Annotated in this window: 42 protein-coding genes and 2 tRNA genes (1 of these 44 running past the window's edge); 11 read left to right on the forward strand and 33 right to left on the reverse strand. The window is 38.6% G+C overall.

Going from position 1 to position 44,262, the window contains the following annotated elements:
• The 8 genes from H9632_RS06480 to H9632_RS06515 all read right to left on the reverse strand — a co-directional run.
• Positions 1 to 490, reverse strand: the 5' portion of a protein-coding gene (locus tag H9632_RS06480; RefSeq protein ID WP_225223711.1) for a LytTR family transcriptional regulator DNA-binding domain-containing protein. The gene continues 449 nt to the left of window position 1, outside the view; the window shows 490 of its 939 coding nt (coding positions 1-490); it begins with the start codon at positions 488 to 490; the stop codon falls past the left edge of the window.
• Positions 491 to 619: 129 nt separating this feature from the next.
• Complete coding sequence (locus tag H9632_RS06485) at positions 620 to 1,786, reverse strand: aminotransferase-like domain-containing protein (RefSeq protein ID WP_191703299.1); 1,167 nt, start codon at positions 1,784 to 1,786, stop codon at positions 620 to 622.
• Positions 1,787 to 1,916: 130 nt separating this feature from the next.
• Positions 1,917 to 3,101 carry an MFS transporter gene (locus H9632_RS06490; RefSeq protein ID WP_191703300.1) on the reverse strand — a complete coding sequence of 395 codons (1,185 nt, stop codon included), beginning with the start codon at positions 3,099 to 3,101 and terminating at the stop codon, positions 1,917 to 1,919.
• Positions 3,098 to 3,514 (reverse strand): MarR family winged helix-turn-helix transcriptional regulator, encoded by a 417-nt coding sequence (locus tag H9632_RS06495; RefSeq protein ID WP_191703301.1) that lies wholly within the window; start codon positions 3,512 to 3,514, stop codon positions 3,098 to 3,100. Before H9632_RS06495 ends, H9632_RS06490 begins: the two co-directional genes overlap by 4 nt.
• A gap of 125 nt (positions 3,515 to 3,639) precedes the next feature.
• The gene (locus H9632_RS06500; RefSeq protein ID WP_191703302.1) at positions 3,640 to 4,455 is read right to left on the reverse strand and encodes an undecaprenyl-diphosphate phosphatase; all 816 of its coding nucleotides are present in this window, start codon (positions 4,453 to 4,455) and stop codon (positions 3,640 to 3,642) included.
• Positions 4,456 to 4,504: 49 nt separating this feature from the next.
• Positions 4,505 to 6,697 (reverse strand): HelD family protein, encoded by a 2,193-nt coding sequence (locus H9632_RS06505; RefSeq protein WP_191703303.1) that lies wholly within the window; start codon positions 6,695 to 6,697, stop codon positions 4,505 to 4,507.
• Between the two features lie 220 nt (positions 6,698 to 6,917).
• A complete protein-coding gene (locus H9632_RS06510; RefSeq protein ID WP_191700706.1) occupies positions 6,918 to 7,472 on the reverse strand; it encodes an NADPH-dependent FMN reductase in 555 nt (184 codons plus the stop codon).
• Positions 7,473 to 7,599: 127 nt separating this feature from the next.
• The gene (locus H9632_RS06515; RefSeq protein WP_191703304.1) at positions 7,600 to 8,406 is read right to left on the reverse strand and encodes an NAD(P)H-binding protein; all 807 of its coding nucleotides are present in this window, start codon (positions 8,404 to 8,406) and stop codon (positions 7,600 to 7,602) included.
• Positions 8,407 to 8,506: 100 nt separating this feature from the next.
• Here H9632_RS06515 and H9632_RS06520 point away from each other — a divergent pair, with 100 nt between their 5' ends.
• The 5 genes from H9632_RS06520 to H9632_RS06540 all read left to right on the forward strand — a co-directional run bounded on the left by H9632_RS06520 (position 8,507) and on the right by H9632_RS06540 (position 13,053).
• On the forward strand, positions 8,507 to 9,541 hold the full coding sequence (locus H9632_RS06520) for a PseG/SpsG family protein (protein ID WP_191703305.1): 1,035 nt from the start codon (positions 8,507 to 8,509) through the stop codon (positions 9,539 to 9,541).
• A gap of 152 nt (positions 9,542 to 9,693) precedes the next feature.
• A complete protein-coding gene (locus H9632_RS06525; protein WP_191703306.1) occupies positions 9,694 to 9,879 on the forward strand; it encodes an SE1832 family protein in 186 nt (61 codons plus the stop codon).
• Between the two features lie 351 nt (positions 9,880 to 10,230).
• Entirely contained in the window at positions 10,231 to 11,811 is a 1,581-nt protein-coding gene (locus H9632_RS06530; RefSeq protein WP_191700702.1) for an ABC-F family ATP-binding cassette domain-containing protein, read from the forward strand.
• Between the two features lie 390 nt (positions 11,812 to 12,201).
• Positions 12,202 to 12,603, forward strand: coding sequence for a transcriptional regulator Spx (gene spx / locus H9632_RS06535; RefSeq protein WP_191700701.1), 402 nt, complete (start codon positions 12,202 to 12,204; stop codon positions 12,601 to 12,603).
• 24 nt (positions 12,604 to 12,627) lie between these two features.
• The gene (locus tag H9632_RS06540) at positions 12,628 to 13,053 is read left to right on the forward strand and encodes a MarR family winged helix-turn-helix transcriptional regulator (protein WP_191703307.1); all 426 of its coding nucleotides are present in this window, start codon (positions 12,628 to 12,630) and stop codon (positions 13,051 to 13,053) included.
• A gap of 375 nt (positions 13,054 to 13,428) precedes the next feature.
• On the opposite strand, the gene H9632_RS06545 is transcribed toward H9632_RS06540, so the two are convergent.
• From H9632_RS06545 to H9632_RS06560, 4 genes are all read right to left on the reverse strand, one after another.
• Complete coding sequence (locus H9632_RS06545) at positions 13,429 to 13,974, reverse strand: RNA polymerase sigma factor (RefSeq protein WP_191700699.1); 546 nt, start codon at positions 13,972 to 13,974, stop codon at positions 13,429 to 13,431.
• Between the two features lie 236 nt (positions 13,975 to 14,210).
• Complete coding sequence (locus tag H9632_RS06550; protein WP_191703308.1) at positions 14,211 to 15,728, reverse strand: aminotransferase class V-fold PLP-dependent enzyme; 1,518 nt, start codon at positions 15,726 to 15,728, stop codon at positions 14,211 to 14,213.
• Entirely contained in the window at positions 15,715 to 16,269 is a 555-nt protein-coding gene (locus tag H9632_RS06555; RefSeq protein ID WP_191703309.1) for a glycerol-3-phosphate acyltransferase, read from the reverse strand. The genes H9632_RS06550 and H9632_RS06555 overlap by 14 nt, the downstream gene beginning before the upstream one ends.
• Before the next feature lie 21 nt (positions 16,270 to 16,290).
• Positions 16,291 to 16,488, reverse strand: a complete 198-nt coding sequence (locus tag H9632_RS06560; protein WP_191703310.1) for a hypothetical protein — start codon at positions 16,486 to 16,488, stop codon at positions 16,291 to 16,293.
• A 108-nt stretch (positions 16,489 to 16,596) separates the two neighbouring features.
• Here H9632_RS06560 and H9632_RS06565 point away from each other — a divergent pair, with 108 nt between their 5' ends.
• Complete coding sequence (locus tag H9632_RS06565) at positions 16,597 to 16,998, forward strand: histidine kinase (RefSeq protein ID WP_191703311.1); 402 nt, start codon at positions 16,597 to 16,599, stop codon at positions 16,996 to 16,998.
• A 59-nt stretch (positions 16,999 to 17,057) separates the two neighbouring features.
• The gene (locus tag H9632_RS06570) at positions 17,058 to 18,440 is read left to right on the forward strand and encodes a dipeptidase (RefSeq protein ID WP_191703312.1); all 1,383 of its coding nucleotides are present in this window, start codon (positions 17,058 to 17,060) and stop codon (positions 18,438 to 18,440) included.
• A gap of 361 nt (positions 18,441 to 18,801) precedes the next feature.
• Here the strand turns inward: H9632_RS06570 and cyoE are convergent, their stop codons facing one another.
• Entirely contained in the window at positions 18,802 to 19,698 is an 897-nt protein-coding gene (gene cyoE / locus H9632_RS06575; RefSeq protein WP_191703313.1) for a heme o synthase, read from the reverse strand.
• 137 nt (positions 19,699 to 19,835) lie between these two features.
• The gene (locus H9632_RS06580; RefSeq protein ID WP_191703314.1) at positions 19,836 to 20,855 is read right to left on the reverse strand and encodes an AbrB family transcriptional regulator; all 1,020 of its coding nucleotides are present in this window, start codon (positions 20,853 to 20,855) and stop codon (positions 19,836 to 19,838) included.
• A gap of 499 nt (positions 20,856 to 21,354) precedes the next feature.
• Between H9632_RS06580 and exaC the strand changes: the two genes are divergently transcribed.
• Complete coding sequence (gene exaC, locus H9632_RS06585) at positions 21,355 to 22,875, forward strand: acetaldehyde dehydrogenase ExaC (RefSeq protein ID WP_191703315.1); 1,521 nt, start codon at positions 21,355 to 21,357, stop codon at positions 22,873 to 22,875.
• A gap of 65 nt (positions 22,876 to 22,940) precedes the next feature.
• Positions 22,941 to 23,267 carry a DUF779 domain-containing protein gene (locus tag H9632_RS06590; protein ID WP_191703316.1) on the forward strand — a complete coding sequence of 109 codons (327 nt, stop codon included), beginning with the start codon at positions 22,941 to 22,943 and terminating at the stop codon, positions 23,265 to 23,267.
• Positions 23,268 to 23,664: 397 nt separating this feature from the next.
• Here H9632_RS06590 and H9632_RS06595 read toward each other — a convergent pair whose 3' ends face one another.
• Entirely contained in the window at positions 23,665 to 24,879 is a 1,215-nt protein-coding gene (locus tag H9632_RS06595) for a helix-turn-helix domain-containing protein (protein WP_191703317.1), read from the reverse strand.
• 136 nt (positions 24,880 to 25,015) lie between these two features.
• On the opposite strand from H9632_RS06595, the gene H9632_RS06600 reads away from it, so the two are divergent.
• Positions 25,016 to 26,311 carry a S8 family peptidase gene (locus H9632_RS06600; protein WP_191703318.1) on the forward strand — a complete coding sequence of 432 codons (1,296 nt, stop codon included), beginning with the start codon at positions 25,016 to 25,018 and terminating at the stop codon, positions 26,309 to 26,311.
• Between the two features lie 424 nt (positions 26,312 to 26,735).
• A complete protein-coding gene (locus H9632_RS06605) occupies positions 26,736 to 27,599 on the forward strand; it encodes a helix-turn-helix domain-containing protein (RefSeq protein WP_191703319.1) in 864 nt (287 codons plus the stop codon).
• Between the two features lie 156 nt (positions 27,600 to 27,755).
• Here H9632_RS06605 and H9632_RS06610 read toward each other — a convergent pair whose 3' ends face one another.
• From H9632_RS06610 to H9632_RS06695, 18 genes are all read right to left on the reverse strand, one after another.
• Positions 27,756 to 28,955, reverse strand: coding sequence for an MFS transporter (locus H9632_RS06610; protein WP_191703320.1), 1,200 nt, complete (start codon positions 28,953 to 28,955; stop codon positions 27,756 to 27,758).
• 1 nt (position 28,956) lies between these two features.
• The gene (locus H9632_RS06615; RefSeq protein ID WP_191703321.1) at positions 28,957 to 30,237 is read right to left on the reverse strand and encodes a TRAP transporter large permease; all 1,281 of its coding nucleotides are present in this window, start codon (positions 30,235 to 30,237) and stop codon (positions 28,957 to 28,959) included.
• Complete coding sequence (locus tag H9632_RS06620) at positions 30,234 to 30,743, reverse strand: TRAP transporter small permease (protein WP_191703322.1); 510 nt, start codon at positions 30,741 to 30,743, stop codon at positions 30,234 to 30,236. Before H9632_RS06620 ends, H9632_RS06615 begins: the two co-directional genes overlap by 4 nt.
• 39 nt (positions 30,744 to 30,782) lie before the next feature.
• Entirely contained in the window at positions 30,783 to 31,799 is a 1,017-nt protein-coding gene (gene dctP / locus H9632_RS06625) for a TRAP transporter substrate-binding protein (RefSeq protein ID WP_191703323.1), read from the reverse strand.
• A 182-nt stretch (positions 31,800 to 31,981) separates the two neighbouring features.
• Positions 31,982 to 32,755: a 2-keto-4-pentenoate hydratase gene (locus tag H9632_RS06630; protein ID WP_191703324.1), complete on the reverse strand. Its 774-nt coding sequence runs from the start codon at positions 32,753 to 32,755 to the stop codon at positions 31,982 to 31,984.
• Positions 32,752 to 33,765 carry a 4-hydroxy-2-oxovalerate aldolase gene (gene dmpG / locus H9632_RS06635; protein ID WP_191703325.1) on the reverse strand — a complete coding sequence of 338 codons (1,014 nt, stop codon included), beginning with the start codon at positions 33,763 to 33,765 and terminating at the stop codon, positions 32,752 to 32,754. Before dmpG ends, H9632_RS06630 begins: the two co-directional genes overlap by 4 nt.
• Positions 33,762 to 34,652 (reverse strand): acetaldehyde dehydrogenase (acetylating), encoded by an 891-nt coding sequence (locus H9632_RS06640; protein WP_191703326.1) that lies wholly within the window; start codon positions 34,650 to 34,652, stop codon positions 33,762 to 33,764. Before H9632_RS06640 ends, dmpG begins: the two co-directional genes overlap by 4 nt.
• Positions 34,653 to 34,663: 11 nt before the next feature.
• Positions 34,664 to 35,443 carry a 2-keto-4-pentenoate hydratase gene (locus H9632_RS06645; RefSeq protein WP_191703327.1) on the reverse strand — a complete coding sequence of 260 codons (780 nt, stop codon included), beginning with the start codon at positions 35,441 to 35,443 and terminating at the stop codon, positions 34,664 to 34,666.
• A 16-nt stretch (positions 35,444 to 35,459) separates the two neighbouring features.
• Positions 35,460 to 36,920 (reverse strand): aldehyde dehydrogenase, encoded by a 1,461-nt coding sequence (locus H9632_RS06650; protein ID WP_191703328.1) that lies wholly within the window; start codon positions 36,918 to 36,920, stop codon positions 35,460 to 35,462.
• Positions 36,921 to 37,030: 110 nt separating this feature from the next.
• The gene (locus tag H9632_RS06655) at positions 37,031 to 37,489 is read right to left on the reverse strand and encodes a RidA family protein (RefSeq protein WP_191703329.1); all 459 of its coding nucleotides are present in this window, start codon (positions 37,487 to 37,489) and stop codon (positions 37,031 to 37,033) included.
• Positions 37,489 to 38,493 carry an amidohydrolase family protein gene (locus tag H9632_RS06660; protein ID WP_191703330.1) on the reverse strand — a complete coding sequence of 335 codons (1,005 nt, stop codon included), beginning with the start codon at positions 38,491 to 38,493 and terminating at the stop codon, positions 37,489 to 37,491. Before H9632_RS06660 ends, H9632_RS06655 begins: the two co-directional genes overlap by 1 nt.
• Positions 38,490 to 39,047, reverse strand: coding sequence for a 3-hydroxyanthranilate 3,4-dioxygenase (locus tag H9632_RS06665; RefSeq protein WP_191703331.1), 558 nt, complete (start codon positions 39,045 to 39,047; stop codon positions 38,490 to 38,492). The genes H9632_RS06660 and H9632_RS06665 overlap by 4 nt, the downstream gene beginning before the upstream one ends.
• Positions 39,048 to 39,133: 86 nt before the next feature.
• Positions 39,134 to 39,883: an IclR family transcriptional regulator gene (locus H9632_RS06670; protein WP_191703332.1), complete on the reverse strand. Its 750-nt coding sequence runs from the start codon at positions 39,881 to 39,883 to the stop codon at positions 39,134 to 39,136.
• A 16-nt stretch (positions 39,884 to 39,899) separates the two neighbouring features.
• A complete protein-coding gene (locus H9632_RS06675; protein WP_191703333.1) occupies positions 39,900 to 41,378 on the reverse strand; it encodes a 4-hydroxyphenylacetate 3-hydroxylase family protein in 1,479 nt (492 codons plus the stop codon).
• Between the two features lie 20 nt (positions 41,379 to 41,398).
• A complete protein-coding gene (locus H9632_RS06680; RefSeq protein WP_191703334.1) occupies positions 41,399 to 41,878 on the reverse strand; it encodes a flavin reductase family protein in 480 nt (159 codons plus the stop codon).
• 315 nt (positions 41,879 to 42,193) lie between these two features.
• Positions 42,194 to 43,771, reverse strand: a complete 1,578-nt coding sequence (locus tag H9632_RS06685; RefSeq protein WP_191703335.1) for an S-layer homology domain-containing protein — start codon at positions 43,769 to 43,771, stop codon at positions 42,194 to 42,196.
• A 338-nt stretch (positions 43,772 to 44,109) separates the two neighbouring features.
• Positions 44,110 to 44,181: transfer RNA gene (locus H9632_RS06690), tRNA-Glu, on the reverse strand.
• A gap of 4 nt (positions 44,182 to 44,185) precedes the next feature.
• Positions 44,186 to 44,261: transfer RNA gene (locus H9632_RS06695), tRNA-Asn, on the reverse strand.
• Position 44,262 lies beyond the last annotated feature (1 nt).

The following is a 44,262-nucleotide window of genomic DNA, read 5'->3' on the forward strand; positions in this document are numbered from 1 at the left end:
AGTGCTCTAAATTATTCGATAGTAACACTACTTTTTTACCTGCAAGCTGAATTTGTATGATTAAATGCATAAGAACTTTGCGTTCAACTTGCTGTAAATTTTGAAAGGGTTCAATTAAAATAATTGCTTCCTTCCGTTGTACATAAGCCTTTAAAAAACTAAGTACTTGGCGTTCACCAGAAGTTAATTCATTTACACGGATTTTTTTAAATTGTTCCAAGCCAAATGCCTTCATAAGAGTCTCGACAGAATCGTCCATATTATGTAATTTTAAATAGAACTGAAACGTTTCCTCTACAGTTAATCGCTCGTAATGCCCTTCTTCATGTGCATGGACGTAAACTTTAGGCATTTTCAATAGTTGCTGCTTTAAAAGATTCATTTTTGTTACGTCTGTATAAATATTGACTAAAGGTTTTTCTGCAAATAGTTCCACTGCAGGTAAAAGTACCTCCCCAAACTCCTCAATTACTTCAATAGTTAATTTCAATATCGTACACCTCGTTCAAATGGGTATTTTATAAAACATTATACTACTATTTCACAAATTTCCTATAAATGGTTTATTAAAAAAAGCTATTGCTTGAATGAATCAACACAATAGCTTCGTTGTATGAATTTATAAAATTTCCCCTAATCGTTTAATGCCTTCTTCAATAATTTCAGGGGTAGCATTTGTATAGTTAAGACGCATCGTATTTACTTCCTTTTTACCTGTGTAAAACGGGTTGCCCGGTACAAATGCTACTTTTTGATCCATTGCTTCATGGAATTTTTCAAGTGCATTTACCCCTTCTGGCATCGTTACCCAGATGAACATACCGCCTTCAGGTTTTGTATAGGATACATACGGCGGGAAATATTTTTCCATTGCTGCTAACATCGTATCCGATTGTTCCTTATAGAGGGCGATTATTTTTTCAACATGCTCCTCATAGGCGTTATTCGTTAAATAATGGTGCAAAGTGTATTGCGCGAAAATGTTCGTATGCAAATCAGATGCTTGCTTTGCTGTTTCGATATGACTTAAAAATTCATGGTTTTTCGTAAGCATATAGCCTAAGCGCATACCTGGTGCAACTGTTTTTGAAAAAGAACCTAATAGGACGCTATTTTCCATCTTACCTGCTGCAATATATGGTAAATGCTCACCTGTAAAACGCAGCTCGCCATATGGATCGTCTTCAATGAAAATGATATCTTCATTTTTTACCGCTTCATAAACTTCTTCCCGGCGCTTCTGTGTATAAGTTAAACCGGTTGGATTTTGGAAATTAGGTACTGTATAAACCATTTTGACATTAGGTTTTTTCAGTGCTTCTTTCAATTCCGCTATATTTATACCTTCCGTTTCCAAAGTGACACCGTGGAAAGTCGGTTCGCGCAGTGTAAATGCCTGAATTGCCCCTAAGTATCCCGGTTCTTCTATAATTACGCCATCGCCTTTATTTAAAAGTACTTTTGAAATAAGTTCCAATGCCTGCTGTGATCCAGTTGTGATAAGCACATCATCAGCTGTATAATCCAGACCTGGCTGCTTTTTGTTATGTTTTTCTGCAATATACTGACGTAGTGGTAAATACCCTTGAGTCGTGGAATATTGGAAAACCTTCGCACCACTTTCATCAATCGCATGATTAACGGATTCTTTCAACTGTCCGATTGGAAATGAAATCGGATTTGGCAGTCCCCCGGCAAATGAAATGACATCCGCTGCGTCCGTTACTTTTAAAATATTACGGATAAATGATGATGGTGTGTTTAATATACTGTCAGAATACTGCATGTTAAATTCTCTCTTCTTTCAATTTAAATTTTCAAAATTTTATCACTTTTCAATCTATTACACAAGAGGCAAATATCATTTCAAAAGATACTTGCCTATCATTAGTATATTTGTGACATAGATGCGTTAATTACAGCACTTTCTTTCTCCCTACTAAAAAATAGTAAAGCGGGATGCAAATTAAGACAAGTGGAATCATAGAAGCAAAAATTACACGGTAAGTAGTATGTGCCTCTACCATCCCTAAAATAAACGGACCAATACCTAAACCTAAATCATAAAAAATAAAGTAGGTCGATGTTGCTAAACCAAATCGATGCGGCTCTGTTACTTTCACAGCAATTGTTTGGGCTATCGAGTTAAAGTTTCCATAACCAAGTCCTATCAAGGCAGCAGCTACAAGTAACATCCAACTTGCTGAGGCTTGGCTAAATAGCAACATACCCACCGCAAAAATGATGAGACACGGATACACAATAATATTTGGTCCACGTAAATCCATTAACTTCCCTGTATAAGGGCGTGAAATTATAATGACACAGGCATACGCCAAAAAGAAATAGCTTGAAGCTTCTACTAAATTAATTTCCCTAGAATAAAACGTTAAAAATGACATTACACCTGAATAAGCAAAGCCAATTAATAACGCAACAAAAGAAATCGGTACTGCTTTCGGTTCAATAAATTTTTCAAGTAGCGATAACTTTTGTGAGTGAAGTTCTGAATTAGTATTCTTTTGAGTTATTGATACTTTAACAAATAAAGAGGCGATTAATAAAAGTAGCGATAATACTGTATTTGTATAGAAAATAACATCAAAGCCATTTTCAAGTTTCATCATAAACATTCCTACAAATGGTCCTATTGCTGTCGCCAAAACAGCACTTAAGCTAAAGTAGCCAATTCCTTCTCCCTTACGTGTTGCAGGTAATATCGTGGCAACAATTGTCCCTGTTGCTGTACCAATTGTCCCAACTGCTACCCCTTGTAATAATCGGATCACCAATAAATACGTAACACCCCACTCGAACAGATAAAGGGTTGTCGTAATAAAAAATACAATTAAACCAGTCATGAGTACTTTTTGTGGGCCACTATTCCCAATCAAGCGCCCTGCTCCTAATCGGCCGATTAACGTTCCAATAATAAAAATGCTCGATACGAGACCTGCAATACTTGTCGATACATGATACGTTTCGACTGCATAGCTAGAGATCGTCACCATTAAGAGGAAAAATATTAAAATAGACATAAAATTAATGATTGATACTACAATAAAATCCTTTGTCCAAATAGGTTCTTTTACTTCATTCATAATAAACCTTCTTTCAATAACTGTTCCATTTCATTTAAGGCTTGCTGAAATTTTTGTCGTTGCGCTTCAGTCAGCGTACTTAATAACCGCTGTTGCAGTAGTTTAATTTCGGGGAATATAATTCCATACAAGTTCTCTCCGCTTTCAGTTAAACTCAAGTATTTTTCACGCTTGTCTTCCCCGTACTTTATTTGAATTAGTCCATGTCGGGTTAATGTTTTGACATTTGCTGATACGGTCGGTTTTTCAACATCCCAGTATTTTGCTATTTGACTTGTTGTCGTTAAACCATGCTCCATTAAATAATGTAAAAGCGACCAGTTAGCATTCGATAATTCATGCGGAGCTAAAATAGCGGATAACTGTGCCGTATAACGTTTATGAAAACGATGTATTTGTAAAAAGAATGTCATGTCACTTCTTCCTCCGAAAATTAGTTAGTTAGACTAACTAATTAAATAGAACTTTGCATTCTTTGTCAAGATGTAAAAAAAAATAGAAAAACACGTCTCGGAAAATTTTCCGAAACGTGTAAGACTTAATAAAAAATTAATAATAAAATACCGACTAAGAAGCAGTAGTACGTGAAGTAATGCAACTTGCCGTTTTTCATAATCCCCATAAACCAGCGCATTGCAAAATAGGTCATGAACAGTGTCGCAAGGAATGTTACTGTATATGGAATGGCTAAGTCCATTTTATTTGGCTCATCGAGGAAATCTGTATAGCCTAATACTACTCCACCTAAGCTTACCGGAATATACAGCATAAATGAGAATCGTAAAGCCGTCTCTTGGTTCATACCGACTGCAATGGCAGAAATAATTGTCGCACCTGATCGGCTAATACCTGGTGTTAATGCAACAGCTTGCCCTAATCCGACGATGAAGGCATCCTTTGCAGTTAAATCACCGTCACGCTTTGTTCCGCGCAAGTTGCGAATTAACCAAAGGGCAATCCCTGTTACAAAGAGCATTAATGCAATTGTTGTCATACTCACATTGTCTGCAATGACATCACTTAGCAAGACACCCAGCACACCAGCCGGAATCGAGCCAATTATTACGTACAGTGCAAAGTTAAAGTCTGCGCGGTAGCGAGCATCCCGTGTTTTAATAAACAGTAAAAATCCAGTAATTAATCGAATAATATCTTCACGATAAATAAACATAATGGCGATTAATGATGCGGTATTCGTTAAAATGGCGAACATAAAGCCTTGCTCACCCATTCCCAAAATTTCACTCGCAATCATTACATGACCACTAGATGAAACAGGAATTGGCTCCGTTAAGCCTTGTACCAATCCGATAATGAAGTGCTTTAAAACTAAAATCAAATCAAAATTTTCCATTTGTATCTCCTAAAAAAGTTGTTATCTTCTGTTAGACGACAAAGTGCGCCTAAATGTTCACATCTTTACGATAATACTGTTCGCCAATGTGTGCAAGGGCTTTTGGTAATATTCCCCCTGTCACAAAAAATAATTGACGTGTGGCACGCGAAGTCATTGTATAAAGTAAATATGCATCCATCTTCTCGGTATACACTTCGGCGTTCGCATCCGCTACAACAACCGTCGTAAATTCAAACCCCTTCGCCATATAGCCCGGCATAATTAAAATGCCCTTCATATATACCTTCTGCTCCTCTGTTACGAGCTGCAATTGTGGTACGAGTGGCTTTAGTTCATGATATAACTGCTCACAGGCCAACTTATTTTTGCATAAGATGACAAAGCTGTCCTGCTCTTTAAATTGTGCTTTTACGAGCTGGGCAATTGTTTTAGGAGCAGTAGCTGTCTCAATAACTTGCGGCTTCTCACCTGATACACCCAGCGATTGGGTCGTCGTATTATTCAAAATAGCACTCATAAAATCGGTAATCTCATTTGTTGAGCGATAGGATTTATTCAGCTCGACAACTTTGAAATGCTTTTCCAATGGACCTGCCAATGAATCTTTCATTTGGGGATGCACGAGTTGATTTTTGTCGCCCAACAATGTGTAATGTGCTTTCGGATGCATCGCTTTTATTGTTAAGAGTTGTAAATAGGAATAATCCTGGATTTCATCAATGACGATATGCTTGATTGTATTATTGGCATACAAGCCTTTTACAAATGCCTGCAAGTACATGATCGGCGCTAAATCTTCATAATATAATATGCGATTTTTCAGCGTTTCAGTAGTTGCCTCCTGAATTGCCTGTGTAAATAAATCGTCATTTCCGAATGCGAGCGAATTAATATACATTTTGTTAATATTGACGAACCCGAGTTGCTGAATTGTGTCCTCAAGCCTGCCGTATCTTTTTTGAAGCTTTTCATTTACTTGCTGTTCAATTTCTTTATCTGTTCCGATGTAAGCATTTACAGCCTTGAGCTCTTTTGTTAATACTTTTCGGTCCTTTGATTTTTGCTGCCCAACTTTTTCCAGTAGGAAGGTGCGGATTTTTTTCAGGCGGAAGTCGATATCCAGTGCACCATACTTTTCATAAAACAATTCAGTTAGTTTTTTTGCAGAAATGAAAAGCTTCCCTTCTACCTTTAAGTTATAAAATGGCATGCCCGTCTTTTTTATGCTTGTAATATAATCGAGCAATTGTTTTACATAACTATGCGAACCTTTAAATGCATAATGTTCACGTTCTTCATCTGTAGCATGTTGAAGACGCTCAATGTTTTCATAGCTTGTTTCCGCCTTGTAATGCGTTAATTTTAAATCACGTAATAAACGGTAATACGTCGTATGCTGTACATTTTCCTCACCAAGCTCTGGCAGTACATTTGAAATATAGTCATTGAACAAATCCGATGGCGAAATGAGTAAAATGCTGCGTGCATTCATTGTCTGACGGTATTCATAAAGTAAAAAGGCAATTCGCTGCATCGCAACGGACGTTTTCCCACTACCGGGTGGTCCAAGTACGATAAGGTTGTCTTTATTTGAAGAACGAATGACGATATTTTGGTCACTTTGGATTGTCGCAACAATCGACTTCATCTTTTCCTTTGCGGTATCGGATAAAAGGCTTTGCAGTACTTCATCACCTACATAAATATCCGCATCCAATACTTGCAACAACTCATCATATTTCACTTTATATTGACGGCGGCCTTGAATCGTTACAGAGATATATTCACCATCCGGAATTTGATAGCGTGCCGGTCCGACTTTATTTTCATAAAAAAGACTCGAAATCGGTGCACGCCAATCATAAATTAGAACATCATCCGTTAGTGGCTCCCGGAAAGTCGATAGGCCAATATATAAATGTTCGCGCTCACCTTGTTCATTTTCGAGTGATATGCGTCCGAAATAAGGACTTTTATATAAAATTTGCATTTTAGCTAATTGTTCACTTTGCTGTACATATTCTCGTTCACGTAATTGCATCGTTTGTAGCATTTGTGAAAACTGGATGGCACTTTCTCCAGAAATATCATTAAACTCCGAAGAAGCTTGTGTACGTTCCTCGACAATGTCGCCCTTTTGCTTTTTTAAATGGTTTGTCTGCACTTCGATTTGTTGTTTTAACAGGGCACTAATTTGCTTTAAGTGTGCCTCTTCCTTTTGCCAAATCGTTTGTTCCATCTTCTGTTCGCCTCCAAATGCTCAAAAAGTAAAAATTTTACTTATTTATTTTCAGATGAATATTCATGCTACAACAAAATTACGTGAGATTCAATCTGAAGGACATGCTAATTTCCATTTTTTAGATTTCAATTAAAGATGTATATACCCAATACTGCAAATGATAAGCTAAATGAAAAAAGTGAAGCATCCATATTCGGCATGGACGCTTCACTTTATTTTACTGAATATCTACCGGCTGCTTTGACAACGTTTTCGTCATTTCGCAATATTGAACGAATACACGAGCCAATTCTCGAAGACGGTTGTGCACATCTTCATCGATAATTTTATTGTCCTTATCAAAGTGGTCTGCATGTGTATATACATAGTTCGGTGTTACTAAGCAACGGAAATAATCCAAAATCGGACGCAATTGGTTTTCCAATACTAAATGGTGCTGATACGTACCGCCATTGCCGATAATCGCTGCTGGCTTGTAGCGCATCGCTTTGGGTGGAATCATATCAAACGCATTTTTCAATACACCAGGGATGGATGCCTGAAAGATTGGCGAAGCAAAAATATAAGCATCGGCTTCTTCGAATTTTTGGATCATCATTTTCATATCGTCATTTAGCGGGCTGCCGTCTAAAATTTGATGCTTTAATTTTGAGAAATATAATATCTCTAACTCCAGTGAAGGGTTAAAAGCTTCGATATATTGTTGAACCTGCTCCAAAAGAACGCCGGTTTTTCGGCCAAAGATGGTACCATCGACAAGTAATATTTTCATAATTGTTCCTCCATGTAACTCGTTGTACTCATATTGTATCAGAATAACTTCTTTAGATAATAGGTAGTTGCTTAGGAAAGATCAATTTCAGTCTTTTGTCGGACATCGTTATATTGGAATAGGAATGCTATTTTCCTTTGTCTGCTTCCTTTAATTTACTTTGATTACTTTCTGGCTTTTTATCTGCAAGTGGCAACTCTTCTTCGTCGAATTTTTTCCAATTGAAGGCTACTTCTTTGTCTACAAATGAGTTTTCTTCTTCAATAATTGGCATTTCCATTTCCAAAAGCTCATCCGATAAATAAATTGCGACTTTTTCCTTTTTGCCATGCAGTGCAATCACTTTCATGGCTTTTGCAATTTGCTTTGCAGGAATTGAACGCACTTTTTTCATCGGGCCCACCAATAAAGGATTGAGCACCTTTAATACCTTATCCCCTACCGTCTCACCTAATCGAAACTCTGGACGGTTTCCTGTAATTAATGAGGGACGTACAATGGATAGCTTCGGGAAATCCATATTAATCAGTTCCCTCTCCATTTTTCCTTTTACCCGACTATAATATGCGAAGGCTTTTTCGTTTGCACCCATTGCCGAAATAACGATAAAATGACCGACTCCCTTATTTTTGGCAAGTGCGGCAACTGTTAATGGATACTCGAAATCAACCTTTTCAAACTGCTCCTTTGACCCTGCTTTTTTCATTGTAGTTCCTAAGCAGCAAAACACTTCATGCGCAAACTCAAAATCACATTCTGCAATCTGATCAAATTCACAAAGCCTTACATCTAATTTCGGATGGGAAAAATCAAGCGGTCTTCTCGAAAGGACATTCACTGCCGCATACTCATCACTTTCACACAGCAGCTTGACTAGTTCCGAGCCAACTAATCCTGTCGCACCTATGATTAAAGCCGAACGCATTACTTTCATATCTTTCCTCTTTTCTACGATTTAATGTATGTACTCTCTCATTCATAATTTCGGCTATTCCACCATATTTTATAGAGATAGTGGAAAGGATGGGATTTACGTGCAAAAAAGAAAAATTATATGGATTATCGAACATTGTGATATTAAAGGAACGTATCCTTTTGAACGTGCAGTAACATTAGCAAATTTATTGCAAGATGAGAGTGTCATTCTATTTGTTAAAACGACTAACCAGCAGCTCATTGATAAATTGGCCCAAACAGGCTTAAATATTATTCTTTTTGATCGATTTATTGAGATTAAAAAGAAAATTCGTGAATTAGAACCTCATTTAATTATCCACGACGGAAAAGATACACAGGTAGAACAAGTTGAAATGATTAGACCATTTTGCTCTACTATTGTTCACTTTGATGATTTTGGAATGGGTGCACATCTAATCGACTGCCATCTCGTTGCACTATTTGGCGAATCCCATGAAGAACCACATGTACAAGAACTGGCAGGAAGCTATGCGTTTGCTGTTCCGCAGAATTTGGAGAAAGTCGCACATGAAGTTCTCCAAACACCTGACAGCTCGATAAAAGGCGAACTCCCGCACATTGTTGTGGCCTTTGAAGATGGGGATAACAATAATTTAACATACCGTACATTGCGCCACCTAACACAGCTTCATATCCCGTTGAAAATTTCCGTTGCCATTGATGCTGATTATAAGCATGACTTGGATAGTTTAAAATTAATGGCTTTAAGCCGAAAAAATACGGTAATTGTCCAAAAACCCGATGCACTTCTAGAGTTAATGCCACAAGCGGACCTAATTATTTGCAATGCCAACTATACACCATATAAAGTTGCAGCTGTCGGTATTCCCTGCATTACAACCGCTCAGCATGATAATGAGCTGAACTATGCGTTCACCCGTGAAATGAATGGATTTATCCATATCGGTTTAGGACGGAAAATGAAACAATCGATTATTCAAAATGCGGTGATGGAACTATTACTTCATGAGCAGCGTCGCGAACGAGCAGTCCGTAAACAGCGCAATCTTGAAATTTTAACTAACAATGAGATTTTAAAAAATCTACTGTTGGATTTAGCTTATGCCCGCCACAATATGGCACACATTTAAGAAGAAATAGTAGTCTGCGCCTTTTGTTGTACACATTAACGTATTTCTTATATAGATTCCGCAAAAAATTAAGGTTTCTTATCCTCCATAATAGAATGCATTATGTTACAATATGAAAAGATCAATTTTCGTTCGTAAAGGAGCAATTATCGATGTTAACAAAAGACCAGCTGCAGCAACAAATCGCCGAATTAAAGATGGATTACATCAATCTTCAAGGCGATATGGAAAAGCTTGAATCAGTAGGCCATCCAGACTCAGTCAAACAAGCGCTCGTACGTCTTGAAAATATGGAAGCACGGCTAGCAGAACTAAACAAACAGCTCGCAGCACTTTAATGTTGCGGGTTTTTTTTGAGGAAAAAGCAAGGCAATATAATGCCGTTTTTAGTACTTGTTGATTTCCGTTTCGGCGGACGCTTTCCGGGGGCGTGAGTCCGACATGATGTCGGTCACAAAAGCGTTGCCACAGGACGTGGCGTTCTTAGCTTTTGTTCCCTGTAGTCTCAGGCGTCACGCTTATCCTTCAGGAAGCTTTGAGTGACTTCTCTGCTTCGCTCCGCCACGAAAGGCAGAGCCGGTAGTTACACTCGCCGCCTCCACTCCAATCAACTACTGAATTCACTAATCTTATATTACTTTTTACCATACTATTAGTAAGTACACACTAAAACACTCGGAGGATTATATATGGCAATTTTAACTGTTGAAAAGTTAGGTCATTCATTTGGTGACCGTACATTATTTAAAGATGTATCGTTCCGTCTTGTAGAAGGCGATCATATTGGTTTAGTAGGTGCAAATGGTGTTGGAAAATCGACATTAATGAGCATCATTACAGGTCAAGCAATTCATGATGAAGGGAAAGTGGAATGGCTTCCTGGCACGCATTACGGCTATTTAGATCAGCATACGGTTTTAACGGCTGGTCGTTCGATGCGCGATGCATTGCGAGACGCGTTTTTACCGCTGTACAAAAAAGAAGCACGCTTAAATGAGATTTCAGCTGAGCTTGCAGAGCCAGATGCAGATTATGACAAGCTTTTAGAAGAGATGTCTGAAATCCAGGATGCACTTGATGCCGGCGATTTCTACACGTTAGATATGAAAATTGATGACATTGCACGTGGTTTAGGATTGGATGCAATTGGCCTTGACCGCGATGTTGCGGCATTATCCGGTGGTCAGCGAACAAAAGTACTTCTTGCTAAGCTTTTACTGGAAAAACCAAAAGTACTATTGCTTGATGAGCCGACGAACTATCTGGATGAAGAACATGTCACTTGGTTAAAAAATTACTTAAAAAACTATCCATATGCCTTCCTATTAATCTCGCATGATACAGAATTCATGAATGATGTAGTTGATGTTATTTTACATTTGGAATTCGCAAAAATGACGCGTTATACAGCAACATATGAAAAGTTTATTGAGCTTGCGGAAATTAACAAACGCCAGCATATTGATGCATATGAAAAACAGCAGGAATTTATTAAGCAGCAGGAAGATTTCATTGCCCGCAACAAGGCACGTTACTCAACAAGTGGTCGTGCAAAATCCCGTGCGAAGCAATTGGATCGTATGGAGCGTATTGATCGTCCAGAAACTGCTGTTAAACCTGAGTTTAGCTTTAAAGAAGCACGTACACCGGGCCGTTATGTAGTTGAAGCAGAAAACTTAGTCATTGGCTATGATAAAGAAAAGCCGTTACTGCCGCCTCTTACATTCCAAATTGAGCGTGGTGAAAAGATCGCACTTGTCGGCATGAACGGTGTCGGTAAATCGACTCTCTTAAAAACAATGTTAGGGAAAGTCCAACCATTGGACGGGAAAGTCATTTTAGGTGATTATTTAGAGCCATCTTACTTCGAACAGGAAGTAAAAGCTGATAAAATTACACCGATTGATGATGTGTGGAATGCCTTCCCATCTATGGAACAGGCACAAGTCCGTGCAGCATTGGCACGTGCCGGTCTGAAAACGGATCATATTACTCGCCCACTGAACTCTCTTTCTGGTGGTGAGCAAGCAAAAGTACGTCTTTGCAAGCTGATGATGGACCAAACAAACTGGTTAATCTTTGACGAGCCGACAAACCACTTAGATGTTGATGCAAAAGAGGAGCTAAAACGCGCGATGAAGGAATTCAAAGGCACAATCGTTCTTGTATCACATGAGCCAGAATTTTATGAAGGCTTAGCAACAAAAGTATGGAATGTACAGGACTGGTTCACTACGCGTGAAACAAAAGAATTAAACGAATTTAAATAATTTGATAAAGCAGTGCACTCTTTATATGGAGTGTGCTGCTTTTTGTGCATTCAAAGGCTTTTTAGAATTTTTTATGCAATATGTGAACATTGTGAGTTCTTTTTTAAAAAAACAGGGAATATATTAGAAATTCGAGGATTTATTTATTCTATATTATTAATCTCCCTCTCTCCTATCTTCTTTACAAAACTGTAATATAAAAATCGAAACTTTTTTATAAAAGAATACGTATATTTTATTAGAAGAATGGGTATACAGATAAAGGTAGGTAAACATATAAAAAACCAGTTGCATTATAAATAGCTTACTGGTAAGATATTATTATAGACAAATGTCTTACAACTAAGCTATCACCAAATTATTGATTATGGGAAAGCGAGGAAAATTATTATGACAGTAACAATCTATACACAATCAAGCTGTTCCTCATCACGAAAAGCATTGAAATGGTTAAACGAAAACAATATTGCTTATACGGAAAAGAGAACAACTTCTCAACCTTTAACATTAGCAGAATTTAAACATATTTTAAGTATGACAGAAGACGGTACAGATGAAATTATTGCGACAAACTCGAATGATTTCAAGAACCTGGATATTGATATTGATCAGTTATCCATTCAGGAGCTTTACAACTTAATTCAGCATCACCCACGCATGCTGCGCAGCCCTATTTTACTTGATGAAAAACGCATTCAAATCGGCTATAACGAAATGGACATTCGTCGTTTCATTCCACGAAAAGTGCGAGCATTTGAATTAAATGCCCTTCAAAAATTAGCCGTAGAATAGCGATAACATTTGGAGTTGACACTTATGAATGAGCATAAACGCGAGCAATTATCCGACCTTTTTGAAAAGATGACATCGTTAGAACGCAAAATTGCCAATCAATGGAATAGTCAAAATCAGCTAGGCTTTTCAAAATCACATATTTTAATATTAGCTTACTTACATACAGACGGACCTAAGCGCCCATCTGCCATTGCCGAGAAGCTAAAAGTGACTACAGGCGGTGTGACGGTTTTGACTACGAAGCTTATTAAAGCAGGCTTAATTGAGAAAACCCAAAATGAAACGGATCGCCGCGCTTCGCAAATTCATATTACAGAAGCAGGAATTGAGGTGCTCGAACGCTCTCGTCAGCAAGTAGACAATCTTTTTGAGAATCTGTTCGGGATGTTAACAGAAGATGAAATTAAAACTTTAACAGCAATCTTTGAAAAATGTACGAAATTTTAAAACATGTGAGCACTTTACTGCTCACGTGTTTTTTTATTTTAAATCGGGAGTTTCCCCTCTTGACTGCACTTTATCAGCCGGTACTCGCATTTACTATAAAAAAGCTCCTGCAAATGATCGGGGTTTAATTTTATTCGTCACTTTTTGTGAGTTATTCGCCATACTTGCCTCTATATTCGTCAACTGAACTTACATAATCGTCAATACCAATGTCATAATATCCACTTTTAGAATTTTATTCGCCACTTCCGCATATATTCGCCACTTAAGTTTTTTAATCGCCACTTTACCCAACTTATTCGCCATTATAAGGGAGCAATTTAACATAAAAAAAGCTACAGCAACTTTTTGCCATAGCTTTCGTCCTAAAAATTATTAAGCCAATACTGCTTCTGCAACACCATTGTCGGATAGTAAAATTTCTTTTAAGCGTGCTTTTGCACGGAATAAACGAGATTTCACAGTACCAATTGAAACTTTCATAAGATCAGAAATTTCGGCTAAAGAAAATTGATCTACATAGAAATACCATAATGTTTTTTGATAAATATTATCAAGCTGACTCATCTTTTCCTGTACAATTTTCGTAATTTCAGTTTTTTCCACAATCTCTTCTGTCGTAAAGTCGTTGTTGGGAACCAAATCTAAAATTGGTACGTCTAATTGTTCAGGTTGATTCATCATGTATTTACTGCGACGAACATTTTTGCGATAGCGGTCACGGAATGTATTCATCGTAATTGTTGTCAGCCAGGCTTTCACATGGTCTACTTTTGCTACTGATTCTTCGTAGCGTACAACTTTTACCCAAACTTCCTGCATCAAATCTTCTGCTTCATTTTGATTGCGTGTTAGTTTTAAACAAAGATGATAGATGTAACGGTTATACTCATCATAGATATTTGTTAGTAATTCATTCATTTTTTTATCCTCCGATAGATTTTATTTTATATAAAGTCAATTTATGTTTAATTTTATAAATATCCATTATGCCATGGCATAATATTGGTATGACCTTATTGTGCCAAATAAAATACTTACGCTCTATCGGATTGGCTTTCAATTACCTTACAATGCTGTAAGTTTTGAAGGGATAATTTGAACTGCATGACCTTCTATGCAACGTGTTACTACGATGTTTCCACTATCTCCTTCCCTTACAACGTTTCCATCATATAAGAAATAAGCTCCATTACTTTTTTATAATCCTTTTCAAAGTTTGGCTGGATGGTACTAATTTGCGCAACGTTGAGTTCCTTTAAGTATGTACTGTCACCATGGAGTAAAAAGCCATTCAATTCACATGTTTGGATAATGTGAGGCATTTTTTCATGTTGCCACGATGCAATCATCGGATACATCGCCTTTACAGGTAAACTTGAATTTTTGATAAGCTCCATACGTTTTTCCAATACAATATAGCGTTCTGGGTATGCCTTCAACGCATCGCTTACTGCCTTAATATAAAAATGCGGTAACGTAAACGGAATTTGTTTTTCGATATAATAAGGTAAATTTAAATAAAGTGGTGCATCACTCGCACTCGGTAAGTCCTTGCAAAAAACGAAAGCCAGACCCGCTATCGTTCCGAGCGCCTTGCCACTGACTGCTGTCGCATAATGCAGACCTTCCATTAAAAAAGGAAGCGCAGCAAAAGAACTAATACAATCCGCACACAACTTTACCTTATATTTTTGTGCCAGTTCCATAAGTGGTTCGAGCGGGTTCAAGGTGCTATTGGATGTCTCACCATGGACAAAAATAATATAATGGTAGTTCCCCTGCTGTATTGACGACTCGATTTGCGATATATCAAATACATTACCCCACCCGAAGTCCAGGCACTCGACATGTAACCCCCATTGTTTTGCCTGATTTTTTAGGCGATTGCCGAATTCCCCGTTCACTAAAATAAGCCCTTGCTCCTGAGGGAATTCACTTTTCAACTGACCGAGCATTACATCATTGGCTAGTGTCCCTGTACCAACTAGCGGAATGACATGATTTGCTTGTGCCAACTTGCATAGCTGTTGCTTCATATCCTGAAGCTCCTGATGGAATTTATGGGAGCGATGGGAAATGGCCGTTGGTGCAATCGAATGGTCAAGCGCAACTGGACCTGGATAAAACACAATATTTTGCTCACGTAGTCGCTCTCGAAATACTTCACTATCTTTGCGCGTTAATACCATTGGCAAATAGCGTGCCTCCTGTGTACCGACAGCCGGTGCAAACTGTTTAAAACCCATTTGTGTATACAATTTTTCTTCTCTTACAGTCCCTGAAATGACACAGGCTGTATAGCCCAAATCATAGTAATAACGATAAATTGCTGTGGCAAGCTTCGTAAAAACACGTCCGTTACGATGTGCCTTTTTCACGGCAAGCAACCTGATTTCACATAAATATTCGCAAACTTCAGGATCCAGATGGTTTTCAACATTTCCGATTTTCTGGTCAATCGAAAACGGCCTTTTATCTCGAAAGGCAGCCATTCCAACTACTTCTGTATTTTTATAAACTATGAGGTACACATTTTCATGATGAAATTTATCAATAAGTCGCTTAGATGAATTAGGCTGATGCTGTGGTATTTCTTCTACAAACGTTTCATAATTTAATGCAGCAATCGCATCAAATTCTTTTTCCGTTGTGGCAATTTTACTCCAATACATTAGGCTTCACTCTTTCTATAATGCTATGTCTTTGCTTCCAAATAACAAGCAAAAGTGCAATGAATACGATATATCCAGCTTCTATATTAATACTCGTAACAATTCCATAAACGATAAAACCACCAACCATACTAAGCGTGGCACTTTTCGTAACGAGCAGACACATTAAAAAACCACCTAAAAATGATAAAAATAATAAAGGCGAAAAAGCGAGTATTGCTCCGATAACCGTTGCTACACCTTTCCCACCTTTTCCACGATTCCAAAATGGATACAAATGACCAAGCACGACCGCAATGATGCCCACTGCGATTGTCAGTTCAGGTAGCTCAAGAACACGCCCTGTAACAACAACGGCTACACCCTTTAAGCCATCCCCAATTGCAACAATGGCAAAAGCTGATTTTCCAAGTGTTCTTCCCGCATTTCGTGCCCCTAAATTCCCACTGTTTTGCTCGTGTAATTTGATTCCTTTTATTTTTGCAACTACTGCCGCTATTAAAATTGTCCCAAGTAAATAACTGGCTATAATAAAGAGCATCGTATTATCCCCTCTGTTGCTTTATTCACAAGTTAATAAACCGTCCTCGTTATACTCAAAAGTTAACGTTTTTTGTGATTGTGCAAAATTTTCAAAACATGCATCAATCGTTTTCATGTTTTGATTATGTGATTGGTTAATACTTATAAATGCTATTCCAGTACCGAGAATAATTGCACCGATTGAACCTGCTAGAATACTTCCCTTCCATTTACTCATCTATTTTCACTCCTTAAATAAATATACTTAATCGGGAGTTTCCCGCCCTTTTATTATTAGAAATCTATTATACTACTATTATCAATTACCATTTACAAGGAGTAATCTATGAAAAAATTTGGTATTCCCTTAGGCATTGTTTTAATCATTTTACTATTTATTGGGATTATTTGTATAGCGATTGCCGCAGAGGTTGGTATTTTATTGCTTGTCGGCATTGAATTTGAAAATTGGAAATATTTAGTTAGTTTCATCATTTTATACGGTATCATTGAATTTGCGCTTGTAATGGTGTCTGATGTCCTAATCGAATTGAAGTCAGAGCAGCTTCATCGTTTCCATCAGTATTTTGCACACATGTTTATATCCTTTACGCTTTTAATGACGATTTCCTTATTAATGGAATCCATTTATCTTCCTCTTTACGGTGGCATAGTCTTTGCCATTGGAACAGCCACATTGTATTTACTGTTTAATTCCGGCTCAAAAAAAGGGAGAGCAGAAAGCTAATTTTTTGCGTTGTATGCTATACTTATTTCCATAATCGAAATATAAGGGGGCACTCTTTAATGAGTCACTTACAAACTTTAGATGCTTATTTCACAGAGCATCGCGAACGTCATTTAGCAGAGTTGAACGAATTTTTACGCATTCCAAGTATTTCTGCCTTATCTGAACATAAAGACGATATGACAAATGCGGCAAACTGGTTGGCAGATCACTTAAAATCATTAAACATAGAAAATGTATCAGTTGATGAAACAGCCGGTCACCCTGTTGTATACGGCGAATGGCTACATGCAGAGGGCAAGCCGACTATTCTGTTTTATGGTCACTACGATGTACAACCCGTAGACCCGCTTCATTTATGGGAAACACCTCCTTTTGAGCCGGCAATCCGTGATAATAAGCTTTTTGCCCGTGGTTCTTCAGATGATAAAGGACAAGTATTTATGCACTTAAAAATGATTGAAGCGTTATTTGCAACTGAAGGTACATTGCCAGTCAACGTGAAATTTATTTATGAAGGTGAAGAAGAAATCGGCAGTCCATCCCTTCCTCAATATACGGAAGACAACAAGGAAAAATTAGCGGCAGATTTAATCGTTATTTCCGATACAGGTCTTTATGCTAAAGGGAAGCCAGCAGTGTGTTACGGCTTACGTGGATTAACGGGTGTGCAAATTGATGTGCGTGGCGCAAAAGGTGACTTACATTCTGGTCTCTATGGCGGTGGCGTTCAAAACGCGATTCACGCATTAACAGAAATTTTAGCATCATTCCGCGATGAGCATGGAACAATTCAAGTAGATGGCTTCTATGATAAAGTATTGCCTTTATCTGAAGAAGAGCGTCAGGCATATCGTGACCTGAACTTTGACGAGGATGCTTTGAAAGAAGAAGTTGGTGTGCAGGAGTTATTCGGTGAAGCGGGCTATTCTTATTTAGAGCAAACTTGGGCACGTCCTACATTGGAAATCAACGGTGTATTCGGTGGTTTCTCCGGTGAAGGGATTAAAACAGTATTACCTGCTGAGGCTGGCGCAAAAATTACTTGCCGCTTAGTACCGAACCAAGACCCTGAAGAAATTGTAGCATTATTAAAAGCACATATCGAAAAGCATAAGCCTGCCGGTGTCGAAGTAACGATTTCTGAATTCGATAAAGGAAAGCCTTACATTACACCATTTGATCACCCAGTGATTCAAGCAGCTGGTCGTTCATATGAAAAGGTATACAACGTACCAACAGCCTATACTCGTGGTGGCGGCTCGATTCCAATCGTTGCAGCATTCGATGAAATTTTGGAATTGCCAGTTGTACTAATGGGCTTCGGTCTTTCAAGTGAAAACTTCCATGCACCGAATGAGCACTTCCATTTGGAAAACTTCGATCAAGGTTTACGCGTACTTGGTGATTACATGTTTGAAATTGCCAACATTAAATTATAATAACGATTTCAATAAAAATAAAAACTCCGGTGCACACTACTGCACCGGAGTTTTTTTCCGTACGAGACCATATAAAAATAGGGGGTTTTATATGTTGTCGAAGTCGTATACGAAAATTGAGTAAATAGCATATTAAATTTAGAGTGCAAATTAACTTCCAAGCAATTCGCCTCGCTTGTTGATTCCATCATAGCATTTCCATTTCCTGAATAAAATGTGTTCCCAGCGTTTGACATATAATCATCACAACTTTTGTTCACAATTTCTTAACAAGGAGAAGAATTATAAAAGAAACTCCTCTTAAATAACCCCGAACAAAAAAGGCACACCAAAAGTCGAAACTTCTAGTACACCTTTTCTATTAAAGCGCATTTAAAATCATGCCTACTGATGCATAAATGAAGACTGTTCCAAAAACAGCCATCATATGGAATAGCGAGTAGCCGAACATAATATTAGCCCACTTTTTCTCTTCGCGTTTCTTTGATGCCGTGATACTCATACATAACCAAATAACACTCAGAATGAGCGAAACAATCGTTAACCCTAAGCTAAGTGGGTAAAACAGAAAGCTTGATAAACATAACAGCACTAAATAAATATTCGATTGAATATATGTGCGTCGCTCCCCTTTTGCTACAGGTAGCATCGGGATATTCGCTGCGGCATAATCTTCTTTTTTACGAATGGCAATGGCATAAAAGTGCGGCATTTGCCAAATTACCATGATTAAAAAAAGAGCCCATGCAGCTGGATGCCAAATATCCGGAGCTACAGCTGCCCACCCAATTAACGGTGGCATAGCGCCTGAAATACTCCCGACTTCTGTGTTCCAAATAGTGCGGCGCTTCGTCCACATTGTGTATGGCACAACATAGAAAAATACACCTAAAAATCCTAGCATAGCCGCCAATGGTGAAGCTAAATAAAGCGCTACACATCCAAGTATCAATAAAATCGTCGCAACAATCAGTACTACCTTGGCAGATAACTCTCCAGTAACCGTTGGACGTGTTTTTGTTCGGGGCATAATTTGATCAATATCTCGGTCATATACGTTATTGTACGCACCAGCTGCGGCAATGACTGCTGCAGAACCAAGAATTGCAAAAATAATAGCTGGAATATGTTCAATAAAATTTAATTCATATGTGTATAGGGCAAGCATTAATGCCGCAATCATCGGAATTAAATTTGATTTAATAATGCCAGTCTTCACAGCTTGCGCCCACAATTGTCGATTCGATTGCGTTTGCATATTTCCTAATCCTACTTCCTAATTAATCACTTTCTCTAGTATACCCCAAATGGGTCATAAAGGGTTAATATCCAGGCTTTTTTTCTCATTTTTTCATAGAATACTCTGAGATAATGTAGACACAATTACATTGCCAATTAACTCAATTCCTTTTCCCTCTCACGATAAATCCATTTAATCAGCGGCAATATACAGAGGAAAATAAAGAGCAAACGAAAGAGTTGGAATACTGTTACGACTGAAATATCCGCTTTTACAGCTGCTGCGAGCAAGCCCATTTGGTCAAGTCCACCCGGTGCTGTACTTAAAAAGCTTGTTGCAAAGCTTAAGTTTAAAAATTCAGCAATCAGCAGGCTAGTGCCATAGGTAAGTACAATCATTGCAATAGTACTCAATACTCCCCCGACCAGAACTTTTGCAGGTAAACGCAAAGTTGCTGGTTTTAACAATAAGCCGATATATGTACCAATCAATAGCTGTGCTATATGAAGAACATCACTCGGCATTGTCGGTGTATCAATACTAAATAACTTCAAAGCAATAACAACGATAATCGGCGTCAAAAAATGGGCGACAGGCAACTTTAGCTTTTGACCAATAGGTACAAGTGCGGCAGACAAAATAATGAGCAGGACTACTTGCCAAACATCCATAGTAAGCGGAATTGAAGCTCCACCGGCGACATTGCCAGATACTAAAAACGGGATAAGCAACACAACACCTAATACACGCACTATATGGAAATAAGTAACCGCTGTTAAATTAACATCCCCTTCTTCTTCCGCAAACAATACAAGTTGCGATAATCCTCCAGGTACATTTGCAGCAACTGCTGTCTTAAAAGTAAGTCCCGTCGTACGAGAAATCCCCCATGCAATTCCTAAACAAAATAAAAACAGCAAAATATTCACAATAACCATAAATAACATTAACGACTGAAAATCGGAAAACAAAGCAAAATCAAACTGCTGACCAATCGCGACTCCAACGATAATGAGCCCCGTATTTCGTAAAGTGGCCGGCCAGCGCAGACGGTCTTTTATAAAAAACTGTGCAATCAGTACAGAAAAAATAGGACCGATCAGCCACGGAATCGGTAAAGAGAGGGCTGAAAATAAAAGTGCACCGATTAGTGCAATGATAAATGCAAGAAACATAACGCCCCTCCTCTTTAATAGTAGTTAGTTATATTTTAGCTGAAACTATTTCGTAAAGCGAACAAGTAGCGCGTATAAACAGAAAATGTAAAATTCTTTTTTTACAATAATTAGGTGTTCTACCCACCTTTTATGCTAAAAAAAACAAAAAATCAGTATTTTAATAGTATCATTTATAAATATTTTAAAAAGAATTTTTATCAGGATAGATTTATATTTATACATTATTTTTCATTGTTAAATCTTGTTATATAATAAATATAAATTATAATACTATAGAGTTAAATCAATATTCTACTCAATTAACTGATGCTAAAATCCCTTCTGTATCAGTACATGAAGCTATGTATCCTAGTTAAGAAAATATACACTTTCACTTTACAAATATAGTTATGTAGTTATTTTTGTAAGCCTTTTCATTTGTAACTTCCCTTTTGTAGGTGCATAATCAAATTATAAAGTTAATAAACTTTAAATTGAGTGATAGAGGTGTAGTTAAATGATCTATGCAAATCCTAATACTGCTGGTGCAGTAGTTAACTTTAAAGAAAAATACGATAACTTTATCGGTGGCGAATGGGTAGCTCCTGTTAAAGGGCAATACCTAGATGTAAAATCACCTGTAACTGGTAAAGTATTTACAACAGTTGCACGTTCAACTGAAGAAGATATTGAATTAGCATTAGACGCAGCACATGCAGCTAAAGGTGCCTGGGCACAAACTTCTGTTGCATACCGCGCGAATATTTTAAATAAAATTGCAGACCGCATTGAAGAAAATCTAGAAAAGATCGCTGTTGCTGAAACTTGGGACAATGGTAAAGCAGTACGCGAAACATTAAACGCTGATATTCCTTTAGTAGTTGATCACTTCCGTTACTTTGCTGGTGCGATTCGTGCACAACAAGGCGGAATTTCTGAAATCGACAACGATACAGTAGCATACCACTTCCACGAGCCAATCGGGGTTGTCGGTCAAATTATCCCTTGGAACTTCCCATTATTAATGGCTTCTTGGAAAATTGCTCCGGCATTAGCGGCTGGTAACGTAATCGTAATGAAGCCTGCTGAACAAACACCAGCTTCAATTATGGTATTAATCGAGTTAATTCAAGACTTATTACCAAAAGGCGTATTCAACATTGTTAATGGTTTAGGGATTGAAGTTGGTAAACCACTTGCTACGAACCCACGTATTAACAAAGTGGCGTTCACTGGTTCTACTGGTGTAGGTCGTCTAATTATGCAATACGCTACAGAGAATATTATTCCTGTAACATTAGAGCTTGGCGGTAAATCACCTAACGTCTTCTTCCCAGACGTAATGGATCATGACGATGAGTATTTAGATAAAGCTATTGAAGGTTTAGTAATGTTCGCATTAAACTCAGGCGAAATTTGTACTTGTCCTTCACGTGCATTAGTTCATGAATCAATCTATGACAAATTCATGGAGCGTGTATTAGAACGAGTTAAAGCAATCAAAATTGGTAACCCGTTAGATACAGAAGTAATGATGGGTGCTCAAGCTTCAAACGAGCAATTACAAAAAATCTTATCTTACATCGAAATCGGTAAAGAAGAAGGCGCTGAATTATTAATCGGCGGCTACCAAAACCAATTAGATGCTGACCAAGAAGGCGGCTACTATGTGGCACCAACAGTATTCAAAGGTCACAACAAAATGCGTATCTTCCAAGAAGAGATCTTTGGTCCAGTTCTTTCTGTAACAACATTCTCTACTTTCGAAGAAGCTATGGAAATCGCTAATGATACTGAATTCGGTTTAGGCGCTGGTGTATGGTCTCGTAACATGGATACAGCTTACCGTGCTGTTCGTGGTATCCAAGCTGGTCGTGTTTGGACAAACACTTACCACCAATATCCTGCTCACGCAGCATTCGGTGGATATAAAAAATCAGGTATTGGTCGCGAAAACCACTTAATGATGTTAGATCACTACCAACAAACAAAATGTATGTTAGTAAGCTACAACAAAAACGCTCAAGGGTTCTTCTAAACCGAAGCGACTTATTAGAGGATGTACTTTTATAGTGCATCCTCTTTTTTATAGGGAGGATGTTTATGGATAAGCTTATCGTAACCGAAAAAGCTGTTGAAGTAATCGAGCTGTTGAAGGCGAAGCACGGCAACTTAGTATTTGAGCAGTCTTCTGGATGCTGTGATGGCACGGTGCCGATGTGTTTCCAAGCAGATGGTCATTATATTAGCAGTCAGCTTGTACTAATCGGAGAAATTGCAGGTGTTCCGTATTACATTGATAAGCATCAAGCGGAGTATTTAAAACATATGCAACTACTTGTTGATGTGATGGAAGGACGCGGTGCTTCATTTTCATTGGAGAGCGCGGAAGGCTTTGCTTTTTTGATGAAGTCTAGTGTAATGGAATAAATATAAAACGGGGCTGGGACAAAACCCGCCTCACAATAAACAGCCGTTCAAATTTTACGATTAGTAAAATTTGAACGGCTGTTTATTGTGCCTACTTCGTAGCCGTAGTTCTCCGTTACGGCGGACGCTTTCCTGGGGTGGGGGCACGGCTCGAGCCAGTAGTCTCTCCCACGTAAGAGGATAACACCTCTCCGAATATTTTCTTTATAAAGCGCAAAAAGAGAAATTGCATTGTGCAATTTCTCTTTTTGCGTGAACTGGAACTAATTCTGTCCCAGCCTCTTTATTTTATAATAATACCGGTGGATAAATAGGAATAGACAACGTAACGAATGCAACACTTAGTAATAAAATTGATAATTTCACATTTTTCTTCATATTTTCGTCTCCTTTATAGTTAAATAAATTGGATTGCTTTTTCAAACTTTTTTTCCTGTCGGTAGTACTCACCTAATAAATAAGAAAATTGCTGGTGGATTACTTTAAATTCTTCATTATTTGCTGTAAACGGAATTAACCTCCCTTCTAAAAAAACCATTGCTTTCTTTTCTTCTCCTGTTAGCAAATATAAATAAAAAGAAGCAAATAAATTAAAACTTATTTTTTTCATTTTTTTTGCTTCTTCCTTTAAAACAGTAAAGGTTTTTATACTCTCTTCCCCTTGGTTGAGGCGATATTGTGTAATGCCTAGATTGTATAAACAAAATAAATAGTTATCACTATTTTTCCCCATTAAAGAAGCACTTTTTTCAAAGTAGACTAATGCACTTTCATACTCTCCTCTTATTTGGTACAAATCCCCCAAATTATGATAGATAGCAGGCAGTAGCTGCTGTTGCTGCAAAAGTTCCACATTTCTCAATAGATGTTCATAGATTTCGATTGCTTCATTAAATACTTTCCCTTGAGAATAATAAAGCGCCAACGACATTGATGTATAAATAATTCTTTTAAAATTAAACTGGTCCTTATAAAATTGAAGGGCTTTTCTACCGTAAATAATCGCCTGGCTTGTCTCTTCCAACCGCCCTTTTATTAAAGAGAAGTGGTAATAAAACTCCCCTTCCAGTGAACCTAGATCCGGATGTAGATTAAGAATCTGAGTAAGTTCAACAGCTGCTTCAGCATATTTCCCTCTTGTTATTAAAACTAATGCATAATAGTAGGAATGTAAATATTTCTCATGTTGGGAAAAATTCTTACGGTGGGCATTTAGCCACCTTAACTGGCCTTCTGCTAGTTTATATTCATTGAAAAACACATAATAACGTAATTTATAAAGCTCGTATAAATAAATGCATTCCGTAAAGCCGATAATTTCTTCGTATTCTTTCAATCTTTCCATTATTTCTTTCGCTTTTTCATTCTCTAAATAGTTTATATGTTTTTGTAAATTATTCAGTAATATAATAATATTCTGCTCGCTGTTTTCTACATCATGTATGTTAATATTCAACCGTTCCAGCAACAGGCGAATTGTCTCACTGTTAGCTTCTTTATTGTTATTCTCGATTTTGCTTAAATGGGGTATTGAACAAATCCCCGCTGCTACCGCATTTTGAGTCATTCCCAATTTTGTACGGTAGTACTTAATTAATGAACCTATTTTCATTCAAATAAACGCCCCTTTCGAATGGCTAGGTATTTTATCCAGTATACTTAAATTTTTCCCAATAATCAAAAAAATGAAAATATGTTAGATTCAAATAGTAATCTTATCATCTATTTAGAAAAGGGGTCAGGAAAAAATGAAAAAAGTAAAAAGTACATTATTAGGTCTTTTGATGGCGGGAGCATTAGTAAGTCCTGTGCAGGCGACAACATTGAATACTGAAGACAGCTCGGCTAATAACGTCGGTCAGGAAAAGTTCCGAGTGTATGTTGAAGCAAATAACCAATCGGCAAAGGCATCAGTAAAAACACAGTATTCTGCTCGCTGGGAGTTAACAGAAAACGGCTTTTCTACTGAAATGAATGAAAAACAGTTCCAAGCGTTGCAGAATAACAAAAATATCACAGTTACAAAAGTTCCTGTCGTTAAATTAGACACACTCAATCTGGAGGAGGATTATTCAGTAGAAAATCGAGAACCCGATGCGTCGATTTATGCTAGAGCTTCACAGCAAGTACCGTGGGGCATTAAAGCCATTTACAACAACAACTCGTTAACATCAACGTCTGGTGGTAGTGGTATTAATATCGCCGTACTGGATACGGGTGTCAATACTTCTCACAGTGACCTTGCTAATAATGTGGAACAGTGTAAAGACTTTACGACTGCAACACCACTTGTGAACAATAGTTGCACAGACAGAAACGGTCATGGCACACACGTTGCCGGTTCAGCATTAGCTGATGGTGGAAGCGATAGAGGTGGTGTTTACGGCGTTGCACCAGATGCTGATCTTTGGGCTTACAAAGTATTAACAGACAGCGGTTCAGGATATTCAGATGATATTGCTGCAGCGATCCGACACGCAGCAGATCAAGCAACTTCTACTCGTACTAAAACAATCATTAATATGTCACTAGGTTCTTCAGCCAATAACAGCCTCATCTCAAGTGCTGTCAACTATGCATACAGTAAAGGTGTTCTAGTTATTGCTGCAGCCGGTAATTCTGGCTATGCACAAGGATCAATCGGTTATCCGGGAGCATTACCGAATGCAGTTGCAGTTGCTGCTCTGGAAAATGTACAGCAAAACGGGACGTACCGTGTAGCTGACTACTCATCTCGCGGATATGCCTCAACAGCAGGTGATTATGTAATCCAGCAGGGAGATATTGAAATTTCAGCTCCAGGTTCGTCAATTTATTCTACATGGCATAATGGCGGATACAATACAATTAGCGGCACATCAATGGCTACTCCTCATGTATCAGGTTTAGCAGCAAAGATTTGGGCTCAAAACCCGTCATGGTCTCACACGCAACTGCGCTCTAACTTACAAACAAGAGCAAAGGCTGTAGACATTAAAGGTGGTCACGGTGCCTCGACAGGCGATGACTACGCTTCAGGATTCGGTTTTGCCCGCGTTCAGTAATTAATAGAAATATAAGTTAGGTATATTAACAATAGTAGCCAAACCGAGGCCATAGTTTTGGTTTGGCTACTCTTTTTTATCGTTTTAAATAAAAATGATTGATATAACATGGCAATTGTACGTATATGATTACTTTACATAAAAAAACACCAATTTTTACATCTAATAAGACGTAAAATCAGTGCTTCAAATATTAAAAATTCTAAGTAATATTCTTTACTTTTTTCTAAGTATTGAGTAAATCTTTGGCAAATCGATATTTGCTGTAGAAATCTTAGAATACATCGATTCCTATTAACCATACATCTAATGCTTCAACTAATGACATTAAAATTTCCATCTCAACCCCCCCTTTCACTTAAAAATATTACTATATTTTGAAAAAAAGTAGTAATATTATTCGTATACGAATAGGAGGTAGTTTATGTTTTTATCAAATGCAGTCCGTGATGTACGTTTATTAAAAGGAATGACTCAACGGGACGTTAGCGAGGGAAATATTTCTCAAGGTACATATTCAAAGTTTGAAAAAGGAACTGCAGATATCCCTACCCAAGCGTTAATTGGTATCTTGAATAATCTTAATATTGATTTGGAGGAAATACTCTTTATCGCAAACGGCTATAGCTATACAGAAGAAGAAAAACTGTACCGTGAGTTTTTTAGATTTTCTGTTACAAATACTAATTCATTGGAAGAATTCATTTATAAGTGTGAAAAATATTTGGAAGTAAGGAACGAATCCACAATTGCTTTCCTTCACCAAATTTCGGAATTTTTATTAGAAGCTTTTCGAAATGAGGATATATATTTCAACAAATCTCAAGCGCTTCATTTTTTAGATTTCTTTTCTAACAAAGAACAACTATTTATAAAGGACTTATATATAATAAACGCTATTTTCTTTCTATTCCCGGTAGAAGTCGCCCATTTAACGATTGAATATGTCGAGAAATCCCTTAAAAAGTATAAGGATTTCCAATCAATTAACCGTATAGAAGTTAATTTCAGACTGAATTATAGCTTAATGTTAATAAAGGATAAATTAGAAGATAAAGCTTTGCAGCAACTTGATCTGCTTATACCGAAAGTGAAAAATTTTAAGATGCACTATCAAATGGCTATTGTCTATATACGCAAAGGAATTTGCCTACATAATTTAAATCAAAAAGAAGAAGGTGCTGATTATATCCAGCGGGGGTTATTGATTTTGGAAACAATCGAAGAACATGATTTATATAGCCACATGCAAAAGGAAATTAATAAGTATCAATCAAGTAACAAATGAATAAACAATAATGAGACTACACCTGGAAAGTGTTAAAAGCCAATTCACACTATTTTTTAGTATGAATCGGCTTTTGTTACGGAAAAAATCAATACATTCCCGCAAAATTATTTGTTCTCAAAAGAAGCTTTGATATAAATCCAATCCTACGTGCCACTAATTTAAAACCCTCCGCTTCTTTTCATTAAAAAGCACTACGATAATAATTAGTGCACATAAACTGCTTGCACAAGCTAAAAAAGCCCCTGCATGTAAATAACTCGTTTGATCTAAAATATATCCAAAAAGTGGCGGGATAATAAAAACACCTACAGAAGCAAATGTCACGCTATATCCACTCGCTGAGCCACTCAACGTTTCCGGAACACTTTCAACAGCTAAGTTCATCCAAATCCCATTAAATCCGGATAGTGAAAAGCCGATCGTTGCAATGACCATTAACAGCAGCAGACGATCTTGGACTATATGTAAACCAAATAAAGCCGATGGTAGCCACAACGCAATAATGAACAGCACGATCCAACGGTTGCTTCGTAAAAACTTGTCACTAATCACTCCCCATAGAACGCGACCAAGTGCCCCGAAAATTTCAGAGCAGGCAAGCGCTAAACCTGCTAAATAAACAGCCCATACCTTTATCTCAATTAAATATAATAGAAGATACGTATTAAACGTAACTTGTATGCCCATTAAAATGAGCGCAACTAAAGTAGAAAAAAATAGCGGCGTTGATTTCATTAATTTTTTCATCTGAGAAATTAAAGATACTTCTGTAGCACTATGTGAACTAAATGTTTCCTCGTACGGTTTTAGTAACATATAGACGAATATACCGATTACTAATAATAAAAGGGATGCCATCGCAATTGTTTGCTGCCAGCCGATATATTCTGCAATGGCGATTAATACAATACTTGATAAAGCAGAGCCTAGTGTAATTGACATTTGCTTCATGCCCATCGGCAATGCTATTTTCTGAATGGGATAAAGCTGGACTAGCATTTTATTTGTTACAGGATGCATTCCTCCGTAACCAAGCCCTGCTAACATAATAAAAAGCAGCGCTATAAAGTAATTACCATCAATCGTAGCAAGTAAGAGAAAACCGCTACCGACAATTGACATCAACAACAGCAGCAGACGATGGGTTGCCACTTTATCAGCGAGAAAACCCATAGGCAATGTCGCTAAAAACTGTCCAACGAACAATGCGGTTGGCAGAAAGCCGATTTGAAAGCTCGTCAGCGTAAAACTTTCTCCAATATAAGCAGCAAATGGATTTAGGCTCCGTCCCACAAACGCGGTAAATAGCTGTGAGAGAACAATCAGCCATACGAACCATCTCACCTGTTTCATATTAGAACCCTAAGAATCTAGGAATTACTAAAACTAAATCCGGAATGTACGTAATAATGAATAATACGATAACCGATACGATTATGAACGGGAAAACAGCCTTTACTAAACGTTCAAACTTAATATCTGCCATCGATGATACGATAAATAGTCCTGTACCTACCGGCGGAGTTAATAAACCTAGCGTTAAGTTAATACAAATAATTACCCCAAAGTGTACCGGATCAATTTGAAGCGCGTGTACAAGAGGCATTAATACTGGTACTAAAATGACAAGCGCCGCAATACCATCGATTAACATACCGACAATTAATAATAAAATGTTAACTAACAGTAAGAACACCCAAGGACTTTCCGTGAAGCTTAAAATTAAGTCGGCCATTAATTGCGGAATTTGCTCAAACGCTATCATCCAGCCAAAAATGTTGGCCATAATAATTAAAAACGTCACCGTCGCAGTATTTGTTACTGTATTTACTAGCATTTTTGGAAACTTTTTAATATCTAGCTCTCGGTAAACAAATAACCCGATGATAATGGCTAAAAAGCACGCAACAGCTGCTGATTCTGTCGCTGTAAAAATACCGCGTAAAATACCTACCACTACTATTAAAGGAATAAGTAACGCCGGTAACGTCTTTAACACTCCTTGTAAAATCTCCTTGAAGGAACTGCGCTCACTTTTCGGGAAATTATGTTTATAGCCCATATATGCAATCATCATCATGAAAGCAATTCCATATAAGATCCCTGGTAAAATCCCTGCCATGAACATCGCACCAATCGATGTACTCGACAACGTTCCATAAATAATGAATATCATACTAGGTGGAATAATCGGCGCAATAATTGATGAAGCAAGTGTAATTGCCCCTGCAAACTCACGCTTATAACCCTCTTTTTCCATTTGTGGCACCATAACTTTACTCATCATCGCAGCTTGGGCGTTTGCAGAGCCTAAGATGGATGCTAAGAACATATTCGCTACAACCGTTACATACGCCAATCCACCACGGAAATGCCCTAAAATTAGCTTTGCAAAATTAACAAGCCTTGTCGTAATACCGCCCTCATTCATAATTTCACCCATTAACATAAACAAAGGAATTGCTAATAAACCAAAATTTTCGAGCCCTGAAAACATGCGAAGTGGTGTCGATTCCAACAGTAAAGCCTGCCCATTGATTAAAAAGTAAACAACTGTCGTTATCCCCAAAACTAAAGAAATTGGAATACCTAAAATTAATAAGATGACAAATACTGCAATTGTAATAAATGTCATACTACCTCATCTCCAATCTCTTTTTGCTGTGGTTTCTCTTCATTTCTAAATAGTCGAATCAGTCGTGCAACAATATGGATTGTGGCAAATAATATACCTGTCGGTACCGCACTGTATGGAATCCACATTGGCATACCTAGGGACGTAGACTTTTGAAGCATCGTTGAAGGTAGCATAAGCCACTTTACAGAATATACAAAAATAATAATTAAAAAAGCTAACATAATCACATCTTGGACAATTTTTAAAATCCGTTGCTTATTCTCTGATAACGCATCGAGTAAAAAAGTAACTGCGGCTTGTGTACCGTACTTCAAGCCCCAGCTACCTCCTATAAATGAAAACCAAATGAATAAGTAAATCGAAACTTCTGTTGCCCAAGGGAGTGGATCAGATAATACGTAGCGGAAAAATACAGCTGTTACCATGGTAAACGTTAAAATTGCCATTAAAACGCCCATGATAACTTCCTCTACTCTTGTAATAATATTGCTGAGCTTCGTCATCCTGCACCCTCCTAATCGCCGTTCGAATACTGTATTTGATTAACGGTTTGCTTCAATGAATTGCTTAATTAAGTCTGACTGACCTCCGTACTCACTATCAAAAGCTTCAATTTGTTTCTTAAATACGCTTGAATCTAGGTCATACACTTCCATACCTTGATCTGCAAGCTCTTTTCGGAACTCCTCTTCCTGACCAGAACGCGTTGTGACTGCGTAATCACTTGCTACCTTCCAAGCTTGTGTTACAGCATCTTGCGCATCTTGTGAAAGAGCATTGAATTTTTTGTCATTTGTTAAAATTGTTGACGGCCATACCATGTGATTCGTTACCGCCACATATTTTGCGATTTCAGCATATTTATTTGTAATTGTTGCGTCTAAATCCATATCCATCCCATCAATTACGCCTGTTTGTAATGCTGAGTAAACTTCCGTTAATGATAACGATTCTGGCGCTGCACCTGCATTACGGTAAAATGATTGTAGCGCTGGACTTGGTGTTACACGTAATTTCAGGCCTTTTAAATCGTCTGTAGAGTTAATTTTAGTGTCCTTCGTAACGATTGTACGTTGACCAGCAAACAAGTACGTTAAACCTTTAAGACCAGTACCTTCTACTTTCTTTAGTACTTGCTGACCTAAGTCTGATTGCGCTGCCGTATTTGCTTCTTCTAATGTCTCGAATAAATAAGGCGCAAACCATGCCGCCATTTCAGGTGTACGAGACGTTAAATATGCCGCTGTTATCATCGCCATATCAACTGACCCTGCTTCTACTTGCTGCACCATGTCTGCCTCAGAACCTAATTGGCTCGCTGGGTAAATTTCAACCGACATTTTGCCGCCTGTAATCGTCTCCAACTCTTCTTTAAATTTTTCAGAAGCCTGATGCCACATATGATCCGTAGGTGTAATATGTGCTAATTTAAACGTTACCTCTGGATATTCGCCTGTCCCTGCTGAAGCGCTATCCTCCACTGTTTCTTTATCATTGTTACAAGCCGCCAAAACTAAAAGTAACGTAAGCATTGCTGCAAAACTTAAAAGCTTTTTCATGAAATTGCCTCCCCTTTTATCATTTTTTTACTAAGCCTTCTTCTCACTCTTATTTCTTTTTCAAAAAATAATTCATATTTATTCAGAGCGGTAAAAGCAGTACAATTGTCATTTCATAAATAATGGATAGTTACTTTTACGCATTGCAATAAAATTCAGTTATTGGTACCTAACATTCAATGTTACTTCACATTAATTGTTAAGCTGCCCAGTGCACCATAATCGGCTGTTACTGTATCACCTGATTTCACAGCCACTGCATCAGTCATCGCACCCGCCAACACAAGTTCCCCCGGTTGGATGCCCCGTCCTTCTTTACTCAACAGATTCAGCAGTTCAATTACCGAATTAATCGGATGCTCTAAAATGGCTGCACCAGTTCCTTCATATTTCAGCTCATTATTGTGATATACATCCACTTTTATTTGCGCCCAATCAGTTGTAGTCGGTGCATAAGGCTGACTGCCTAACAAAAACTTTGTAGATGAGGCATTGTCTGCAATTACATCCATTAAAGAAAAGGAAAAGTTTTCGTAGCGACTATCAATAACTTCCAACGCCAAATACACATATTCTACTGCCGACCATACTTCATAAGGCATTAAATTTTCTCCGGCAATCGGTTTTTTAAAAGTAAAAGCAACTTCCGGTTCAATACGTGGATGAATGTGATCTGCTGCTGTAATTTCATTGTGGCTCATCAGCATATTGTTCGTTAAGCGACCGTAAATTGTGGATTCCACACCAACTTGAAGCTGCTTTGCTTTACTCGTTAAACCCATCTTCCAGCCTATAAATGCATTACTTGCCGAAATCGATTTTTCGATACTGAGACGTTGAATTTCGTATGCTTCCTCTGATGTTAGCGCCGGATTACTGATCGTAATTTTTTCAATTGCTTTTTTTTCCGATTGTGCCATAGCGATACGCTCTACATATTCATAAATTGTACTCACGATATACTCACCTTTTTTCCCGCCATTTGTTGTGCTACTTCAATAATCATATCTTCTTGTCCACCTACTACTTTACGCTTACCCAGTTCCACTAAAATATCACGGGCATCGACCCCGAATTTCTCTGACGCAACGACAGCATGACGTAAAAAGCTTGAATATACGCCTGCATAGCCCATAATAAAGCTGCCACTCGTAATATCTTGAGGTGCTGGCAAAATATTAGCGCGCACATCATCTGCTAAATCGAGCATTTTGTAAAGATCAATACCAGTTTCATAACCTAGGCGATCTAATACCCCGACTAAGACTTCCGTTTGCGTATTTCCTGCCCCAGCACCTAAACAGCACACACTACCATCAATCCTGTTTGCACCTGCCTCAACAGCAGCAAGAGTATTTGCAACTGCTAACGATAAGTTATTGTGTGCATGGAAGCCTATGTCTACCGACAAATGAGCTTTTAACAAACGAATGCGTGCCGTTACATCGCTTGGCAGCATTGCACCTGCCGAATCAGTAACGTAAACAGCATCTGCCCCATACTCTTCCATTAACTTCGCCTGCTCCAAAACAACTTCCGGCAGAGCACTATGAGCCATCATTAAAAACCCAACTACCTCCATGCCCATCGCTTTTGCTGTTTCAATATGCTGCTTTGAAACATCGGCTTCTGTGACATGTGTTGCTACGCGAACCATACGCGCACCTGCACCATATGCCTCTTTCAAGTCTTTGATCGTACCAATTCCCGGTAACAACAAAACAGCAATTATTGAGTTACCGGCCTCTTCTGCCGCGACTTTGACGAGTTCTATGTCATATACCTTTGAAAAGCCATACTGCAAAGATGAGCCTCCTAAGCCATCGCCGTGCGTCACTTCGATATAAGGAACCCCAGCTGCACTTAGTTGCTTTGTTACACTGCGCACCTGTTCTTTTGTAAATTGATGCCCTACAACATGGCTTCCGTCACGTAACGCTACTTCTGTTATCAATAACTTTTTCATGATATATGCACTCCTTCTTGCTGGAGCTGCTGCGCAATCATTTCAGCGACTTTCAAACCTGCAGCTGTCATTATATCCAGGTTACCGGCATACACCGGCAAATAATCTCCTAGCCCTTCCACTTCTAAAAATACCTTTACTTCGCGTCCATCCACCAAAGGTTCGATTTTCAAACGGTAGCCTGGTACATATTCGTTGACTGCCTGCACTATTTCTTTAATGGATTGCTTAATTTGTAATGGATCTTTCGCTTCTTCCTCTAATAAACAAGAAACGGTATCACGCATAAGCATTGGTGGCTCTGCTGGATTTAAAATAATAATGGCTTTCCCTTGTTTTGCACCGCCAACTTGTTCAATGGCACGAGCTGTTGTTTCTGTAAATTCATCAATGTTCGCACGTGTACCTGGGCCAGCGCTTTTTGAGGCAATTGTGGCAATGATTTCCGCATAGGCTACACTTTGTATGCGCTGAATTGCATATACAATCGGTATAGTCGCCTGTCCACCGCATGTAATCATATTCACAACTGGCTGATCGATATGCTTTTGTAAATTTACAGCCGGTACAACAAACGGTCCGATTGCTGCAGGTGTCAGGTCAACAATACGTTTTCCTAGTGGCACCAATGCATCAACATGTGTTTGATGTACTTTTGCTGAAGTAGCATCAAATAAAATATCCGCCAGCTCAGGTTGCTGCAAAAATCCTTCAATACCATTAGAAATCGTGTTTATCCCAACATCTTGCGCACGTTTTAATCCATCAGATGCTGGATCAATACCGATTAACACCGACATTTCCAAAGAATCCGAGCGCATGACCTTTTTCATCAGATCCGTACCGATGTTGCCGGAACCGATAATTCCTACCTTCACCTTTTTCATAGAACCTCCTATTAAACACAGCTTAGTTGAATTTTCCCGAGCGTTTCACCAAAGTCCGCTGTAAATTCGTCCCCTGGGCTTGCATCAAGTGCAGCGGATAGAGCACCCGATAAAATTACTTCGCCTTTTTTCACTCCAATATTAAAATCAGCTAACCGATTTACGAGCCATACAACACATGCGGCAGGATTGCCTAAAACATCTGTCCCTTTTCCGCTATTGACCAATTCACCATTTTTATAAAAATTCATTTCTACAGCAGGCAGGTCAATTTCCTCAATCGACTTCTTTATATCCCCTAACACATATTTCGCTGACGATGCGTTATCCGCTATCGTATCTAGCAACTTAATTTTCCAATCTTTAATGCGACTATCAACGATTTCAAGACTCGCAACGACATAATCGGTTGCTGCAAGTACTTGTTCCAACGTAACATTCGGACCAATTAAGTCCTCCTTCATGACAAATGCAATTTCTGCTTCTACACGCGGCTTAATACACTCGCTGCAATCAAGGACATTATTTGTTATAGCCATCGACGCCAGTAAATGACCATAATCCGGTTCATCTACATTGAGCAGCTGCTGCATCGCGCGCGAGGTCAAGCCAATTTTTTTGCCCGTAATATTGTCGCCGGCATTAACTTTACGATGTATTTGCTCAAGCTGAATTGAATAGGCATCCTTTAAACTTAAACTGTCGATTTGTTCCGTCAATGGTGCAATACCTTGACGTGTTTTTTCTGCTTGCGAAATTCTACTTGACCATTCAATTAAATTTACACTCATCATAGGTCACCTGCTTTTATAATTTGATTGTTACGTTCGATTGCTCACAGTAAAATTCGAAGCTATGTGCGCCGCCTTCACGCCCGATTCCACTTTGTTTCATACCGCCAAACGGTGTACGTAAATCGCGTAAATACCATGTATTCACCCATACAATTCCCGATTCGATTTGCCCAGCTACACGGTGCGCACGACGTAAATCATTCGTCCAAATTGTCGCTCCTAAACCATACGTTGTATCATTCGCATAACCAATTACTTCTTCTTCTGAATCAAATGGCAATACCGTAACGACGGGCCCGAAAATTTCTTCCTTTACACAGCGTGAATGTTCATCTAATCCAACAATAATTGTCGGTTCGATAAAGTAGCCCTTTTCCATATGTGCCGGTCGCCTTCCGCCTGTTAAAATTGTGCCGCCTTCTTCTTTAGCAATATCTATATAGTGCATGACTTTTTCGTAATGTTCCTTCCCTACTAATGAGCCGATATTCGTTTTAGAATCAAATGGGTCTCCGACAACCAGCTCTTTCGTACGGGCTACAAATTTCTGCAAAAAGTCATCCATGATGGAACGCTCTACGTATATACGTGATGCACATAAGCATACTTGCCCTTGATTACGGAAGCTCGAGTGTAGTGTCGTTTCCACTACTTCTTCGATATCTGAATCCGCAAAAATTATGGCAGGGTTTTTGCCGCCAAGCTCAAATGACACTTTCTTTAACGTTGGGGCAGCTGCCTTCATAATTGTCGTTCCTGTACGCGTTTCCCCAGTAAAGGTTATCGCATCCACTAATGGGTGCTCTGATAAAAACGCCCCTGCAGAATCTTTTCCGAAACCATGTACAATATTAACAACACCATCCGGCACACCCGCTTCCTTACAAATTTCTGCGAGCTTCGTTGCCGTCATTGGTGTTAATTCAGCCGGTTTCATAACGGCTGTACTACCTGCAGCTAAACATGGGGCAAGCTTCCACGTTAATAATAAGAGCGGCAAGTTCCAAGGATTAATCATTGCCACAACTCCTACCGGTCGCGTTACTGTATAATGCAGCGCAATATTGTCCTGGTTATATGCTTCATTTCCTAATGACGTCACATAATCGGCAAAAAAGTGAAAGTTATGTGCCGCGCGTTTAATATCCATCTCCATTGCTAATGCGTAAGGCTTTCCTGTATCAAGCGCTTCAAGCATTGCAAACTCTTCTACATTTTCCAAAATAAGATCGCCAATTTTGCGAATCACCTGCGAGCGCTGTTTCACTGTAAACGTAGACCATTCGCCTTTTACAGCCGCCTTAGCTGCTTTCACCGCAAAATCGACTTCATCCTGTGTTGCTTCAGCTACCCAACCGATTACTTCTTCAGTTGCTGGATTAATATTTAAAAATTTCCGATCTTCAGCCGCCTCGATATAATGACCGTTAATAAAATTGCGACAATCAATACCCTTTACCTGTACTTGTTGCATATCTTCCTACAGCTATGTGTAGGATTCACCTCGCTTTACGTCGATGTATAAAATAAGGCAACCTTAAAGAAGATAAAGCTATTACTTCCTTAAAGCTGCCGCACGTGCTGTTATTCTTCTACTTCAACAATCATCTCGATTTCAATTGCTGTATTATTCGGCAATTGCGCCATTCCTACCGCTGAACGTGCATGCTTTCCCTTTTCACCAAATACTTCAACAAGTAAATCCGATGCCCCATCCATTACTTTTGGCTGCTGTGTAAAATCAGGAGCAGAATTAACCATTCCTAAAATTTTCACAACGCGCTTCACCTTCGATAAATCTCCTAATTCATGCTTCAGCACTGTAATTAAGTTAATCATCGACTGCCGTGACGCCGCATAGCCCTCTTCAACTGTTAAATCCTCACCAAGCTTACCGTGATATTGGTCAACACCTTGACCTGATGTGAAAATTAAATTTCCCGTACGCACACAGCCTACATAATTTCCAACTGCCGAACGTGGTTTCCCTAGCTCAATGCCCAGCTTCTCCAACTGTGATTCTGGCGTTTGTGTATTATTCATTATTTACTCACACCAATCTTCGCTAAATTTAAAAACTGACGCGCATTTTCGCCAAGAACAGCACTCTTCACTTCGTCTGAAAGCTGCAGCGATTCATCGATGACTTTACCTGGATTAATCTCACGTAGCAAAAATGGGTAATCCGATCCCATAATGATCTTGTCATGACCAAAGCGCTCTAACAAAAAGGCAAAATTGTCTTTATCGTAAACGAGCGAATCGAAATAAAACTTTTTAGCGTAATAACTCGGCGGATGCTCTGTAAGACGTAAATGCGGCCAAACATCCCAGCCTTGATCGAGGCGCGGTAAAATATATGCAAATGACCCGCCGCCATGTGCAAAGCATACTTTGAGGTTCGGACATTTTTCCATCACGCCACTCCATATTAAGCTCGCAGCGGCAAGAGCTGTCTCACTCGGCATGCCTACTGTGTACATAAAGTTATGACGTGGTGTGCGATCTTTCGCCATCGTTTCCCATGGATGAATAAACAGCGGCATCTCCAGCTCTTCAGCCGCTTGGAAAAACGGAAGCAAATAGTCTGCATCCAAGTTTTCGCCATTGACGTTTGTTCCAATTTCAATACCTGCTAACCCAAGTTCCTTACAACGACGCATTTCTGCAATAGCTACCTCCGCATCCTGCATCGGCACGGTGCCTAACCCAGCAAAATGCGCTGGATAGTCCTTTACTATGTTAGCGATAAAATCATTTTGGAATTGTGCCATTTCTAGCGCTTGCTCCACTGGTGCCCAGTACGAAAAAGTAACAGGTACAGGTGAAATCACCTGCATATCCACACCTTCTTTTTTCATATCCTCTATACGCTTTTTCGAATCCCACACTTGATCCGTCACTTCTCGAAACAAATTGCCGCTTACCATAATGTCTGCTCCACAAGAACATTTTTGCTCCATTACCGGCCATTTATCATTACCGTACTTCTCTACAAAATTAGGTAAATTCAATGGATAAATGTGTGTATGGAAATCGATTCTCATACTTGCCATTCCTCAACTTTTTCTGACATTACGTGACCGCACTTATCGCACGTACGTAATTCCTCCGAGCCATTGAACTTTGCAATGCCTTCTGCAATCTGTTGTCCGATATTCGTTACTTGGAGCGTTACACGATGTACTTCATGATCGCATTTTTCACATAGCCATACTAAGTCCTCTAGTTCGCCTTCTTGACGTTTATATTCAATTACGATGCCGTATGTGTCAGCTACGCGGTGCGGAGAATGCGGCACATTGCCTGGTAATACGAACATCTCTCCTTCTTTTACTTCAATTACTTCGCGTTTATTTTCATCATTAATGATTTCAACATAGCAAGAGCCTTTTACTTGGTAGAAAATTTCATCTGAAGGGCTTACGTGGAATTCACGACGTGCGTTTGGACCGCCAACTAGCATTACTAAAAACTGAGAATCATTCCATAGTACCGTATTATTTACTGGTGGCTTTAATAAATCTTTGTTTTCCTCTATGATTTTCCAAATGTTTTGAGAGCGTGCCTGCATTTTGCTTACTTCAGTAAAATTGTTCATTGTAAAACCTCCTATTTTTTTGTGCTATGTGCCTCGCTTACTAGTTTTCTATTAAGTAGAATATAATAAGCTAATCACGTTAGCATTTAGATCGTTATATAGCCAATCTCCCGCGATATTGTCTGCGCAGAGCGGATAACCTCATTTAAAATAAGCTGATAATTATGTTCCTGAACGTAATTGATATCGCATACGAAGTTTAATGCGGCAATAACTTGCCCACTATAGCTTTTAATTGGTGCGGCGATTCCAAATGTCCCTGTTTCATTTTCACCCTTGCTAACAGCAAAGCCTTGTTTATAAATCTCTTTTAGCTCTACCTTCAAATCAGCAATATCAGTTATCGTATTTTCCGTAAACTTCTCCATACCATGATGCTCAACCGCCTTCAAAAAAGAAGGGTTATAGGCAAGCAGCACCTTACCGATACTTGTGGCATGAGCCGGGAATCTTGTTACACCGATATATGTCGGCAATACATCTGAATGGGGTGAAACACTTTTAAATATGAATCGGACTTGGCCGTTATCGAACATCCCAACATGAACGCTGCCTTTATAGCGATTTACAAGACTTGCCGCAATTGGTGCGACCTTTTCATTCATCTCCTGCTGATACATGACTTTATTACTCCACTCTAAAATGCGCCAGCCGAGTCGATATTTACGGTCTTTATCTTGCATTAGTATATTTTCCTTGCACATCGTCTTTAAAAAATGGTGTGCTGAGCTAACAGGAAGACCTAACATTTCTGCAATTTGTTTGTTTGACAAAGCTGACTCACTTTCGAAAAATAAATCAATAATTTGTGCCATTTTACTTACAGAAGCGATCATTCCTATTACCTCCTGATTAGTTTGTCTGTGGCTCTTTTACCGTATCTTCCTTCATTAAAATAGCATCAGCTAAATCAAGCGCATTGTCCTTTTTGTACTTGTTGTAGAAAATTGCGCGTTTACGAATTGGATCTCCAGTGTAATAACGCTCATATTGTAATGCGCGCATCCCAAACGCCTCTCCACATAAATCCCAGGCTAGCTTGAAGATTTTCATGCGTGCCTCTGCATCGATACCTGCACGACCACCATAATGACGATCAATCGTTGGACGCAACTCCTCACTTAAGAAGTCTGCCTCTGTTGGCATCATAAGCAAGCCCCCTGCACCAATTGTCTGCATTACTTCGATTGTGCGGGGGTACATGTCTGGCATCATACCGCGAATTGTTTCCAGTACGACTGGGTTTAATCGTGCCTCTCCATATTCCGTAATTGTATATTCATGCTCTGCTGTACGCAGTAGTGAACGAATAACCTCTGTATTTTGAATTAACTCCCCTAAATCCCGTTGCACATGTAAATATTGGTCTGCTCCGATTGAATCTGCCACTTTACATGCAACTTCCACCGCAAATTTTAGCTTTATATAGCCGCGTACGCCCGATTGATGGGCTGGTTGCTCAGCAATACCTGTCATAGGATACAGCAAGTTTGCTGCCTCAACATTGTTGTAAAGGAATACTTTATCCCAAGGAACAAGTACATCTTCGAAAACCAGTAATGCATCCATTTCTTCATATCGCGATGCAAGTGGATGATCGAATGTTGAACGTGTACCGTCCTGCACAGGCTCACGGCAAATAATTTTCAGCCCTTTTACATCAACCGGTACGGCAAACGCCAGCGCATATCGTTCATCTCCGGGCGCAAAACCTGGGAACGAATAAACAATCACTTCATCTGTCAATGCCGCCAATGTCGCCAGCATTTTTGCCCCGCGTACAATAATTCCTTCAGGTCGTTCCTCTACGACACCAAGATGCGTAAATTTATCAGCCTGTTCATGCGAATTTTTACTTCGGTCATTTTGAGGATTCACAATCGCATGTGTTAAGAAAATATCGTTATCTCGTAAATGCTTATAGTAGTTTTCGATATTCGTTGCCCAGTCCTCATTATATTTGCGTAAAAACCAAGAGTTTTGAGCCAACGATGTTACAACTGTATTTAAAAAATCCGGTGTACGACCCATTAATCCGAAAGTTTGACGTGCCACCACCTCAAACGCCTTACTTCGCTTCATAATATCCTCATAATTATGTGGCATTAAAAAGGATGTCGCCATACGCTCTCCTGTTTCCTCGCACACTACGGTTAAATCATCCTGATATACGGGATCATGCTGCATATCATACAACTTTGCAATTTCCTGTGCAGGTTGTTTAAAGTATGGTTCATCCAAAATATTTTCTACGATTTTCCCGTTTAACCAAACTTCTGGCTTGCGTGACTTTAATGCTTCAATATATTGTGCTCCAGTACGAATCCCCACCATATACACTCCCTTTATAATTATTGCACTTCCTGGCTTTTATACATCGCTGTCGTTCCCATCCTACCTTCAAAGAATGTTAATGAATCACCGTCTTGACGTTCGAATTCTGTAACCTCTCCAATAAACAGCACATGATCACCTGCATCATATTGTTGCCATTGCTTGCATTTAAAGTAGCTCGACACACCGGTAATGCTTGGCGAATCCCCTTCCTTATTCCAAGGAATATCCAGTCCCTCCTGTGGACGACCCGCAAACTGCCATGCAATAGCCTCCTGATCATCCGCCAACACATTGATCGTGAAAGGTTTATTTTGTAACTGCTTATATGAATTTGCTTTTTTATCAATCGACACAAGTGCAAGTGGTGGCTCTAAAGACACCGATGTAAATGAATTCACCGTAATTCCATTAATCCCATCTTCATCAAACCAAGTCACAACTGTTACACCTGTCGGAAACTTTCCAAATGCCTGTCTTAATAATTTTCCGTCCATAATAAAAACCCCCTTTCAAATTATTAATCTCATATTAACAAGATGAATATGGTGGTTATAGCGATAAATTTCACAATATGAAATTATCTAAATTTTTTTAATATTCTTATATTGAAGTTTATAATTCTTCTTTTCGTTAATAACAGTTAATAATCCTCCATTTCGATTTACTCAATTGACGGATAAATTTTTCTATACTAACTTTGATATTCATCATAAAAAGCACCAATGCCTTTCTCATTAGGCATTTGGTGCTTTAAAATTGTTCAACTCAAAAAAGGGATATCCGAACTCCGGACATCCCTTTCATAATAATTATTTTAACTCACAAGCCCAACCATCTTTATCCCCGTCTCTTGCTGCTGCATAGGCAGGGTGAGATGACTTGACACCAGAAGGGTAATATTTACGCATTTCTGTACAGTTTTTAAATGAAGTTGGTGCTCCTGGAATAACATAAGTACCTGAGCTTACATTACCTGTTGGTTTGGTAGGCGTTGTTGGTGTTGTTGTCGGTACAATTAACTCTTTTGCATTAATCGAATAGGTTTGACCATTTGTTGTAGTAACAATTGTACCTGTCTCCGCTGTTGCATAAGCTTTTGTACCGATTGTTTTAATATTTGCCATCACTTCTTTATGTGGATGACCATAGCTGTTGTCTTTTGCGTAGCTTAAAACAATCGCTTCAGGCTTAACCTTTTGTAAAAATGACAGTGAGCTACTTGTACTTGATCCGTGATGACCCGCTTTTAATACAGTTGCCGACACATTATATGCCTTTGAGATTTGTGCCTCTACTTCAGTATCAGCATCACCCATTAATAAAAATGATACATTTTTATACGTAAGCTTCAATACAATGGATGCATCGTTTGTGTTACTTGTCTTTGCATCGACTGCTAATACTTGTGTTTTTACTTCACTATCTAAATTAATGGTTTCCCCTACAGTTGGTTCCTTATAGCGGATATTTTTACTTAAAACAGTTTCCAGTAATTTCTCATACGTCACCGTTGTATGGGATTTACCACTGTTGATAAATTCCCCTACCTGAAATGCTTGAATGACTGCATTTAACCCGCCGATATGATCTGCATCAGGATGGGTTGCGACAATGTAATCGAGCTTCTTCACATTTTGTGCTTTTAAGTACGAAACAACTGTATTGCCATATTCCTTTGTCCCGGCATCTATAAGCATTGTTTTACCATTTGGCGCCTGAATGAATATCGAATCCCCTTGTCCTACATCTAAAAAGTGAACTTTCATTTTTTTTGATGAATTTAGGTTTTCCTGATACTTCACTGCTCGTGCTAAAAAGGCAGAAATATGTGCACGCGTTAAATTATTGGCCGGCTTAAACGTACCATCCTCATAACCGGTTGTTATTTTTGCTGCTGCTAATTGGCTCACTGCTTCATATGCAGTATGACCTTTTTTCACGTCTTTGAAAGTTTTCGTACCGTTTGGCAGATCGAATGCACGTGCAATAAACGCCGCCATATGTCCACGCGTTACTTTTGCCGTCGGCTTAAACGTACCATCTGTATAACCGTTGATGATTCCTGCTTCCACAGCAGATTGAATATAGCCACTATTGGCATGTGATTTTGGAACATCTTTAAATTTCGTGGCACGTTTTGTACCATCCAGTCCGACAGCTTTTGCTACCATGACTGCTACTTCCTCACGCGTCACAATATCCTTCACACCATACGCGTTTTTGTCGGCAGAAATAATACCTTTATTTAATAAATAAGCTATATCATTATAGTTACTATGCTTTGGTGGTACATCTGTAAAGACCTGCTTCGCTTGTGCAGCAGTTGCTGGTAAAGACATTGATATTATAAGAATCAACGTTAGTAATACACTAAATATTTTATTCATTTTTTAACCTCCCGCTATTTATTATAGGTTTTTTAGAATAGAAAGGAAGTTATTTTCAAATAATATATGTGGTTATTTAATACCACTTGTGGCTATTTAACCCTCACTTTATAGAAGGCTTCCAATATAGGAGGAGGAACTTTATTGAGACTCAACCTTAAGATGTTAAAATGAATTTATTTTTCGATTATTGTTTATAGTATGGATTGGCAATATGTATGTTATGTTTCAATAAAATTTTATTTTTTGTCTTTTTTTATACAAAAAAATGATTAGCAATTGCATCATATTCCTTACAAAAATAAAAAAGCATGCAGCCTATGCTACATGCTTTAAAATGACCCGTACGGGATTCGAACCCGTGTTACCGCCGTGAAAGGGCGGTGTCTTAACCACTTGACCAACGGGCCTATTTGGCTCCGAAGGCAGGACTCGAACCTGCGACCTGCCGGTTAACAGCCGGATGCTCTACCAACTGAGCTACTTCGGAA

Origin of the sequence: Solibacillus merdavium, assembly GCF_014836935.1 — a bacterium.
Lineage (GTDB): Bacteria > Bacillota > Bacilli > Bacillales_A > Planococcaceae > Solibacillus > Solibacillus ferritrahens.

What these genes read in the sequence shown, in the direction of transcription:
- H9632_RS06660 (WP_191703330.1), bottom strand. Translation starts at nt 38,493, where the DNA reads ATGAGAATCGATTTCCATACACACATTTATCCATTGAATTTACCTAAT.
- H9632_RS06515 (WP_191703304.1), bottom strand. Translation starts at nt 8,406, where the DNA reads ATGAAAGTAATGCGTTCGGCTTTAATCATAGGTGCGACAGGATTAGTT.
- H9632_RS06605 (WP_191703319.1), top strand. Translation starts at nt 26,736, where the DNA reads ATGTTTTTATCAAATGCAGTCCGTGATGTACGTTTATTAAAAGGAATG.
- H9632_RS06615 (WP_191703321.1), bottom strand. Translation starts at nt 30,237, where the DNA reads ATGACATTTATTACAATTGCAGTATTTGTCATCTTATTAATTTTAGGT.
- dmpG (WP_191703325.1), bottom strand. Translation starts at nt 33,765, where the DNA reads ATGAAAAAGTTATTGATAACAGAAGTAGCGTTACGTGACGGAAGCCAT.
- H9632_RS06590 (WP_191703316.1), top strand. Translation starts at nt 22,941, where the DNA reads ATGGATAAGCTTATCGTAACCGAAAAAGCTGTTGAAGTAATCGAGCTG.
- H9632_RS06500 (WP_191703302.1), bottom strand. Translation starts at nt 4,455, where the DNA reads ATGGAAAATTTTGATTTGATTTTAGTTTTAAAGCACTTCATTATCGGA.
- H9632_RS06665 (WP_191703331.1), bottom strand. Translation starts at nt 39,047, where the DNA reads ATGAACAATTTTACTGAAGTAAGCAAAATGCAGGCACGCTCTCAAAAC.
- H9632_RS06495 (WP_191703301.1), bottom strand. Translation starts at nt 3,514, where the DNA reads ATGACATTCTTTTTACAAATACATCGTTTTCATAAACGTTATACGGCA.
- H9632_RS06545 (WP_191700699.1), bottom strand. Translation starts at nt 13,974, where the DNA reads ATGAATGAATTACTAACAAATATCTATGATGAGTATAACCGTTACATC.
- H9632_RS06485 (WP_191703299.1), bottom strand. Translation starts at nt 1,786, where the DNA reads ATGCAGTATTCTGACAGTATATTAAACACACCATCATCATTTATCCGT.
- H9632_RS06645 (WP_191703327.1), bottom strand. Translation starts at nt 35,443, where the DNA reads ATGAGTGTAAATTTAATTGAATGGTCAAGTAGAATTTCGCAAGCAGAA.
- H9632_RS06595 (WP_191703317.1), bottom strand. Translation starts at nt 24,879, where the DNA reads ATGAAAATAGGTTCATTAATTAAGTACTACCGTACAAAATTGGGAATG.
- H9632_RS06540 (WP_191703307.1), top strand. Translation starts at nt 12,628, where the DNA reads ATGAATGAGCATAAACGCGAGCAATTATCCGACCTTTTTGAAAAGATG.
- H9632_RS06670 (WP_191703332.1), bottom strand. Translation starts at nt 39,883, where the DNA reads ATGATCGCTTCTGTAAGTAAAATGGCACAAATTATTGATTTATTTTTC.
- cyoE (WP_191703313.1), bottom strand. Translation starts at nt 19,698, where the DNA reads ATGCAAACGCAATCGAATCGACAATTGTGGGCGCAAGCTGTGAAGACT.
- H9632_RS06505 (WP_191703303.1), bottom strand. Translation starts at nt 6,697, where the DNA reads ATGGAACAAACGATTTGGCAAAAGGAAGAGGCACACTTAAAGCAAATT.
- H9632_RS06570 (WP_191703312.1), top strand. Translation starts at nt 17,058, where the DNA reads ATGAGTCACTTACAAACTTTAGATGCTTATTTCACAGAGCATCGCGAA.
- H9632_RS06490 (WP_191703300.1), bottom strand. Translation starts at nt 3,101, where the DNA reads ATGAATGAAGTAAAAGAACCTATTTGGACAAAGGATTTTATTGTAGTA.
- H9632_RS06650 (WP_191703328.1), bottom strand. Translation starts at nt 36,920, where the DNA reads ATGCAACAAGTACAGGTAAAGGGTATTGATTGTCGCAATTTTATTAAC.
- H9632_RS06580 (WP_191703314.1), bottom strand. Translation starts at nt 20,855, where the DNA reads ATGTTTCTTGCATTTATCATTGCACTAATCGGTGCACTTTTATTTTCA.
- H9632_RS06550 (WP_191703308.1), bottom strand. Translation starts at nt 15,728, where the DNA reads ATGTATTGGAGTAAAATTGCCACAACGGAAAAAGAATTTGATGCGATT.
- dctP (WP_191703323.1), bottom strand. Translation starts at nt 31,799, where the DNA reads ATGAAAAAGCTTTTAAGTTTTGCAGCAATGCTTACGTTACTTTTAGTT.
- H9632_RS06680 (WP_191703334.1), bottom strand. Translation starts at nt 41,878, where the DNA reads ATGGACGGAAAATTATTAAGACAGGCATTTGGAAAGTTTCCGACAGGT.
- H9632_RS06510 (WP_191700706.1), bottom strand. Translation starts at nt 7,472, where the DNA reads ATGAAAATATTACTTGTCGATGGTACCATCTTTGGCCGAAAAACCGGC.
- H9632_RS06600 (WP_191703318.1), top strand. Translation starts at nt 25,016, where the DNA reads ATGAAAAAAGTAAAAAGTACATTATTAGGTCTTTTGATGGCGGGAGCA.
- exaC (WP_191703315.1), top strand. Translation starts at nt 21,355, where the DNA reads ATGATCTATGCAAATCCTAATACTGCTGGTGCAGTAGTTAACTTTAAA.
- H9632_RS06640 (WP_191703326.1), bottom strand. Translation starts at nt 34,652, where the DNA reads ATGAAAAAGGTGAAGGTAGGAATTATCGGTTCCGGCAACATCGGTACG.
- H9632_RS06620 (WP_191703322.1), bottom strand. Translation starts at nt 30,743, where the DNA reads ATGACGAAGCTCAGCAATATTATTACAAGAGTAGAGGAAGTTATCATG.
- H9632_RS06610 (WP_191703320.1), bottom strand. Translation starts at nt 28,955, where the DNA reads ATGAAACAGGTGAGATGGTTCGTATGGCTGATTGTTCTCTCACAGCTA.
- H9632_RS06555 (WP_191703309.1), bottom strand. Translation starts at nt 16,269, where the DNA reads ATGCTCTTTATTATAGCCAGTTATTTACTTGGGACAATTTTAATAGCG.
- spx (WP_191700701.1), top strand. Translation starts at nt 12,202, where the DNA reads ATGACAGTAACAATCTATACACAATCAAGCTGTTCCTCATCACGAAAA.
- H9632_RS06530 (WP_191700702.1), top strand. Translation starts at nt 10,231, where the DNA reads ATGGCAATTTTAACTGTTGAAAAGTTAGGTCATTCATTTGGTGACCGT.
- H9632_RS06655 (WP_191703329.1), bottom strand. Translation starts at nt 37,489, where the DNA reads ATGAATAATACACAAACGCCAGAATCACAGTTGGAGAAGCTGGGCATT.
- H9632_RS06565 (WP_191703311.1), top strand. Translation starts at nt 16,597, where the DNA reads ATGAAAAAATTTGGTATTCCCTTAGGCATTGTTTTAATCATTTTACTA.
- H9632_RS06560 (WP_191703310.1), bottom strand. Translation starts at nt 16,488, where the DNA reads ATGAGTAAATGGAAGGGAAGTATTCTAGCAGGTTCAATCGGTGCAATT.
- H9632_RS06525 (WP_191703306.1), top strand. Translation starts at nt 9,694, where the DNA reads ATGTTAACAAAAGACCAGCTGCAGCAACAAATCGCCGAATTAAAGATG.
- H9632_RS06685 (WP_191703335.1), bottom strand. Translation starts at nt 43,771, where the DNA reads ATGAATAAAATATTTAGTGTATTACTAACGTTGATTCTTATAATATCA.